This is a genomic window from Paenibacillus jiangxiensis (assembly GCF_046098255.1).
In the GTDB taxonomy this organism is placed as follows: Bacteria; Bacillota; Bacilli; order Paenibacillales; family Paenibacillaceae; genus Paenibacillus; species Paenibacillus jiagnxiensis.
Map to the genome: position 1 here is coordinate 173,015 of NZ_JBJURI010000003.1, position 57,671 is coordinate 230,685.

Sequence of the window (57,671 nt, forward strand, 5' to 3'; positions counted from 1 at the left end):
CCCGCAAATCAATATGTATTTGATTCATCACATTCCCCGGCTGCAGCGCTCCGATCGGGCCAAGCCGCTGTTCCATGGAGGAAATGGTGCTCATCAGTGTTAATGTAAGCACGAATAGAAGCAATCCGCTCTTGCGCCCATTCCATTTGTTCGGCCACTTCCGGTGTATCATTACCATCAAGCCGTAAAAAATGCCGATCAGGGGTATGACAAAGTAAAACTTGCCCAGCACAAGACCGAACATCTTGGATAAAGAGCGGCCGACCGCCGCTTCACCGGACAAGGCTATAACGGAAAGTGTAATCAGGACAATGCCGTATATTTCATATTTCAGGACGCTCCCGAGTGTCGTTTTCTTCTTCTTGCGTCTTCTGGCCATCATGGTCACCCCCAGAAGAATATTATACCACGTCCACCCGCATCAGCACATATGTTCTTTTTCGACAAGTTTTTTGCTTTCTCGCCTCCACGGATGATTTACCACTCAATCTCGTTGCCCGGAGACAGCTTCGGGTTCAAGTATGCATCGAGAGGACAGTCCAGCAGCCTTACAATGGTTCCTTTTCTCTCTCCCTCCGACCTTACCTGGATCAGGCACCCTTCCGCACTGATTTCCTGGAGAGGGCCTGCTTCTTTCCACATGCCCTCAAGCACCAGCTCCATCGGCACAATGGAATAGTGCGTCATTGGGTCAGTCCCCCTTGCTGCGCGGGAGCCGCTCCTGAATGACCTTGCATGGCGCCGCCATTCAGGGATGGCATCGCCTCCTGCGGCATCGTGCGTCTTCTTTCAGCAATGGCTTTATTCAGATAGGTCAACGCATCTCCGATACCGCCAACCGCGTCCATAAGCCCGTATTTTACGGCATCATGGCCACCCACAGCCGTCCCGATATCGCGGTTCAGTTCGCCTGTCTTGAACATCAGCTCTTTGAACTGCTGCTCAGAGATGCTGGAATGACTGGTCACAAACCGCACCACCCGTTCCTGCATCTTCTCCATATATTCAAAGGTCTGCGGTACCCCGATCACCAGACCGCTCATCCGGATGGGATGGATGGTCATCGTGGCGCTTTCAGCAATAAGCGAATAAGACGCCGATACCGCGATGGGCACGCCGATGCTGTGACCGCCGCCGATGACTACCGTTACGGTCGGTTTGCTCAGGGAAGCGATCATCTCCGCTATGGCCAGCCCGGCTTCCACATCGCCTCCAACCGTATTCAGCACAAGCAGCAGCCCTTCTATCCGGGGATTTTGCTCCGCAGCTACAAGCTGGGGAATGATATGCTCATACTTGGTCGTCTTGTTTTGCGGAGGCAGGATGAAGTGACCTTCAATTTGTCCGATAATGGTCATGCAAAAGATATTGGATTCCATAGCAGGTACTCCGGTCTGTCCAAGCTGCTGTATGCTCTCCAAGACAGGGGTCATCTTTTTATCTCCGGTTTGCGGATTTTGAGTTTCCGTCTCTTCTTCCTTATTGCCGCCATAAGATACCATACTTTAATCCATCCCTTCATTAATAAATGCGTTATAACGAATAGTATGGTATTTAAATGGAAGATTTTATACTATCAAAACACAAAAAAAGCCTCCCTCTGCGGAAACCGTCCAATATTTCCAGCAGAATGAGGCGACTGTGTGCCTTATGCAACTATAGATTACACTTCCATAATAATCGGCAATATCATCGGTCTGCGGCGCGTCTGTTCATACAGGAAACGGCCCAGCGCATCTTTGACATTGGTTTTCAGGGAAGCCCATTCATTTACATTCTCGCTCATCAGCTTCTGTAAAGTGCTGGATACGATGCGGTTGGCTTCATCCAGCAGTCCTTCCGATTCACGGACATAAACGAAACCGCGGGAAATGATATCAGGGCCGGAGACGATCGTGCCATCCTGCTTGCTGAGCGTAACCACAACGACCAGAATACCGTCCTGTGACAGGAGCTTCCGGTCACGCAGCACAATATTGCCTACGTCGCCGACTCCCAATCCGTCGATCAGCACATTGCCGGCGGTTACTTTTCCTGCTTTGCGAGCGGTACCGTTCTGAATCTCAACAACATCGCCGATATCGGTAATAAAAATGTTGTCATGATCAATGCCTACTGATTCGGCCAGCAAGGCATGTCTGCGCTGCATTCTGTATTCACCGTGAATTGGAATGAAAAACTGCGGCTTCATAAGGTTGAGCATCAGCTTAAGCTCTTCCTGGCTGCCGTGCCCGGACACGTGCACGCCTGAATTTGCTCCGCTATAATAAACCTCCGCACCTAGACGGAACAGTTCGTCTATCGTACGGCCGACGTATTTCTCGTTGCCCGGTACAGGAGTTGCGGCAATGATGACGGAATCTCCAGGCAAAATATCCACCTTACGGTGCGTGGAGCGGGCCATGCGCGTTAGCGCCGACATCGGCTCCCCCTGGCTGCCGGTGCACAGGATTACGACCCGGTCTGCGGCCATTTTGCCAACTTCCTCAGGCTCAATCAGCATACCGTCCGGAATTTGCAAATATCCGAGATCATGGGCAATGCCGACGACATTCACCATACTGCGCCCGATCACAGCCACCTTGCGGCCTGTTTTCTCGGCGGCGTTCACCACCTGCTGAATCCGGTGCACATTGGAGGCGAAAGTTGCAACCACAACCCGCTGGCGGGATTTGCGGAAAATATCCTCAAGCACGATGCCTACACTTTTCTCCGAAGGTGTGAAGCCAGGCTTCTCGGCATTGGTGCTATCTGATAAAAGCGCTAGCACCCCCCTGCTTCCAATCTCAGCCATCCGCTGCAAATCCGCGTATTGACCATTGACTGGAGTATGGTCAAACTTGAAGTCGCCCGTATGAACAACAGCACCTTCTGGTGTATCGATGCATACACCGACAGAATCCGGAATACTGTGATTTGTACTAAAAAATGACACTTTCAGGGTCGATCCCAGTTTGATCTCGGAGTCGGCATTAATCATGATCCGCTTCGTCTCTCCGAGCAAATTCGCCTCCTTCAGCTTGTTCTCCACAAGCCCCAGAGTCAGCTTCGTCCCGTAAACGGGAACGTTCAGGTGCTTGAGCACATACGGCAGACCACCGATATGGTCTTCATGGCCGTGTGTCAGCACTATGCCTCTCACTTTGTCACGGTTCTCCGTAAGGTAGGAAATATCAGGGATTACGATATCGATTCCGAGCATATCTTCCTCAGGAAACTTCAGTCCCGAATCCACGACCACAATGTCGTTGGCATATTGGATGACATACATGTTTTTCCCGATCTCTCCGACGCCGCCCAAAGCGAAAATCATCAATTTATCGTTGTTGGCTTTTTTAGACAAATGAATCTAAACCTCCTATGGTAGTTGGACGTCGTACCTTAATTTGTTATTTAATTTTCAAAAAAATACCGCACCCAGTCACTTGACCCCATTATACATGATTAAAAAGTGAAAACACAAGTCGCCATCTTCTTTGAAGTTAGGTTTCCCGTTTTCCAAAAAACCATGAACGGCAGGCCGTTTTCGCGCTTTTACCACGCCCATTAAAACAAAAAAAGCGCTCCTCATCGGAAACGCTTCTGTTCTGCCGTATAAGTGAGTGTTCAAAAAGTCAGGTTTTCAGCACCGAGAAGGTTGGATGAAGTTAGGGATTGAGGAGCGGAGCGTACGTGGGGTACGTGAGCACCGGAAGGCCCGGCTGAATTCAAGATTCGATGTCGAGTCCGCTTCCTGACTTCCTTCGTGATCAAAAGATGACTTTTTGAACTACCTCTAAAAAAATTATTTTTCAAACAAGGATCGAATGAAGCCCGCTTCCTGCTCCGTTGGAGCCACTAACGGCAGTCGGACCGGTCCGGCGGCAACTCCCCTCAGCTCTAATGCATATTTGACAGCAACCGGATTCGGGCATTCAAACAACCCCTTAAACACAGGAAACAACGACTGGTGCAGAGTGGCTGCCTGATCTGGGCGCCCGCCAGTAAAGGCTTCAATCATCCGCTTCATTTCCGAGCCGACCACATGGCTGGCAACACTGACGATTCCATAAGCGCCTACAGCCATGGCGGGAAGCCCCGAGGCATCGTCACCGGAATACACCTTAAATCCGTCCGGCGCAGCAGCTGCGATCTGTGTAACATGTTCCAGCGAAGCACACTCCTTGGTTGCCACAATGTTCCCGAGCTGGGCCAAGCGGAGTGTTGTCTCAGCAGTCAGGCCTGCTACCGTTCTTCCCGGCACATTATAAAGCATGACAGGCAGGGAAGTAGAGCCGGCGATGGCCTCGAAGTGTCTGTACATGCCCTCCTGATTCGGCTTGTTGTAATAAGGAACTACAAGCAGTACGCCGTCTACGCCCACACGTTCGGCTTCCCTGGTCAAATGAATGGAATGGCGCGTATTGTTGCTGCCCGTGCCCGCTATAATTTTACAACGCCCGGCCGCTTTATCCACCACAAAAGAAAACAATTTGATTTTCTCCTCATCGCTGAGAGTCGGGGCTTCACCTGTCGTCCCCGATACAACGAGGGAGTCGGATTTTTGCACTTCGATCAAATAATCGATCAAATCGGATGTCGCGTCCCAGTTGATCTCGCCTTGCCCGTCGAATGGTGTAATCATTGCTGTGATCAATCTTCCAAAATCCATCATGCTGCCTCCTTTCATTGCCCCATGCTTGGTTAACGGTGAAGTTCGAATTTGGCATGAAGCGCGCGCAGCGCCTGCACCATATCCTCTTTTTTGACCAATACCCAAATCGTTGTGTTGGAATCGGCAGACTGCAGAATCTGAATGCCGGCCTCCGCCAAAGCCTCGACAATCGTCGCCATGATGCCCGGCACGCCGTTAATGCCGCCTCCGATCACCGATACCTTCGCACAGCCAGAGACAGTCTTCGGGCTCATACCCATTTCCTGTAATATTTTAACCGCTTTAGGACCTTCACTGTCACTGACCGTATACACCGCGCCCGTTGTTGTGACATTGATAAAATCGACGCTGATGCCGCTTACGGCCATCGCCTTGAATACCTTTAACTGAAGATGATTGTTCGGTTCCTCCGACTCCACAGTAATCTGGGTCACATTCCCAACGTAGGCGATACCAGTCACATAACGGTCCACCACACCTGACTGAACATCCTTGAAGCCCTCCGGTTGCGTCACCAATGTGCCTTCACTCTCGGAGAAAGTCGAACGCACACGAACAGGAATATTCGCCTGCATGGCAATTTCCACGGCACGCGGGTGAATCACTTTCGCTCCGTGGTGCGCCATATTGCAAATTTCCGTGTAGCTGACATAAGCTAGCGGTTTGGCATCTTCCACAATTCTTGGATCCGCGGTTAAAATTCCGTTGACGTCCGTATAAATATCGACCATTTCCGCATGAAGGGCGGCCCCTAACGCAGTAGCCGATGTATCGCTCCCGCCTCTGCCAAGCGTCGTGAAATCCCCGTTTTCCGTCTGGCCCTGAAAACCAGTTACGATTACCACACGATCCTGCTCAAGCTCCTCCAAAATACGTGCAGGCTTGATGTCCAGAATTCTTGCATTCCCAAACTGGCTGTCGGTTACAAAGCCTGCCTGTGCTCCTGTCAATACCGTAGCGGAAATCCCTTCCTGCTCGAGCAGGCTGCAAAGCGTTGCTGCAGAAATAATCTCTCCGCAGCACATCAGCAGATCCCGTTCGCGGTCAGGCAGACTGTCTCCGTTGCTTGCCGCCCAATCGAGCAGCGTATCCGTTGCATACGGTTCACCCTTGCGGCCCATGGCCGATACAACCACTACAAGCTGAAACTCGTTCTTCAGCTCCCTCTTGATATGACCGATAACCAGACTTCTGGCTTCAGGTGTGGAAAGCGAAGTTCCCCCGTATTTCTGTACTAAAATCCCCATAATTTCTCCTCCACCGTGTGCACCTCAGGAACGGGATATATGTATCAATATCCGTCCCTGCCAAAACAATCTCATGCTGCATCATTTTCCGGCTTGCCCAACCTGCTTCTTTTACCCTTTGCCGCTGCAGCGAATGACCATATATTCTGAAAGCCCCCGGCTGCATCAGCAGCCGGAGGCCAGCCAGGCAATTATACAGTATGACGTCGCTGAATGATCATAGGCTGGAGCTGTCTGCCCTCCAGAGCTGCATAACAGGCCTCAGGTATAAGCTCCATCTGGGCCACAAGCGAATTGGGCTTCTGTTCCGGATTATCCTGCCCGAACGGCACAAAATAAACGGATTTGGCCACAAGCAGCTTCGCGATATTCGCCGCATTCAGTCCAAGGCCGTCATTGGTTGAAATGGCAAGCACCAGCGGACGGCCGTTCCGAAGCTGCGCTTTGGCAGCCATCAGCACTGGACTGTCCGTCATGGCGTTGGCCAGCTTGCTGGTCGTATTGCCCGTGCAAGGCGCAATAACAAGCACATCCAGCATACGAGATGGCCCAAGCGGTTCAGCCTCAACAATTGTAGAAATGATATCATTCCCTGTTATATCTTTCAACTGTTTTTGCCAACTTTGTGAGGTGCCGAAACGTGTATCCGTCGTCAGCACCGAGCTTGAAATAATCGGAATGACCCGTGCGCCTTCATCTACAAAACGCTGAATGACGGGCATCACTTCCTCAAAGGTGCAGTGTGAGCCCGTAATCGCGTAACCTACTGTCTTGCCCCTCCAGTTCATACGCCTTCCTCCCGGTTCGGATTATCTTGCAAAAGCTGCTGAACCAATGCGTCCGCCATAATCATACCTGCGGTTTTGGGAGCTACGATGCCGGGAAGTGAAGGTGCAAGAACAGCCTTGATTCCAATCTTCTCCGCACTTGAGAAATCACATCCGCCGGGAGCGGAGGCCAGGTCAATAATGACGGCACTCCGAGGCATTCGGGACAGGATTTGCGCTGTGATAATCATAGTGGGTATCGTATTAAAAAGCAAGTCGATATCGTACACCTCATCCACCAAATCCCTTGTCTCAAAAGGCTTCCAGCCCATCACGGCGGCACGTGCCCCTTCATCCTTCAAGCGAATTCCGACCTTCACGTCAGCCCCCAGCCCCTGCAGAGTTTTAGCCAATGTAAACCCGGTACGTCCCATACCGAGCACCATGCATTTGGACTGGTGAATTGTTATATCCGTATGCTGGATCGCCATCATGACGGCCCCTTCGGCGGTAGGAATCGAGTTGTGAATGGCAATATCATCCCGATTCAGGAGCTCAACCAGCTTTAGACCGTATTTGTCGCTCAACTTGTGCAGATACGGCTTTGCCATTCCGGTGTAAATTGTACAGTGCCCCGGAAGCACGGAAACATGTTCTTCCAGCAGCTGCAGCGGTTCATCAGAAAATAACGCACTTACCTTTCCTTCATCATCACAGCTTACAACCGGCAATATGAGTGCATCCGCTGATTCCAGAACTTCTTCTCCAAGAGGCACGAAAAACACACCGGGAATCTTCTCCGGAATGCGTTCAAATCCCACTGCATGCACAGAAGCGCCCAAAGCGGCACATTTCCTCAGTACCTCCAGCTGCCGGGCATCTCCGCCCATAACCAAAACCCGAATTCCTGTGAGCATCTGGTATTCACTCCTTTTCCAGACACGGTATGGTTCATATTATGCGTTTACCCGGAAAGGGTGATAGAGAACGCAAAAAACCGCCCATAACGGGCGGCTCGCTTTAAGATATTAGACACAAGAAAACTTCCGCTAAACGCGATCTGTCTTCTGTGAAAGTACGTCGGCAGACGTTTTTCTTACGGTCATATTCGTATCATTGTGCTGCAGGCCTATTTTCTGCCTGTATGTCCGAAGCCTCCCGAGCCGCGGACCGTTTCAGATAAAACTTCAACCTGCTTCAGCTCAACCTGGGGCACTTCCTGGAACACCATCTGGGCGATCCGTTCGTTCCGCACGATGGTAAATGGCTCTTCCCCCAAATTGATAAGCAGCACCTTGATTTCGCCGCGGTAATCGGCATCAATCGTGCCGGGTGTGTTCAGGCACGTAATCCCGTGCTTGTAGGCCAGCCCGCTGCGGGGGCGGATTTGCGCCTCCAGACCGGCAGGCATGGCGAGCGCAAATCCGGTCGGAATCAAGCAGCGCTTCCCGGGCTCCAGCACGACATCCTCCGTTACTGCAGCATATAAATCGAATCCGGAAGCAAGCTCCGACATTTTGCGTGGCAATTCGATGTCTTCATTGCCCGCAAATTTGTTAATTTCCACGTAATAAGGCAAATTGGTCCCTCCTCAATCCTGTAACTGCCGCGTCCGAAGACCCGACCATGGCGACGGCAAAAGGCTTGGCGAACATACGGTCCAGCACGGCCTGCACATCATTCATCGTAACCTGCTCAATATTTCGGATCATCTCGTCCAGCGTATAATGGCGGCCCAGCATCAGTTCATTTTTCCCGTTTCTGTTCATCCGGCTGCCTGTACTCTCCAGGCTCAGGATCAGGCTGCCTTTAAGCTGCTCTTTGCCCTTGCTGAGCTCAGTGGATGTCAGTCCTTTCACGGCGGCGTCATGCAGCAGTTCCTGGGTCAGCTCAAGCACATCCTTGGTTTGCTTTGGCGCCGTACCTGCATAGATGGTCAGCAGGCCACTGTCCGCATGGGAGCTGTGATAGGAATACACGGAGTATGCGAGTCCGCGTTTTTCACGGATTTCCTGAAACAGTCTGGAGCTCATGCCTCCGCCAAGCGCATTATTCAGCAAAATCATGGCATAGTGCAGCGGCTCGCCCGTGGCACAACCCGGGAACGAAAGGCAGATATGGTTCTGCTCCGTGCTTTTTTCGTGGAACAGGAGCTGCCCTGCAAAAGCAGGAACGTCCAACTTCGAAGGCTGACCATGATTGTCAAAGTGACCGAAATGCTTCTCCAGCAGCTCGACCACGTCATCATTGATATTACCGGCCAGGCTGATCACTGTATTTTCAATGGTATAGTGCTCTCTCATATAGCTGCGGAGCTGGTCGCTGTCCATGCCCTGCAGGCGCTCCTCCGAGCCGAGAATGGGAAAGGCCAGCGGATGGCTCCCGTACGCTGCTCTGGAAACCAGATCATGCACCATGTCATCAGGCGTATCCTCGTACATGGAAATTTCCTCAAGGATGACATTTTTCTCTCTGGCAAGCTCCTCAGGGTCCAGCTTTGAATTAAAAAACATATCTGACAGTACATCCACCGCGATCGGCAAATGCTCGTCAAGCACCTTGGCATAGTAGCATGTATATTCTTTGGATGTGAACGCATTAACGTTGCCGCCAATGGCATCAAATTCCTCCGCAATATCTTTTGCACTGAACCGATCCGTGCCTTTAAAAAGCATGTGCTCAATAAAATGGGATATGCCGCTGCTTGCTTCGGCTTCATGCCGCGATCCGGTCTTGACCCAGATCCCGAAGGAAACAGAGCGTACGTTCGGAATTTTTTCCATGACCACTCTAAGGCCGTTGTTCAGCTGTATTTGTTTCACTAAGTTGGCCCCCCTAAACTTAAACTTGCATGTGTCCATTTTTTATCTGACGCCATAATGTTCATCGTAACAGAAAAAGGAAGACTACTCAACCGTACTGTCCATGATCCGCTCCGCCGACAGTGTCTCGCTGACGGTTCCAAGTGTGAGCCCTTTGCTGCGCACAGCCTTGATCATATCAGCCAATGCCTCCGCTGAAGATTGGGTTGGATGCATCAGAATAAGCGATCCCGGCTCAACACCGGCCGCAATTTTGCGCACAATGGAAGAAGGGGCCGGTTTTCTCCAGTCCACTGTGTCCAGAGTCCATAAAACGGTCTTCAATCCCTGGCTTGCGGCGATTTCAACGGTCTCCTGATCATAGTCCCCGGAAGGAGGAGCAAACCACTTGTTCTGGACACCAAGCGTTTCCTTGAGCAGAGCCTCCGTTTTCGAAATCTCCTGTTGCGCGCGCTCCCGGCCGACCCTGCTCATATTCGGGTGGGAATAAGCATGATTTGAAATTTCATGCCCTCTCTTCTGAATTTCCTTGGCGACATCCGGATTTTTCTTCAGCCAGCTTCCGTCCAGGAAAAAGGTGGCCTTTACATGTTCACGATCCAGGGTATCGAGCATACGCCCGATGTATTCATTACCCCAGGCCACATTAATCATGAAGGCAGCCATCGGTTTGGCAGGGTTGCCGCGGTAAATCGGATGATGGCCCAGATCATCGAGCGATACCTGCGGCGGAATTTGCTTAAATATGTACTTTACAGGCATACCCGGAGCAGCGGCGGCCCTCCGGTAGGTGGCTTCTATATCTACTTCTACCCCGTTGTACCCTGGAATGGCTTTCCAGACGCGGTCAACCTTCGCATCAACCGGAGCCTGTTGGCGCCGCTCGGCCTCAAGCTTTATGATTTCCATCAACTGCTCTCCTGCTGTTGCAGGGCCCCACACTTCTACTGCTGTCGCTTCTTCCCACTGGCTGCGGACCTCTTGCACATATTCACGGATACCGCTGATTTGGCCTACGAGCAAAACCACAATCGCACTCCCCAAGGCAGCGGCGGCTATTTTCGCCTTTTTCATCCCCATTCATCCTTCCAGCGCGTTTGTCCACATCCTATGAGCGCCGGACAGGTTTTATGCCTCACGGTTTCTGCCTGCTTATGTATTAAAAAAAGAGCCAGAAAATTACTCTGTCTCTTTTACGGATTCTTCTTCGATGATTGGGTTATTTACTTGGCCGGCTGCTCCGCAGTCAATACGGCTTTGCGGGACAGGTTAACCCGACCCTGCTGATCGATTTCGGTAACTTTAACCGTAATCGTATCGCCGATCGACACCACGTCTTCCACTTTGCCGACCCGTTCGGTGGACAGCTGGGAAATATGAACCAGTCCATCTTTGCCCGGCAAAATTTCAACGAATGCGCCGAATTTCTCGATACGTTTAACGGTTCCGACATAGATTTCGCCGACAACCACTTCTCTTACGATCCCTTCGATAATGGAGCGTGCTTTCTCGTTCATTTCCGGATTGGACGAAGCGATAAACACACGGCCATCCTGCTCGATATCAATTTTTACGCCAGTATCTTCAATGATCTTGTTGATAATCTTGCCACCTGCGCCGATAACATCGCGGATTTTATCCGGGTTGATATACATCGTGATAATTTTTGGCGCATAAGGTGAAAGCTGCTTCCTCGGCTCTTGGATCGCTTCCATCATTTTATTCAGAATGAATATCCGACCTTCTCTGGCCTGGGTCAGAGCGTCATGCAAAATGTTGCGGTCAATGCCGTCAATCTTGATATCCATCTGAATGGCGGTTACGCCTTCAGCTGTACCGGCCACCTTAAAGTCCATATCTCCAAGGTGATCTTCCATACCTTGAATATCTGTCAGAATAGATACATGCTCTTGATCCTTGATCAATCCCATCGCCACACCCGCAACCGGAGCTTTGATCGGAACCCCCGCATCCATCATTGCCAGTGTGCTGGCGCAAATGCTCGCCTGCGAGGTGGATCCGTTCGATTCAAGCACCTCGGATACGAGGCGGATCGTGTAAGGGAATTCGGATTCAGACGGAATAACTTTGGCAAGTGCACGTTCGCCAAGCGCACCATGTCCGATTTCGCGTCTGCCTGGAGCACGCAGAGGACGAGCCTCGCCCACGCTGAAAGGCGGGAAGTTATAATGGTGCATAAAGCGTTTCGACTCTTCCAGTGAAATACCGTCCAGAATCTGCACATCGCCAAGAGCTCCCAGCGTACATACGCTCAAAGCCTGTGTCTGTCCGCGTGTAAACAAACCGGAGCCGTGCGTTCGCGGCAGAAGGCCAGTATCAGTCTCAATCGGGCGGATTTCATCCAGCTTGCGGCCGTCCGGACGAATCTTGTCGTGGGTAATTAAACGGCGCACTTCTTCCTTGACGATATCATAGAGCACTTCATTAACATCCTTCAGAAGCTCCGGTGTATCGATGTACTTCTCTTCAAAATGAGCAACCGTCTCTTCGTTGATCGCATCGATCGCGTCCTGACGCGCATGCTTTTCTTCGATTTTGACCGCTTCCACCAAACGGGCGGCAGCATATTCGCGCACTTCCTTGTTTACCGTTTCATCCACGGCATGCAGCTTGACCTGCATTTTTTCCTTGCCGGCAATTTTCACCAGCTCTTCAATTGTCGCGACGATGTTCTTGATTTCATCATGTCCGAACATGATCGCTTCCAGCATCGTCTCTTCAGGAACCTCGTTCGCCTCGGCCTCCACCATCATAATCGCATCTTTTGTACCTGATACTACCAGATACAGATCGCTTGTCTCCTGCTGCTCGATGGTTGGATTGATGATGAATTGACCGTTTACCCGGCCGACTGCAACACCGCCGATCGGTCCGTTAAACGGCACATCCGATATGCTCAGCGCCGCCGAGGTGCCAATCATGGCCGCAATTTGCGGCTCACAGTCCTGATCGACGCTCATCACAAGGTTCAGGACCTGAACATCATTGCGGAAGCCCTCCGGAAACAATGGCCGTATCGGACGGTCTGTCAGGCGGCTGGCAAGAATCGCCTTCTCGCTCGGTCTTCCTTCACGCTTGATGAAACCTCCAGGAATTTTACCCACGGCATATAATCTTTCCTCGTAATTGACGGTTAACGGGAAAAAATCCAAATCCTTCGGTTCGCTGGATGCTGTAACGGTACAAAGCACCGCGGTATCGCCGTAGCGTACCATTACTGCTGCATTGGCCTGTTTCGCAAGTCGGCCTGTTTCAAGAACGAGCTTTCTGCCGCCAAGCTGCATTTCTACACGTTGTTCCATGGTATCCCTCCATTCTTTACACCTGTATGTTCTTGTTCTGCGTAAAAACAGTATTTCCTGCTCCAAGCCGATTCATAAGACGACACTCTTTCTGGGTAGATAGACTGTGCTTAAAAAAAGGCATAACTGGAGGGCTTCGCTAAAATCCGGAAACCCGGGAAATTCAAGAAAAACCTGGCTGCTGTCCGTTGTCGCCTTTACAGGGACATGCGGTGAACAACCAGGTTCTTTTTTGGGGCTTACATGTAAAATTAACGGCGCAGTCCGAGTCTTTCGATCAGTGCACTGTAACGTTTTACATCGGTTTTCTTCAGGTAAGCCAAAAGCTTACGACGCTGACCAACCATCTTCAACAGCCCGCGACGGGAGTGATGGTCTTTCTTATGCGAACGAAAGTGGCTTTGCAAGTTAACGATGTTCTCAGTCAGGATTGCGATTTGAACCTCTGCGGATCCTGTGTCGGATTCGTGAGTTTTGTATTCGTCAATCAGCTGTTGTTTACGCTCTTGAGTCAATGCCATTCTGTTCACCTCCTTCATTATAATCGCCGATAGCCGAGTAACCGCCGGTGAAAGCGCGCAACCAAGCTAAGGTTCTCTGTTGCATGAGCAACATGAAACAGTATAACACAGCAGATTGTCCATTGTAAATGCCGCACTATAATCTTGAGGATGAAAGCAGCTGCTCCGCCGTATCCGCATCATTGCGGATTTGGGCCACAAGCTCCTGAACTCCACTGAACTTGCGCTCAGGACGGATGAAATGGCACAGCTCTACAGACATCCATTCTCCATAGATTTGCCTGTCGAAATCGAACAGATGCACTTCAAAAGACGGCTGAAGATCACCTTCATGGAACGTCGGCTTCACGCCAACATTCATGACCCCTTTCAACTGCTCGCCACCTACAGTCGCCCTGACTGCGTATACGCCTTTCATAGGAATAACATAATTATCATTCAACCGGAGATTGGCGGTCGGAAACCCAATCGTCCGTCCTCTTTTTTCGCCATCGCTAACGATTCCCTGCAGCCGGTAAGAGCGTCCCAGCCAGTCCAAAGCACGGGCAAGATCGCCTTCCCGCAGCGCCTTGCGAATGCCGGAGCTGCTGACTTTTTCCCCGTTCAATTGGAAGGGCGGCACGGTCTCCACGTTCATCCGGGCACCGCCCAGCTCCCTCAGCATGCTTTCATCACCTTCACCCCGGTGTCCGAAGCGAAAATCAAAACCGACGACCGCCGTCTGCACCTGCAGCGGAAAAAGCACATCTTCTACGAACTGCTGCGGAGTTACAAGCGAAAAAGCTTCGTTAAACTCCATAATATACAGCACGTCAACACCCATCGACTTCAGCAGATCCTTTTTCTCGGCAATGGGTGTTAGATAGCCCTCATAATCCCCCTTTTTCATGACTTCTTTCGGATGAGGATGAAAGGTCATGACAGATACCGGGCACTGCCGGCGCTCAGCCAGTGAAACTGCCGTTCGGATTACGCTTTGATGCCCCATATGAAGCCCGTCGAACTGCCCCATAGCCATGACCTGAGGGCGGGCATGCTTCTGCAAAACTTCACCTGTCGGCGGGTATGACAACGGTACAGTAATCATTCGCATTTCACCTGCCATTCCTTATAAAGGTTGTTCAAAAAGTCATCTTTTGATCACGAAGTAAATCGGGAAGCAGACTCGACATCGAATCTTGAATTCAGCCGGGCCTAAGCAGACGCTTCCGAAGCATGTTTCCTGCGGAAACATTTCAGGTGCTCACGTACCCCTAGTACGCTCCGCTCCTCAGTCCCTGGCTTCATCCAATCTTCTCGGTGCTGAAAACCTGACTTTCTGAACTCGCACTTATATAGTTTCAACTTCTATTCATTGATCCGGAAGAAACACCTTGATGGCTGTCACGGCATGAGACTCCGGATCACGGCCGAAGATGCCGAGAAACTGGCCGTCTTCCCGATAAAGCCGGATAGACAGGTCATGCTCTACCGGCGGAAGCACAGCACCCGGGGACAGCCGCTGTCCCTGTATGGCCGCTGCCGCCCTTTGCCTGACAACCGTGTGTGCAGGCATAAACGCAACCGCCTCGTCCACCGGAATCAGACGCTCTCCCAGACTTCCATCTGCCGTACAGCGCTCGATATCTTCAAATGTCAGGCAGCGGTCTGCTGTGATGCCAGCGGACATGGTCCGTTCAAGACGGACCATCGTGGACGGATAACCAAGCTCGCGCCCGATGTCAACACAAAGGGTACGTATGTAGGTGCCTTTGGAGCACAGGACTCGAAACGATACATCGGTATATGTATCCCTTTTGGCAAACCCATTCATCTCCAGCTCATGGATGGTGACCTCCCGGCTCTTGCGCTCAACCGTCTTCCCTTCACGTGCGAGCTCATACAGCCGTTTGCCTTCCACCTTGACTGCCGAATACATAGGGGGCACCTGGCTGATCACGCCGGTAAAACGCCGCAGCACCGCTGCGGCCTCTTCCTCAGTCACCGCCTGTGCATCAGCTTCCTCCACCACAGTACCCGTCATATCTTCCGTATCGGTTGCAAGGCCAAGACGCAGCGTGGCCTGATACTCCTTCGGCTGTTCCTGCAAGTATTCCACAACCCGGGTCGCTCGCCCCAGGCAGAGCGGAAGCACACCGGTGACCTGCGGGTCAAGCGTGCCCGTGTGGCCGATCCTTTTCATTCCCAGCAGCCGGCGTGCCTTGGCCACTACATCATGGGAGGTAAAACCGGCGGGCTTGTAGACAGGCAATATCCCTTCCCACGTTTTCTTCATAGTTTCTCCTTCACCCTGCTGACGACCTGCTCAACGACTTGCTCAAGCGGACCTTCTAAGCGGCAGCCGGCGGCCCGCACATGCCCTCCGCCCCCAAAGGATTGGGCCAAAGCCGCCACATCGACTTTGCCTGCGGAACGCAGGCTGGCTTTAACCGCTTGTCCGTCGATAACTTTAAATAAAATGCCCACTTCCACTCCCTGGATGTTGCGCGGATAATTTACGATCCCCTCCAGGTCCTCGTTTTCCGCTCCTGCAGCCTTCATGTCCTCAGGCAGAACGGTCACCCAGGCAATTTTGCCGTCCGCGGCCATTTCCAGCGTCGACAAAGCCCGCGTCAAAATTTGCACCTGCGCCAGCGACATGCATTCAAGCAGCCGCTCCGACAAATCCGGACCATTTACGCCATAAGACAGCAGTTTAGAGGCGATGGACATGACCTGGGGAGAGGTATTTGAATAGCGAAAGCCCCCGGTATCCGTTAACAGGCCCGTATAGACCAGGGATGCAATCTCTGTATCCCAGTTTACGCCGCACAGCCTCACCAGATCAAACAAAATTTCGGCCGTGGCCGCCGCATCCGACTTGATGACATTGATGCTGCCATAGCCGTCATTGGTCGGATGGTGATCTATATTCAGAATCAGCGCATCATCTGCAAAATACTGCTCGGTCAGACCAACACGGCGGAAATCCGCACAATCCACACAGATCACCCGGCTGTACTTGCGGTCCAAAGGCTGAAGGCTCATATTGACAATGTTGTCAGCATGCCACAAAAATTTCATCCGCTGCGGAATCGGCCCCTCGTTCAGCATCGTGAATTTTTTGCCCAGACATGAGAGAAGCCAGCCCACCGTTAAGGTCGAGCTGACTGCATCTCCGTCCGGCTGTACATGCGACACGATCAGGAAGTCATCATGCTCCTGCAGGAAATCCTTCGCCTGCTGAAGCGCCCGTTCATAAGTCTGCATTGCCGTCTCCTTTACATTCAATTCATCATTGATCTTCTTTGCCGATGTCGCTAAGCAGCTTCTCAATGCGGCTGCCGTAGGCAATGGATTCGTCAATTTTAAAAATCAGTTCAGGTACATGGCGGAGCCGGATTCTTTTACCCAGCTCCGAGCGAAGAAAACCGTTGGCTTTGTCCAGCCCCTTGAGTGAGGCCTGCTTCTGTTCTTCGTCTCCCAGTACGCTTAAATATACTTTGGCCTGGGACAGATCATTCGTTACTTCAACGCCCGTCACGGTCACAAAACCGATGCGCGGATCCTTCAACTCACTCTGGATCAGCAGGCTCAGTTCCTTTTTGATCTGTTCCCCGACACGTCCTGTTCGTATTTTAGCCATTGTAGCTCACCTTTCTGCCCTCAGCGTTCCACCGTCTCCATGACGAACGCTTCGATGACGTCGTTTTCCTTAACGTCATTATAGCCATCAAGGGTAATACCGCATTCGTAGCCTTGCGCCACTTCCTTGGCATCATCCTTGAACCGCTTCAAGGAATCGATTTTGCCTTCGAAAATGACGATACCGTCACGGATCAGGCGGGCTTCCGCGTTACGGGAAATTTTGCCGGAAGTAACCATACAGCCTGCGATCGTTCCGACCTTGCTGACTTTGAACACGTTCCGCACTTCGGCATGGCCGATAATGTTCTCTTTGTAAACCGGGTCAAGCATCCCCTTCATTGCTTGCTCGATTTCTTCGATCACATTGTAGATAACACGGTGCAGGCGAATATCCACCTTCTCGGACTCTGCCGTTGCTTTAGCCTGGTTATCAGGGCGGACGTTAAAGCCGATGACAATCGCATTCGACGCCGCAGCCAGAATGATATCCGACTCATTGATCGCGCCGACACTGCTGTGAATAATCTTAACGCGTACGCCCTCAACTTCAATTTTGTTCAGGGAGCCTTTCAGGGCTTCGACGGAACCTTGAACGTCACCTTTAATAATCACGTTCAAATCCTTCATTTCGCCGTCTTTAATATGCTGGAACAGATCGTCGAGAGTTACTCGAGTATGGCTGCCCAGTTCGGACTGACGCTGTGTGATTGCGCGTTTGTCGGCGATGGCGCGCGCTTTGCGCTCATCTTCAAACACCATGAACGGATCTCCAGCCAAAGGCACTTCAGTCAAACCGGTAATCTCTACCGGTGTGGAAGGACCCGCCTCTTTCAGACGGCGGCCCTTGTCGTTGACCATTGCCCGCACCCGTCCGAAGCAGTTGCCCGCCACAAACGCATCGCCGACCTTCAGCGTACCGTTTTGCACGAGAATCCGGGCTACCGAACCGCGGCCTTTGTCCAGCTCGGCCTCGATGATGGTTCCGCGTGCGCGCTTGTCAGGATTGGCTTTGTACTCGTTCACTTCCGCGACGAGCAGAATCATTTCAAGCAGGTCTTCCAGACCCATTTTTTGCTTGGCCGACACGTTCACGAAGATGGTATCGCCGCCCCACTCTTCCGGAACAAGCTCATATTCCGTCAGCTCTTGCTTCACTTTATCCGGGTTGGCGTCCGGCTTATCAATTTTATTAACCGCCACGATGATCGGCAAACCTGCCGCCTTGGCATGATTGATCGCTTCCACCGTTTGCGGCATCACACCGTCATCGGCTGCGACAACGATGATCGTCATATCCGTAACCTGGGCACCGCGTGCGCGCATGGCCGTAAACGCTTCGTGGCCCGGCGTATCCAGGAACGTAATCTTCTTGCCGTTGATTTCCACCTGGTAAGCACCGATATGCTGCGTAATGCCGCCTGCTTCGCCGCCGGTAACATTCGTGGAGCGGATCGCATCGAGCAATGTAGTTTTACCGTGGTCAACGTGACCCATGATCGTTACAACCGGTGGACGGGTAGTCAGGCTTTCCGGATCATCATTTTCCTCGACTGTTTCAAAACGGTCCTCTTCGACCGGGATCTTCACTTCGACTTCAACACCGAACTCGCCTGCAAGCAGGAGAATCGTATCCATGTCCAGCTCCTGGTTGATGGTTGCCATCGTACCCAGCATAATGAGCTTTTTGATCACCTCGGAGGCGTCCTTGTGCAGGAGCTTAGCCGTTTCGCCAACGGTCATTTCACCGCGCACGATAATTTTCTTCGGCGTGTTGTCAATTTTCTCGCGACGCTGTTCCTGCTGTCCCCCGCGGCCACGGTTGTTGTTGAATTTTCCGCCTTTGCCGCCGCGTCCGGCGTTGCCGCGGTTTTGACCGCCGGAGCGGTCTTCAAAGCGGTTGCCTCCCTGACGGCCGCCCCCGCCCCCGTTGTTGCGGTTATTGCCGCCGCCGCGATTGCCGCCGCCTTGCCCGCCGCGGTTTTGTCCTCCGCCGCTGCGTTCGGCCGTTCTGACCGCTGATCCGCCGTCACGCTGTCCGCTGTTTTGCTGCGGACGAGAGCCTACGCTTGTGGCGCTGTTTTGCTGCGGACGGGAGCCTACGCTTGTGCCGCTTTGCTGACGCGGTGCCGAACCTCCCTGCTGACGGTTGCCGCCGCCCGCATTGCCTTGTCGCTGCCCGCCGCCCCGGTTCTGGCCTCCTTGGCCGGAAGGGGAGCCGCTTCTCCTGTTATCCTGACCGCTTTGCGGTCTTGAGTTTGTACTGCTCTGGTTTTGGTTGTTTTTTTTATTATTCATACTTACCTGCTTTTCCTGTTGAATTTTGGGTTGCTCTGTCTTTTGCGCATGGATCTGGGCCGTACCTGTCCCGCTTTGCTTCGCAGCGTTGGATTTGATTTCCTTGAAAAAGTTTTCAACCTTGTTTACGGCATCGTTCTCCATAACGCTCATATGATTGTTAACGGGAATGTCAAGCCTTTTAAGAATCGTAATAATTTCCTTGCTGCTCATATTCAATGACTTGGCGTACTCATAAACCCGCAGTTTGTCTTTGCTTTCCTGTTTACTCAATATACTCCACCTCCGACATAATCCCCGCATGTTTCAAGATCATCTGCGCGAACCCTTGATCCGTTACCGCCAGCACGACCCGTTCGGGCTTGCCGACACTGTTGCCCAAGCTTTCCCGGTCAAACCCTATCAGCAGTGGAATGTTGTAGGATCCGCATTTATCGCGGAATTTCTTTTGAGTATTAACTGAGGCATCTTTCGCAAGGATGACCAGCTTGGCTTCGGAAGAGCGCACAGCCTTCAGCACGATTTCATCACCGGTTACCAGTTTGCCTGCTCGCATGGCCAGGCCTATATTGGACAGCGCCTTATTCATCATCGGCACTGCCTTGTGCCGCCAGGAATTCTTCCTCGGCGGCAGCGAAATCCCGGGCCAATTGATCATGGATTTCCGGATCCACATGATGCTTTAAAGCACGATCCAGCGCTTTATTCTTTCGGGCCAGCTTAAAGCATGCGTCCTTGCCGCATAAATAAGCCCCCCGGCCAGCTTTTTTACCGGTCAGATCAATCAATATTTCGTCTTCAGGGGTTTTGACGATACGGATAAGCTGCTTCTTCGGCATCATTTCCTGGCAAGCCACGCATTTGCGCAGCGGTACCTTTCTCTGTTTCATACGACTCCCCCCTTAACCTTGCGTTTAATCGACGGAAACGGAATCTTGATGCATTTCCCCATCATTGGTGCGAGGTCTGCCTAACTCTTCTTCCGCCTGGGTTTCGCTCTTGATATCGATCTTCCAGCCCGTCAGCTTCGCGGCAAGCCGGGCATTCTGTCCTTTGATGCCGATGGCGAGGGAAAGCTGGTAATCGGGAACGATGACACGCGCCATTTTTTCCTCTTCAAATACCTGCACCTCCAGCACCTTGGAAGGGCTGAGCGCATTGGCCACATATTCATCGACATTGTCGGAGTAGCGGACGATGTCGATTTTCTCGCCGCGCAGCTCATTGACGATGGTCTGCACGCGCGTGCCTCTTGGACCTACACAGGAGCCGACAGGATCAACTTCTTCGTTGCGCGAGTATACGGCGATTTTGGAACGGAACCCGGCTTCACGGGCCACGGAACGAATCTCGACAACCCCGTCGAAAATTTCCGGAACCTCAAGCTCAAACAAGCGTTTGAGCAGGCCTGGATGCGTGCGGGACAGCAAAATTTGCGGCCCTTTCGTTGTATTCTCGACTTTTGTGATATATGCCTTGATGCGGTCCAGATGGTTGAACCTCTCATTCGGCATAAGCTCGCTAAGCGGAAGCGCTGCCTCAATCTTGCCAAGATCCACGTAAATATTGCGCTGATCCTGACGCTGTACGGTACCTGTGACGATATCTTCCTCTTTATCCACAAAAGCGTTATAGATCAGCCCGCGCTCCGCCTCGCGAATACGCTGGGTAACCACCTGCTTGGCCGTCTGGGCGGCAATCCGCCCGAAATCCCGCGGCGTCACTTCGATCTCTGCAATATCGTCAAGCTGGAAATGCGGATTGATCTCCCGCGCGGCCGGCAATGAAATTTCAGTGCGGGGATCCAGCACCTCGTCAACGATCAGCTTGCGGGCAAACACTTTGATAACCCCGGTGTTGCGGTTCATATCAACACGAACGTTCTGGGCCGTGTTAAAATTGCGCTTATAGCTGGAAATCAGAGCGGCTTCAATCGCTTCGAACAGCACATCTTTGCTGATGCCTTTTTCCCTTTCCAGCTCATTCATTGCTTCAATAAAATCCATACTCATGGATTATTTCTCCCCCTTTCAAATCATGGCGTCTTGCGCAGAAACGGCTTGTTTCCTTGTTGCAGTCAAGGAGACCGGCCGTTTCATACGAGACAAATAGTCATTAGTTGCAGTCAAGCACTTAAAATATGATCGCCAGCCGCGCTCCCGCTACTTTGGCATACGGAATGACATGCTCTTTTTTGCCGGTTTGCACCGTAAGCTCATCATTTTCAAATGAAAGCAATCTGCCCTCAAATTCCTTGAGGCCGTTGACAGGCTCGTATGTAGTAATGAATACGTCTTTGCCCACTGCTTTAGCCACATCCTCCGCTTTCTTCAGCGGACGTTCCGCACCGGGAGATGACACTTCTAAAAAATAAGCATCTGAAACCGGATCCTTCTCATCCAGCTTCTGGCTGAGATATTCACTGATCATACTGCAGTCGTCCAGGTCAATACCGCCGTCCTTGTCAACAAAGACGCGCAGAAACCAGTTGCTGCCTTCCTTGACATATTCAACGTCGACAAGCTCGAAGCCATGCTCGATCAAGTAGGGTTGGACCATTTCTTCCACGATGGATTTGATCTTTGGTGTGCTCAAAGATTATAACCTCCAAGAGTATCGTTTCCTATATCTGTCTTTGCTGCGCAGCCCGGGGCTTGCGCAAAATTATCACAAAACCACCATAGCAAAGATTAAAGAGTGGGTTTCCCCACTCTTTAGCAACGGTTTTATCTCCATGATTACCAAAAAAATTATAACATAACCAGATGTAAGTGACAAGTGCTGAAGCTTGACTGCTCAAGGAGAAAACAAGCCTAAAAGAGAGAAAGCTGGTTGCTTTCCGGAAGCCCTCGGAAGCAACCCATTTGCGACAGCATCTCCACAATCGTTTTACTTGCCTTCGATTTTTGCTGGAAATCCTCGATCGACAAAAACTCACCCTGCTCGCGGGCAGCCGCAATATTGCGGGCTGCGTTTTCACCGATTCCCGCCAGCGCCCCGAACGGAGGGATCAGCGAATCCCCGTCAACTTTAAAACGGGTAGCTTCCGAACGATATAGATCGATCGTTTTAAAGGTGAAGCCGCGTGCGGTCATCTCCAAGGCCATCTCCAGAATCGGCAGCATGTTTTTCTCCTTCGGCGGTGCCTGGAACCCGAGCTGCTCGATTTCGACAATTTTACGGCCGATCGCTTCATAGCCCTGGCAGCATAATTCGATATCGAAGTCGGCTGCACGGACCGAGAAATAGGTCGCATAAAATTCAATCGGATGATACAGCTTGAAGTAGGCGGTACGGACGGCAGAAATAACATAGGCCGCCGCATGCGCCTTAGGGAACATGTACTGAATTTTGAGACAGGAGTCAATGTACCATTGTGGCACCTTACATCTCTTCATCTCTTCAATCCATTCCGGCGTCAAGCCTTTGCCCTTACGTACGCTTTCCGTAATTTTAAAGGCCAGACTGGCGTCCATGCCCGCCTTGTAAATAAGGAACAACATAATGTCGTCACGACAGCCGATTACGGTTTTAATATTGCACGTACCGTTTTTGATCAGGTCCTGCGCGTTACCAAGCCAAACTCCCGTACCATGCGACAGTCCGGAAATCTGCAGCAAATCCGCAAAGGAGGATGGTTGTGACTCGATCAGCATCTGGCGTACAAATTTGGTACCCATTTCAGGAATACCATAGGTGGCCACCGGCGTTCGGATCTGCTCCGGCATAACACCGAGCGCTTCCGTCGAGTTGAACATGCTCATGACCTTGGGATCATTCATCGGTATCGTCGTTGGATCGACTCCTGTAAGGTCCTGCAGCATTCTCATCATCGTCGGATCATCGTGCCCCAGAATATCAAGCTTGAGCAGGTTCGCGTCAAAGGCATGATAATCAAAATGGGTGGTCTTCCATTCCGCGGACGTATCATCCGCCGGATACTGAACCGGAGTAATATCCTCAACCTCGATATAATCCGGTACGACAACAATCCCGCCAGGGTGCTGACCCGTGCTGCGCTTGACACCGGTACAGCCGGTGGCCAGCCGGTTCAGCTCCGCGCCGCGCCATTTCTGGTTATGCTCTTCTTCGTATTTTTTCGCAAAGCCGAAGGCGGTCTTCTCGGCAACTGTGCCGATCGTGCCCGCCCGGAATACCGACTTTTCCCCGAACAGCACCTTGGTATAATTGTGGGCATTCGGCTGATACTCACCCGAGAAGTTCAAGTCGATATCGGGAACCTTGTCCCCCTTAAAGCCAAGGAACGTCTCGAACGGGATGTCCTGTCCTTCCCCTTTGAGCTTGCCGCCGCATTTCGGACAGTCCTTGTCGGGAAGGTCGAACCCGCTCGGTACGCTGCCGTCCAGGAACCATTCGCTGTGCTTGCATTCCGTATTCAGGCAAATATAATGGGCTGGCAGCGGATTAACCTCGGATATACCGAGGAACGTAGCCACAACCGATGAGCCTACCGAGCCCCGGGAACCGACCAGGTAGCCGTCCTGGTTCGACTTTTTGACAAGCCGCTCGGAGATCAGATAGTTGGCCGAAAAGCCGTATTTAATGATCGGCTCCAATTCCTTTTCCAGACGGGCTACCACAACCTCGGGAAGGTCCTCCCCATAGATGGATCTGGCCGTTTCGTAGCAGGTGTTGCGGATTTCCTCATCCGCCCCCTCCAGAATCGGCGTAAACAGTTTGTCCGGGAACAGCTCCAGCTCTTCGAAGCGGTCCGCCAATTCGCTTGTGTTGGTAACGACCACTTCATAGGCTTTCTCTTCTCCGAGGAATTCGAATTCAGCCAGCATTTCATCCGTGGTGCGCAAATGGGCGTCAGGCTTGCGTATACCTTTGAGCGGGCTGAAGCCAGTAATACCGTGAATCGTGATGTCGCGGTAAAGCTTGTCCCTTGTCTCCAGATAATGAACATTTCCTGTAGCGATGACTGGTTTGCCGAGCCGCTGCCCGATATCGCATATTTTGCGCAGCGCCGTTTTAATCGCTTCCGGGTCGCTGACAAGCTGCTTTTCTACAAGATGCATGTACATTGTGAGCGGCTGAATTTCCAGCACATCGTAAAATTGCGCCACCTCTTCTGCTTCTTCTACCGTCTTGTTCAGCACGGTTTCGAAAAATTCGCCTTTTTCGCAGCCGGAAATAATCAGCAGGCCTTCCCGCATCTCGGACAATTTCGATTTTGGGATACAGGGCACCCTTTTAAAATATTCTGTGTGCGACAGAGAAACAAGCTTATATAAGTTCTTCTTACCGACCGGGTTCAGCGCATAAATGCAGCAGTGGAACGGCCGGGCCGTGGATAAATCCTTGCCCACATAATCATTAAGCTGATCCAGCCGCGTCATGCCTTTAAGCTGTGCGGCATCGGCGAGCAGGCCGTTCAGCACACCTCCGAGCGCTATGGTATCATCAATCGCGCGGTGATGACTTTCCAGGGCGACCTTGTATTTATCCGTCAGCGTATTCAGTCTGTGGTTTTTCATCGTAGGAAACAGCATACGCGCCAATTCCAGCGTATCCAGCACCGGATTCGTCAGCTCAGGCAGACCCATTTTCTTCAGGGTAGCTTGAATGAATCCGATATCGAAGCGCGCATTGTGAGCGACCAGTACCGCGTCTCCAACAAACTTCACGAATTCCTCCATAACCGGTTCCACGTCCGGCGCGTCCTTGACCATCTCATCCGTAATATTGGTGAGCTGCTGGATATTATAAGGAATCCGCTCATGCGGGTTGACGAAGGTGGCATAACGATCGATTTCCTTGCCTTCCTGCATTTTCACAGCCGCGATTTCTATAATCCTGTTCTGTGTAATCGAGAGGCCTGTCGTCTCAATATCGAATACGACATATGTAGCCGTTTTGAGATCAAGCGGCTGAGCCTGCAGGACAACCTCAATGGCATCGTTGACTACGTTGGCTTCCACCCCGTATATCATTTTAATGCCGTTCTTCTTGGCGGCTTTGGCCGCTTCGGGATAACACTGCACCCCGCCGTGATCCGTTACGGCGATCGCTTTATGCCCCCATTTGGCTGCTGTTTTGATATACGTGTCAATGGAGGTTACTGCATCCATGGTGCTCATTTTCGAATGCAGGTGAAACTCCACCCGCTTCTCAGACGCATTGTCTTTGCGCGATGGTGGGGCCTGCACCTCCACCAGATCGGAAGGAATCATAGCGAGCTCCGGCACCTGCATGAACCGGTCGTATTCCACCCTTCCGCGCACCTTCACCCATTTGCCGTTGGCAAGCAAGCTTAGAATCTTCAGGTCTTCCTTGGTTTTGGCGAACATTTTCATCTGCAGTGAATCCGTAAAGTCTGTCAGATAAAAAGTGAACAGGGTGCTTCCATTGCGCAGCTCCTTGCTGTCCAGGCCAAAAATCGTTCCCTGCAGCGTGATCTTCTTTTCCTCGTCCTGAATTTCCTGAATGGGAACAGGCTGCTCTTTAATTTCGTAACCGAACTGGAGCCGCACATCCCCTTCCTCTTCATCCGCCGCCGGCATCTCAGCCTCCATGCTCTCCATCATGCGCTGGATAACCTCGCGCTCTTCCTCCAGCTTCTTCTGCTGAAACTGCTCAAGCGCTTCCTGGTTGCCCTCTCCAGCCTGCATCTTGATTCTGAGCGGAAGGTGAAAATATCGCTCGTAAAAGCGGATGATCGCCTGATCTATCTGCTTCTTACGGGCCAGTTCCAGCGACATAGCATCCGTCAATGTCAGCAGCAGCAAACCGTTGTCCCAGTCATGGCTAGCCCTGGTCATCCAGCCGTTAACCGAAGGAATTTCGCGTTGAACCCATTCCAGGAACATTTTCCAGTACTCGCCGATAATATCAGCTCTGTTTACAGCCTCACTGTATTGAAAGCCAAATGTAATTTTGGCGATATGATTCATTTTTTCCTGTACCTGCAGGCAGAACGTCCGGTACACCTGAGCGGGAACCAGCGTTTCTTTAGCCAAAATAATATGCCACTCTTTATTGCTGCGGCTGATCTCCACCCGATCGATCCATCCATCCAGAAAGTAAGGATCTACTATACCGGGGGCTACGCTCGCCTGCTTCATCAGCAGCTCAAGTCTCTTTCTCTTGTCGTCAGCACCGCTCATGGTTCTCCCACCTTCCCCAAAAACATGAAGAGCTCCTGGTCCGCAAATGCCATCGATGGCAACAGACACACCGACAATTTCTGCGTTCAGAAGCTCATTTATTACATCATACTGCCATTATACCTGATTAATAAGCTCGTGCGAATACAACGGTATGCTTAGCAGGCTGTCCGCAGCACAGGCAGACCGACTTCTCTTCGGACGGTTTGAAAGGAATGTTGCGGCTTGTTGCCCCGGTAACCTCTTTCACCTTGTCTTCACATTCCTCGGAGCCGCACCAGCCGGCCAGCGTGAAGCCGCGCTTCTCCTCCATCAGGGCTTTCATTTCATCAAGTGTATTCACGGAGTAGAAGTTATCCTGCATAAAGGATTTGGCCCGGTCGTACATCTCCTGCTGAACCTGTGCCAGCATTGCGTGGATTTCCTCAACCAGGCTGGACTGCTGCACCACTTTTTTCTCGCCGCTGATACGGGAGACGAGCACGCAAACTCCGTTTTCCATGTCGCGCGGCCCCAGCTCAAGACGGACAGGCACACCGCGCATTTCGTATTCGTTAAATTTCCAGCCAGGGCTGACGTCGGCACGGTCATCAACCTTCACACGTATACCGGCCTTCTTCAATTCGGCAAAAAGCTCATCCGTCCGCGCCAGCACCGCGTCGCGTGTCTTCGGCGGGCCGATCGGGATCATGATGACCTGGGTTGGCGCAACCTTAGGAGGCAGCGCGAGTCCGCGGTCATCCCCATGCACCATGATCAGTGAACCGATCAGGCGCGTACTCGTCCCCCAGGAAGTGGTATGCACGTACTCAAGCGTGTTGTCACGGCTCAAATACTTGATATCGAACGCGACCGAAAATTTTGTGCCAAGATAATGGGACGTCCCCGCCTGCACCGCACGGCCGTCGCGCATCATCGCTTCCAGCGAATACGTATTTACGGCACCGGCGAAGCGCTCGGATGGAGTTTTCTCGCCGACCACAACCGGAATGGCAAGCACATCCTCGATAACTTCGCGGTAAACCTCCAGCATTTTCATCGTTTCCTCGCGCGCTTCCTCTTCCGTCTCATGCGCGGTATGGCCTTCCTGCCACAAAAACTCGCTTGTGCGCAGGAAAGGAAGCGTACGCTTCTCCCATCTCACCACGTTCGCCCATTGGTTAATGAGTACAGGCAAATCACGGTAGGATTGAATCCATTTGGAGTACATATGGCCGATCATCGTTTCGGAGGTAGGACGGATGGCGAGACGCTCCTCCAGCTTTTCTCCCCCGGCTTCCGTCACCCACGGCAGCTCCGGATTAAAGCCCTCCACATGCTCTTTTTCTTTCTGGAAGAAGCTCTCCGGAATAAACATGGGGAAGTATGCGTTGCGGTGCCCTGTCTCTCTGAAGCGGACATCCATTGCTTCCTTGATGTGCTCCCAGATTTCGAAGCCATCCGGGCGGAATACGATGCATCCCCGCACAGGCGAGTAATCCATCAGTTCCGCTTTCTTGATGACATCGATGTACCAGCGGGAGAAGTCCTCCCCCTGTGGTGTGATTTCAGACACGAATTGCTTATCTTTTGACATAAAAAGGCCGTCCTCCCATCAGGAGCGGCAACGGCCGCCCCTGGCATAAATTAACCGTTAATCAAACGCAATATATCGTTATAGGTGACCGCAATCATCAGCAGGAACAGCACGGCAAAGCCGACGAAATGCACCATGCCTTCCCTGCCCGGATCGATAGGTCTGCCCCGTACAGCTTCCACGCCGAGGAAAATCAAGCGGCTGCCGTCCAACGCCGGAATAGGCAGCAAGTTGAAGATGCCAAGATACAGGCTCAGAATAGCCGCCCAATACGTGAGCTGATCGATGCCCTGCTTGGCGATCTGTCCGGTAACTTCAGCTGTCCGGACAGGTCCTCCCAAATCATCGATGGAGAAATTTTGAACCAGCTGACGGAATCCGTCAAAAATCGCTACAGTCGTATCCACCATCGACTGGCCGGCGACCTGGAACGTTTCGGCAAATCCGGCCTGCCTTGTCGGCAGCATTGGTGCAATTCCGACCTTGCCACCTTCCTGCCCTTCCATTGCCACGGGCGTGATCGTCAGGTTCAGCGGCTCATTCCCGCGCCGGATCACCCAGTTCATTGGCCGATCCTGGGACGCTGCGATCAGATCGATCAGCTTCTGCCTGTCTACCCCAATCTGCTCTCCGTTAATGGATTCGATAATATCCCCCTCACGGATTCCCGCCTTATCGGCAGGCATGCCCTTCGTAACTTCTCCTACGATGACATTCGTCGGATTATCAACCTGGATGCCGGTCATCTGTACATGAATGGCAAACAGCACAAATGCAAGCACGAAGTTCATCAATGGGCCGGCAAAAATAGCCATTGCTCTTTGCCCCACCGTCTTGCTGCCGTACTGGCGGTCTCGCGGAGCGATCTGAACCGATTGGCCCTTGCTCACCGTCATCGCCTGCGGGTGAACCTTGAAGTGCTGGGAATCCCCGTCCACATCAAGCGTAAGCGTCAGGGCGTCCTCCAGATCAACGGACTGCACTTCCCCGCGGATTACATTTTTGCGGTTGTCCAGCTGATCAAGAAAAATGGTCTTTACCAAGCCATCCGATTCGCGCACAGCAACGGTCTGTCCAGCCTCTATCTGATTCAATTCCGGATCTTCCCCCGCCATCCGTGCGAATCCGCCGAACGGCAGCAGACGAATCGTGAACTGGGTTTCATTCCTTTTATAGGAGAACAGTTTCGGACCGAAACCGATCGCAAATTCTCTAACCAGGATACCGGCACGTCTGGCAAAATAGTAATGCCCCCATTCATGCACCGTGACAAGAACGAAGAACATGAGTACCGTCAGTAAAACCATTTGAATCGTTTCCAATCGTTTCCTTTCTCCTTTCGTGAGATCGAGTATGTCCTTCTAATTTATCATTATTCTCCGATCCCGTACAAGAGAATCACACAGGTGGGTCTTAATTGGAAAGAAGAAGGTTTTACAGCATTGCGGCAGCTGCCCGGGCCTCCCGGTCGCAGGCTTCTATGGCCTGCAGATCCGGATTCATCGTATTGTGGTGCCGGTCAAGCACTTGCGCGATAATATCCTCAATCGCCAAAAAGGAAATTTCTCCTCTTAAAAACCGGGCCACCGCCACTTCATTGGCCGCGTTAAACGCAGTCGGCGCTGTCCCCCCCATTTTACCACATTCAAAGGCAAGTCTTAAACACGGGAACCGCTCGTAATCCATTTCCCGGAAATGCAGGCTTCCCGCCTCGGCCAATGACAGCGGCTTGGAAGGAGAGGCCATGCGGTCCGGATAGGTGAGCGCATACTGAATGGGAACACGCATATCCGGATTGCCCAGCTGGGCGATAATGCTCGTATCCTTAAATTCCACAAAAGAATGGATAATACTCTCTGGATGCAGCAGCACATGAATCTGATCATAGGACAACCCAAACAGCCAATGGGCTTCCATTACTTCAAGCCCTTTATTCACCATCGTCGCCGAGTCAATCGTTATTTTCGCGCCCATGGACCAGTTCGGATGCTGCAAGGCCTGCTCCACCGTAACACCCTTCAGCTGCTCTCTTGTCAAATCCCGAAACGAGCCGCCGGAGGCTGTCAGCGTAATCCCGGCAACATCCTGCATCCGTTCTCCGTTCAGACACTGGAAGATGGCGGAATGTTCGCTGTCGATGGGCAGCAGCCTTACGCCCTTCTTCTGTGCCTTGTCTGTGACGATATGCCCGGCTGTAACCAGCGCCTCCTTGTTGGCCAAGCCAATTTGCTTGCCCGCCTCAATCGCGGCCAATGTTGAAGGCAATCCCATGCTGCCCATGACAGCCGTCACTACCGTATCCGCTTCAGTTCCTGCAGCTACTTCAATAAGGCCTTCATCGCCCCAATACAGCTCTGTTCCTGGCGGCAGCTGTTCACGAATCTGCTCTGCCAGCTCCTTGGTTGCCACGGACACCTTTTTGGGACGATGACGCTGAACCTGTTCAAGCAGCAGTGCCGTGTTGGTGCCTGCGGCCAGTCCTTCCACCTGATACATGTCGGGATGCATGGTGACAACGTCCAGCGTCTGTGTTCCGATAGAGCCTGTTGAGCCAAGCACAGTAATCTTTTTCATGATGCACCTTCCTTTAGAAAATCAGCACAAGGTTTTCTGCAGCATCTATTGTTATCATCAGGCAGGAAGCAGCATCAGCATATGTACAAACGGAAAAACGACGATCCAGCTGTCGCAGCGGTCAAGTATGCCGCCATGTCCTGGCAGAAGATTGCCCGTATCCTTAATTCCGTACACCCGTTTATAAGCTGACTGGACCAAATCCCCCAGCTGCCCGACAACTGCACAGGACAAGCCGATGATCAGCGCATTCCCGACAGACAGCAGCCCTCCTGAAATCACCGCAAAAATAACGGCTGCCACCGCAGCCATAACGACGCCTCCGAGTGCTCCTTCGACCGTTTTATTCGGACTGATGGCAGGCCAAAGCTTCGTTCTGCCGAAGGCCTTGCCCACAAAATAAGCCCCTGCATCGCTTGCCCATATGCCGGCCAATAGCAAAAATGTCCAGAACACCCCGTGGTCCATATGGCGCGACTCCGCAATATAAGAAAAGCCGATGCCTACATAGACGGTTCCCAGAAACAAAAGGGCTGACGTTCGGATGGTGACCTGGTTTTTCGTAAATACCGTCATCAGCATGAGCAGCATAAGCAGCAGCCACAGTATATTGGCAAGCGGCAAAAGCGGCTGAATATTCAGCGGCTGATAGGGAAAAACCAGCACCGTTACTCCCAGATACCCCGCCCATGCGCTTCCGCTGCTTGAGGAAACTCCGATCATACGCACAAATTCATAAAATGCGATCCATGCCATGGCAAGAATGAACAGATGATAAGGCAAGCCGCCCCACAGGACCATTCCCAAGAACAGGACGCCTGCCACTATACCGGTTATCAATCGCTGTTTCAACGGCTTCCTCCTCCATTATTTCAGACCGCCGTATCTCCGTGATCTGCGTTGATACTCGGCCACTGCTTCGTATAAGTGCTCTTTGTTGAATTCTGGCCAGTAAATGTCTGTAAACCATAGCTCGCTATAGGCTAACTGCCAGAGCATAAAGTTGCTCAATCTCAGTTCGCCGCTCGTACGAATCAACAGGTCCGGATCGGGGATTCCATCTGACAGCAGCGACTTGCTGATGAGCTCAGGTGTAATATCCTCCGCTTTGATCGTACCGCCCTCAATTTCACGGCCAAGTTTTTTCATGGCTTCAGTAATTTCAAGCCGGCTCCCGTAATTGACCGCAAAATTCAGGATAAGCCCCGTATTGTGCTCCGTGCGCCGGATGGCTTCCTCGAAAGCCGCCTGCGTATGTGAAGGCAAATACTCTTTATGCCCCATCATGCGAACCTGCACATTCTTCTCGATCAGTTCATCCAATTCGATAGCCAAAAACTCTTCCGGCAGCCTCATCAGAAAATCCACTTCATCTTTTGGACGGGTCCAGTTTTCTGTGGAAAAAGCATACATGGTCAGGTACTTGACTCCCAGTTCATCAGCGGCAATGGCTGTTCTTTTGACTGCCTTCATTCCATTCTGATGACCTACCACTCTTGGCATGCCAAGCCGTTTCGCCCAACGGCCGTTCCCGTCCATAATGACTGCTACGTGCTGTGGAATATTGTCTTTTGAAACGGTCGGCGGCTGTTCATCTTTTTGCTCAGCACCCCACCAAGACCGAACCCGATTTATCATACCATTTCCCCCAAGCGTTCTCTGGAAATTAACCATGGGCGTGAAAAGAGACAAACCCCACCGTAAAGGAGGGGCCGCAAGTCTCTTACACTTCCATGATCTCTTTTTCTTTCGCAGCGAGTACTTTGTCTACTTCCGCAATAAATTTGTCCGTCGTTTTTTGGATATCTTCCTGATGGCGGCGGGATTCATCCTCGGAAATATCGGTTTTTTCAAGTTTTTTGATATCATCGTTGGCATCGCGGCGGATATTGCGGATGGCAACCTTCGCCTCTTCACCAAACTTCTTCGTCATCTTCACCAGCTCGGTTCTGCGTTCTTCCGTCAGTGCCGGTACCACCAGTCTGATTGCATTCCCGTCATTGGAAGGCGTCAATCCCAAATCCGACTTCTGAATGGCACGCTCGATGTCAGCCAGTGAGGATTTATCCCAAGGCTGGATCATCAATGTGCGGGAATCCGGTGTGTTGATGTTGGCCAGCTGATTCAGCGGAGTCATGGCTCCGTAGTATTCAACCTGAACGCGGTCAAGAAGGCTTGGTGTAGCGCGTCCTGCGCGAAGTGTCGCAAGATCGCGTCTCAACGCCTGTATGGCTTTATCCATGCGCTCTTCTGCACTTTTCTTAATGGATTGCGGCATTAATTTACACTCCCTTTAACGATGGTTCCGATTTTTTCCCCAAGCACAACCCGTTTGATATTGCCCTGCTCGGTAATTGCAAATACGATAAGCGGAATGTTGTTGTCCATGCACAGCGACGAAGCTGTCGAGTCCATAACCCCGAGATTTTTGTTCAGCACATCCAGATAGGTAAGCTGCTCATACTTCTCGGCAGTGCTGTCTTTAAACGGATCAGCCGAATAAACGCCGTCCACTTTGTTTTTAGCCATAAGGATGACCTCAGCCTCAATCTCCGCCGCACGCAGCGCTGCGGTTGTGTCCGTCGAAAAGAACGGGTTGCCGGTGCCTGCTGCAAAGATCACGACACGCCCCTTCTCCAGATGGCGGATGGCCTTGCGGCGTATGTACGGTTCCGCGATCTGCTGCATGGCGATCGATGTCTGTACTCGAGTCGGTACGCCGATTTGTTCCAGCGAATCCTGCAGTGCAAGTGAATTCATGACGGTTGCGAGCATCCCCATATAATCTGCAGTAGCACGGTCAATTCCGTTAGCACTTCCGGCGATTCCGCGCCAGATATTGCCCCCTCCGCATACGATAGCGACCTCTACGCCCAAATCCACAACATCCTTGACCTGCTGTGCAATGGATGCAATCGTATCGGCGTCAATGCCGTACCCGTTATTGCCCGCCAGCGACTCACCGCTCACCTTCAAGACGACACGTTTAAATACAGGCTGTTCCAAATGCTCACCCTCCACTATTCAGTTTCTACCTATTTTAATGTCCATTTGCAAGAAAAGCTCCTGTCTTCAAGCAGGTAGCTTTTCTGGACAAGAGCGCACAATCCGTCCTTATTTGAAAGAAAAGGAACACTGGCGTGTTCCATTTTCCTTCTGACGCCTATACAACCCGTGCAAACGGTATTATTGTTTCACCTGGGACATAACTTCTTCATAGAAGTTATCTTCTTTTTTCTCCAGACCTTCACCCAGCTCGTAACGTACGAAGCGGCGGATGGAGATGTTCTCGCCAATCGTGCTGATTTTCTCGTTCAGCAGTGTTGCGATCGTTTTGTCCGGATCTTTGATGAAAGCTTGTTCCATCAGGCAGAATTCTTCATAGAACTTGCCGATGCGGCCTTCAACCATTTTTTCAACGATTTTCTCAGGCTTGCCTTCGTTCAGCGCTTGCGCTTTCAGAATTTCTTTCTCTTTTTCGATCTCGTCAGCGGCAACCTCTTCACGACGAACGTAACGAGGGTTGGAGGCCGCGATGTGCATAGCGATGTCACGAGCGAATTCCTTGAACTGATCTGTTTTTGCAACGAAGTCGGTTTCGCAGTTGATTTCTACGATGACACCGATTCTTCCGCCGCCATGGATGTAGGATTCAACAACACCCTCAGTTGCGATACGTCCCGCTTTGTTAGCGGCAGCAGCCAAACCTTTTTCACGGAGAAACTCGATCGCTTTCTCGATATCACCGTTGGTTTCTTCAAGCGCTTTTTTGCAATCCAGCATCCCTGCGCCTGTTTTTTCACGAAGCTCTTTTACTGCGCTCGCATTTACTGCCATATTAAATTTCCCTCCAAAAGAATTGATTGTTCTAAGTATTGGTTGCACTTCCTGCTTTATTCCCAAAAAAAGGGCAGTGAAAGGTTATCCACCTACCAACCACCCTTTTCATTTAATTCATATGTTACACGCCGCAAAAGCGGTATTAAGCAGTAGTTTCTTCGCCTTGGTTAGCTTCCATAACAGCATCAGCCATTTTACCTGTCAGCAATTTAACGGCACGAATCGCGTCGTCGTTACCAGGGATAACATAATCGATTTCGTCTGGGTCGCAGTTTGTATCAACGATACCTACGATTGGAATACCCAGCTTGCGGGCTTCAGCAACCGCGATACGCTCTTTGCGAGGATCGATGATGAACAATGCGCTTGGCAGACCCTTCATGTTCTTGATTCCGCCCAGGAATTTTTCAAGACGATCTTTCTCTTTGCGGAGAATGATAACTTCTTTCTTAGGAAGAACTTCGAATGTGCCGTCTTCTTCCCAAGATTCCAGCTGCTTCAGACGGTCGATACGCTTTTGAATCGTTTGGAAGTTCGTCAGCGTTCCGCCGAGCCAGCGTTGGTTGATGTAGAATTGTCCAGCGCGTGTTGCTTCCTCTTTAACAGAGTCCTGCGCTTGTTTTTTGGTTCCTACGAACAGAATTGTTCCGTTCTCGGCAGCCACATTTTTCACAAAGTTGTAAGCTTCCTCAACCTTTTTCACTGTCTTTTGCAAGTCAATGATGTAAATACCGTTTCTTTCAGTGAAGATATAACGATCCATTTTCGGGTTCCAACGACGAGTCTGATGACCGAAGTGTACCCCAGCTTCCAGAAGCTGTTTCATGGAGATTACTGCCATCTTCACGCACCTCCTAAGTTTGGTTTTTTGTGTGTTCCTCCGCTGATATCATCTTCCGTAAAAACTCCCTTTCGGAAGCACCCTTTACGAAATTAACCAGCGTGTGTTTTTAACACCGTCAATTAATATATCATAAGACATAGACCGTTGCAACCTGATTTTGGAGAGCCCTGTTTCCATCGGTCATTTCGGAGGAGTAGTTATTTTCGTAATGATAGAGTTAAAGGTTTCCCCTTCACGGAAGCTGTAGGTTCCGGAGCGGATTTTCGTATTGATTTTTTGTTCATTTGCCGCTTTCTGAAAAGCGTCCGCATTCTCGATTACTCCCGCCTTCTGCAGCCCTTCGGCAACGCTGTTCAGGCTGCTGCCCGGTACGATGCGATACCGGATCGGCGTAGCCTCCGGCGCTGCGGGCTGCTCAGCAGCCTGTACCGTGTGGTTCCCGGCTTGCGGAACTGCGGTCTCAGGTTTGCCGGTCTGAAGCTGCTGAGGGGCTTTCGGCTCGGAAGCGGCATCCGCGCTCTTCGGAGCAGCCGGCTCCTCAGGCGTTTGGCTTCCCTTCTCTATCACCTTCTGCCGCCACTGCTCCTCGGTCATTAACGGATCCGTGCTGTCGCTGACCTGAAGCCCAAACCGCTGCGCGGCAACCTCCACCTCTTCCCGTGTAAGCTCACGGGGAGCGTCGGCCGCCTTCGACTGCCCCTGACCGATGATTGCCAACTGGAGCAGCAGCGCCCCCGCAATCATGCCCGTTCCCATTCCAAGCATAAACGTCCGGTTTTTAAGCATGCCGGCCCTCCCTTTCGGCCAACTGAAGGATCAGCTGCACCTCGCCGCGCTGCATTCCAGTCTGCTTGGCGATGGAGTCCAGCGACTTCCCTTGGCCGTGCAGCGTGAATAGCTCGGCATAACGGTCCCGGATCGTCTCCAGGGGCTCATCCGTTTTTTCTTCAGCAGCATAAGCCTCAATTGCAGGGCCCTGTATATTCTGATTCGCTTCCTGCACAGAGGCACCGGAGTACGCTTGGTTTAACTGCTCACTTACGAGGGCGGCAGCCTGCTGCGAGATGTCCGTGCTGCGGCGGTCCTGCCTTTCCAGCTCCACTATCCGCTGCCTGAGCTCAGCGATCTGCTCCTGCATGGCGGTCAGCCGGGAGGCATGATCCTGTTTCATCTGCGTCATCAGATCAATCAGCTCATCGTTTTCCTGTCCGATATCAGCCATATACTGCTCAAGCGTAGCCTCCATGTTTTTCACCATGGTTTCTTCCGGACTTTTGTTCCCCCCGCGCTTGGGCAGCATCCAGCCATACATCAAAGCGGCAAGACCCAGCAATAAGATATATAACCATGGATCCAAAAAAAATCGTCTCCTTCATGTTCCGTTCATCGCCAATTAAAGTGCATGTTCAAAAAGTCAGGTTTTCAGCACCGAGAAGATTGAATGAAGCAAGGGACTGAGGAGCGGAGCGTACTTGAGGTACGTGAGCACCGGAAGTCCCGGCTGAATTCAAGATTCGATGTCGAATCCGCTTCCTGACTTACTTCGTGATCAAAAGATGACTTTTTGAACAACCTCTTAAAGCGATAAATCAATATGATGTCCTTTAAACGGATGCTCTGCCTGATGTACGGCAGGCGGATTATCCTGCGTAGGCTCGGAACCGCGCCGCTTGTTCCGGTGATCCCGGTAGTTCGATTGTCCTTCCCGGTCGCGGACAGCCGCGTCGGCGGACTGCTCAACCGCTTCACTGCGCTGTCTGACCTCCTCGGTCTCCTTCACGGCCTGTTCCCCAAGGAGAGCCTGATCATTGACCATTCTGTGCCGGTTTTCACTTTGAACCTTCCCCGCCTCGCTCGTCCGCGGCACGGCAATTTGCAATTCAACAGCTTTCAAACTCACAGGATCACGCCTTTCTTAGCAGCAGCTGCGCTTGCCAGCCCAAGATAACCGCATAACATCAGAGGGATCAGACCAAGGCGGACATCGTGATGTCCCCATCCTGATGGTGAAACACCATTCTTTGCACAGAATCTTTAATATATTTCGTGTATCTGCCGATAACTATTTTAGAGCCGCTGTAAATAATGTTTCTGACTTCAACCCTGGCCGTATCGGAGTCTTCGAGCATTCTTTCAATTTCCAGAATTCTGGCCCGGTTCTCATCCCTCTCCTGCTCGGTGGATGCCTTGGTGGCCTTCAGCTTGATGCGCATGGCGGTCTTGTCCGGAGTTAATTGACCGGCGGAGGCGAGCTGATCCAAGATGGTAAGCGCCTTGGACGTCTTGTCCAGGCTGACCGTCTGTTCTTTGAGGAGATTGCGCAGCTCCGTCAATTCGTTGCGAAGCTCGGGCAGAACACCAACCTCTATGCTGGTAGATGTAGACATCGTATTGCCGATCGTTCTGGCCGCCACCTTTTCTCCGGCCTGGATGTTTCCGCCAACGATGAGTCCTTTGGCACCGTTGCACAGCACCTGTTTGCCTGCACGCAGGTTGGAATGCATAATGCTTTGCGAGACAACAATATCCGCGCCTGCTGCAACGTTGCCATCCTGGATAAAGGAACATTTTACATTGTGGCCAGCTTTAACCAAGCCTTTATGATAGCCGATAATACCGCCCGTGATCTCGATTGAACCGGCAGCTTCCAGCTCCGCGCCTTCGACTCCGCCGACGACCCTGATGTCGCCGTCCGCCTTAACACGAAACCCTGTAAGTACATTGCCGCGGATGACAACCGTTCCCACAAAATCGATGTTGCCGATGCTGTAATCCACATCACCGTTCACTTCATAGACGGGGAAAACGTTGATTTTATCTTTATCCGTCATCGTCACCATCCCGTCGATCGCAGCATATAAAGCAGCGCCTTCCGGATGCACAACGACATTTTTGCCTACTTTAAACCTGGCTTCCCTGCCCGCGCGAAAAGGAATTTCCTCCCCGGTGACTCCCGTGCCCGGCACCCCCGGTTCAGGATCGAAACGTTCGGCTATAAGTTGGCCCTTGCGGACGTTGCTCAAACGAATCAATTCCTTGTAATCCACCTTACCGTCCTGGGTCTCAAGCGGCCTGTGCTCATCAGACCGGTTCATGATTTCCACCATTTTTATGTAGCCATCCTTGCCGCTGATCGGAACCGTTCCTTCAGCAATCAGGGTTTTGGCGAGAAAAAACTTTTCCGGACGGTCTGCCAGCTGCTGCAGCGTCTGACGTTTGATTCCATAACGTATATTGTGTTTTCCCAAATAATTCTCCAGCCCCTGAAGCGAGCAATGAAAGCCCTCATCATGCTTGGAAAACTCCAGGTAAGCCTCACTCTTGTCCGCGGCCATCGTTATGTTCAAAAACTGATCCAATGCGTATTCCTGCTCCAACCCCATTCTCCTCTCAGATTAAAGTGGTGGAGGTTCAATCCTTCCGCATCAGCAAATCCCGCTGCTTGTCCAGTGTCGCTCTAAGGCGCAGAATTGCTTTTGAATGCAACTGGGATATCCGGGAAGGTGACAATGACATAACCTCCGCAATTTCGCTAAGGGATAAGTCCTCGTAATACAGCAAGGAAACAACAATCCGCTCCTTTTCAGTAAGCTTCTCAATCCCCTGCACAAGTGCTTCACGCAGGTAGAACTCGTTTACTGTATGGTCGGGATTTTTGGCTTTTTCATCAATCAGCAGAGACAGCCTTGTCTCCGATTCTTCTTCCCGGATCGGATCCTCCAGGGAACAGATGGACATGACGGCAACCTCCTGCAACATGCTCTGAAACTCTTTTTCCGATACCTCAAGATAACTGCTCATTTCCGCATCGCTGACTGTACGCAAATATTTTTGTTCAAGCTTTTGATAGGCATCCTCGATCTTTTTGGCCTTTTCTCTGACAGAACGGGGAACCCAGTCGCCTTGACGCAGCCCGTCGAGTATGGCTCCGCGCACTCGCCAGGAAGCATAGGTTTCAAACTGCAAACCGCGCTCATAATCAAACTTTTCGATAGCATCAATCAATCCCATGACACCATTGCTGGCCAAATCATCCTTGGATACATTCTTGGGCAAGCCAACTGCGAGACGGCCGGAAACATATTCGACAATGGGGAGATAGTTTTCAATCAGCTGCTTTTTGGCCTCCAGCTCGCCATGCTCTTTCCAGCGCTCCCAAAGTTCAGAGTAATTCAAGTGAGCGGCTTTTCGCTCGGTCATCGGCTTCACCCTCCTCTATTTGTCTGTCAGGTGACGAACTGCCTTCGCCAAATCTTCAGGCTCTTTGCTCGTTACCAGCTTGGGCGGACTGAGCGGCTTAAAGTCCGCTGCCTTCGATGGCTCCGAATCCGGCTGCGGCTTCAGCAGATCGTTCAAATTCTCGCTTTCGTCAGGAGTGGTAAGATCCAGATGCGAGCCCAGACCTTCTCCCAGCCCCGCGCCGCTGTCCGCTTGCGGATAAGCGGACGCCGGATGTTCAGGCTGGGTCAGAAACCCCAGGATAAAACGAACCGCAAATGCGAGCAGAAACCAGACTGCAGCAGCGATTAATCCGCGGATTAAGCTGGTCGTCAGCAAATTGCTGTTCAGGGACAACAGGAATGTCAGCACAAAACCGACGGCTCCGGACCACAAGTTCATGCGCAAGCTTCCAAATAACATGGTTACAGTTCCTTTACACCTTTTTGTACGCTTCGAATACTCAAAACGCCGGTAAGACAATCGAGCTCAATGGTTCGTCCCACGTTGCCGCCCGTATCTTCAGCAATAAGGGGAATCCGCAACTCGTTCAGCATCGCGCGGCATGATTCCACATTGCGGGGACCGATTCTCATCGTATCTCCCCCGCCTGCAAAAGCAAACATCTGTGCGCCGCCGGCCATTTTGGCCACAATCCGGCTGCGCGCCGCTCCAAGCTGAAGCATTCTGTCCAGCAGCTCAGGCAGGGCGGTATCCGCATATTTGGCAATGTTGATCTGCCCTTCCCGCGCAATATCGGAAGACGGAAGCATGACATGGGCCATACCGGCAATCTTCAGCTGAGGATCATACATCGTCAAACCGACACAGGACCCCAGACCTGTCGTTCGGATGGCATCCGGGAAGCTGGCGACATTCAAATCCGCCATGCCGACTTTAATAATGTTTTTCTCCTCTATCATAGCTTAACGGACTCCCAATGACTCGAAAATTTTTTCGAAGGATTCCGGGTCTGGGATGAGGAAAAATTGCCCTTCAATATGATTTTGTCCTTCAAAAAACGATGTGTCAATCAAAAGGGCATCATCCCCCATTTGCCCAAACTGCAGCAGGCCGTAGCTCAGGATCGCTCCCGCCATGTCCATCGCCAGTCCCGGTACGGTAGGATACATGGATAGCTTTGTGAAGTCTGCCAGAGATGAGAGATAAGAGCCAGTCAAAATGTTGCCGATTTCCGAAAGCGCGGATTGCTCCATATCCGTGAAGCTGTCCTCAGCCTCCGAAGTTATGCCCGCCAGCCGCTGCAGCAGCCCCTTCGCAGCTTCCGGAGCCAGAATGAAGAACAGATTGCCGGGAGCATCCCCCTCCACACGAAAAAAGATGGCCACGACCAACTGCTCGGGTCCGCCAGCTTTATCGGCGATAGCCTCGAACGGCAACAGTTGGACTTTCGGAACCCCCATATCTATAGGCTTGTTCAGAAGCCTGGACAGCGCGGTTGCGGCATTGCCGGCCCCGATGTTCCCGACCTCCTTCAGAACGTCCATTTTGAAATCCTCTAAGTTGTTGAACACGGGCTTAATCCTCGATACTTTCCAGCTGGACGATCTCGCTTTTATTCAGCACTTCGGACAAGTTCAGCATGATCAACAGGCGCTCTTCGCTGATTTTGGCCACACCGCGCAGGTACTTGGCTTTAATGCCTCCCACGACTTCAGGCGGCGTTTCAATTGTATCTGTATTCAAATCAATGACGTCGTTCGCGGAATCGACAATAAAACCAACCTGCATGTCATTGACCGAAACGATGATAATCCGGGTCTGATCCGTATGCTCCGTCTCTTCCAAACCGAAGCGACCGCGCAGATCGATGACAGGCATAACCACACCTCTTAAGTTGAAAACACCTTTAACGAATGTGAACGTCTTTGGCACCCGGGTAATGGGAACCATACGCTCGATGGACTGGACCTTGTCCACCTCCACCCCGTACTCCTCCTCACCCAATTTAAAGACGATAACTTTAATTTCTTCTCCCATGCTCAAAAACCCTCCCCAATGAAATTCACGATTCGGAAAATCATCCTTATTTAATGAAGACGTTAGGATCGATAATCAAAGCAACCTGCCCGTCACCGAGAATGGTTGCACCGGAAATGCCCGGTATGGCCGGAAGATATTTTCCCATATTTTTGATGACAATTTCGCTTTGCCCCAAAAAGTCCTGCACGGAAACCGCCGCCAGCTTCTCCCCTTTGCGAATGACCACCACCTCGGTTTCCTCTTCCTCATTCTCGTTGAAATCCGGCACTTCAAAGATTTGACTCAGTGAAATGAGCGGAATGTGGGTTTCACGGAAAGCAATCATTTTATTCCCGTGCACCGTACGGATTTTATCGCGCTTCACAATGGCTGTTTCAACAATGGAAGACAACGGAATCGCATATTTCTCCGAACCGATCTGCACCATCATAGCCGCGATAATCGACAGGGTCAGCGGCAGCTGCACAGAGAAGTTCGTTCCTTTACCCGGGGTGGAGAAAATCGTTACATTCCCGCCGAGGGAAGTGATTTTCGATTTGACCACATCAAGCCCCACGCCCCGGCCGGAAATATCGGAGATGACCTCGGCTGTGCTGAAGCCGGGCGCGAACAGAATCTGGTAGGCTTCCTCGTCCGACATGGCCGCTGCCTGCTCCTGGGTCAGAATTCCTTTATTAATGGCGTTCCGCAGCACCTTCTCACGGTTGATGCCTGCTCCGTTGTCTTCGATCTCGATAAACACGTTATTGCCGCTGTGGAAGGCGCGCAGGTGAACGGTTCCCGTTTCCGGCTTGCCTGCGGCAATGCGGTCTGCCACCGATTCGATGCCATGGTCAACCGAGTTGCGGAGCAGGTGAACAAGCGGGTCGCCGATCTCGTCGATTACCGTACGGTCCAGCTCTGTTTCGGCCCCCGTAATGATCAAATCCAGCTTTTTATCCAAAGATTTCGCCAAATCGCGCACCATCCGCGGAAAACGGTTAAATACCGTGTCTACCGGAACCATGCGCAGCTTCAGCACGATATTTTGCAGGTCTGCGCTGACACGGCTCATATGCTCAACCGTTTCCGTCAGAGCCGAGTTCCCAGCTTCACTGGCGAGCTGCTCCAGCCGGACCCGGTCGATCAGCAGTTCGCTGAACAGATTCATCAGCACATCCAGGCGTTCAATGTCGACACGGATCGTCCGGTTTGGCGCAGGCGCCGCATTTTTCACCGGAGCTTTGGCCGCCGGCTTGGCAGCTTGAGGCGAGCTTTTGCCCGCATCCGCGGCAGGAGTATGTACAGCTTCAGCAACGGCTGCAGCCATTTCCGCAGAAGCGGCTTTCACAGCTTCCATGCTTTCGTCGCTCATCTGCTTCAGCGACTCTTCATCCAGCTCGGTAAGCTCCGCTAGCTCGACTTCGGAGATGCCGAGAATTTCCTTCTTCAACTCTTCCGTTTCTTTCTGTGTGATGAAGTACAGCGAGAAGCTGCGGTCGAATTTTTCCTGTTCGATATCCTGCACCGAAGGATTGGCTTTCACGATTTCTCCGGCGTTTTCCAGAACATTGAATACCATAAAGGCCCGCGCCGCTTTAAGCTGGCTCTCTTCGCTGATGGATACTTGAACGTACAGCACGCGATGCCCTTCCTTGATGGACTGCTCAAGGACGGAATACTGGAATTGGTCCAGCACAAGTCCCGCACTGTCCAGCGTGCTGACGGAAGCCGAAGCCGGAGCAACCTCCTGCTTGGCTGACGAGGACTGAAAATCACCGTTCACAATGGATTGCAGTGCAGCAACAATAGAGGAGACGTCCGCTTTTCCTTCACCGCCTGCAGTGATATCCTGAACCATCGACTCCAGGGCGTCCAGACCTTTGAACAAGGTGTCAAATATGAATTCCTGCATCGCCAGCTTTTCGTTGCGCACCAGATCAAGCACATTCTCCATCTGATGTGTAAGCGAAGCCAGATCTTCAAAGCCCATCGTTGCAGCCATCCCTTTCAGGGTATGTGCCGAGCGGAAAATCACCTGGACGATTCCGAGATCGGTCGGATTGCTTTCAAGCTGAAGCATGTTTTCGTTAAGAGATTGCAGATGATCATTCGACTCATCAATAAACATGGTTAAATACTGATTCATGTCCATTGTGAGACACCTCCTCCATGAGTTACACTCCGATTATTTCACAACTTGTATTAACTTGGGGCCGATTTCCTGCAGAGGCAGGAGATGCTTTACACAATTTAATTCCACCGCAGAGCGGGGCATGCCGTATACGACGCAGGTTTCTTCATTTTCCGCAAATGTGGATTGAACGCCTTTGTCATACAGCAGCTTCATCATTCTGGCCCCGTCGCTGCCCATCCCTGTTAACAGAACAAGATGCCTCTCAAGTGAAGTAAAAGGAACAAGGGATTCAAACATGGTGTCCACCGAAGGCCTGTGACCGTTGCGTGGCTCCTCGGACGTAAGGGAGATCGTATATTTGCCGCCATTTCCTCCGGCAATTTTCATCTGGTATCCACCCGGAGCAATGTAGGCCGTTCCGTTCTCCAGAATCATTCCCTGCTCCGCCTCCACCACCTTAAGCCTGCTGAGAGAATTCAAACGCTGGGCCAGGGAACGGGTGAAGTTCGGCGGCATATGCTGCACAATCACGATTGGTGCCGGGAAATTACCCGGAAGGCTTTCCAGCAGCGTCTTGAGCGCCCTCGGTCCGCCGGTTGAGCAGCCGACCGCTACCAGCCGGCGCAGTTCACCGCCGCCGCCGGGACTTTTGGCCTGAGCCGACACAGCGGAAGACTGACCTGTCTGCGCAAGCGGAGTGGCAAGCTTCTTTGGCTGCTCCGGCTTGTTCTGTGCCACAGGCTTCGCAGCCTCGGGCTGCGGTCTCTTGCTGTCCGCCGCTTTGGCGGTTTGCCGTGCTGGCATGTCCGAAATGGAAGCTTTTCGGATATTCCTGCCCGTAGTGAAAGACGCCGTTTCAGGGCGTTCCAGGGCCGTCGTCCCTTGCAGCTGCGAACCTGCCTCCGGCGGTGAAGCTGGCGGAACAGACGGACGTACAGACGGCTTCTTCTCGATCGCCTGCTGTTCCGACTGGCTTCTTTCCTCCTCAGAGCGAGCTTTGGCGGCCTCCTTGACAGCTTTCTCCTTGGCCGCTCTTTCCTGGACAGCCTTTTTCAGCGCTTCCTCCCGGTCAGCCCGCCGCTTTACCGCCTGCATGGCGGCGTTCATCTGTTCAAGGAGAGACGCCCCAACCTGCTGAATATCCTGCGAATGGGAGACGGATGGTTTGCGGATAAAATCGAACGCCCCCGCCTCCAGGGCCATAATCGTCTCCTTCATTCCTTGCTCGTTGATCCCTGACAGCATGATCACCGGCAGCGGATGCTCCTGCATAATGATTTTTAATGCCTCGAGGCCGTTCATTTCAGGCATTTCTACATCCATTGTCACCAAATCGGGCTTAAGCTCCCGGATCTTGTCCAAGGCTTCCCTGCCATTAGCTGCGGTACCGGCAATTTCAAAAGAAGAGTCCTTTACTATCAAATCGGAGATTATTTTCCGCATAAAGGCAGAATCATCCACGACCAGCACCCGAAAAATTGCCAATTTTCAACACCTCTGTTTCCCTTATCTCAGAATCATTTCGATGGGCGCCGAAGCCATTTCTGCATAAATCCTTTGATTCCGGCTAAGGTTCCAGTTTCCGCCGTGACGGGCATTAAAGCAAAACGGTGCGCCAAACGTAAAATGTCCTTGGAGGCCGGACAGCCCGGATAAGCGAGTGAAAAAGGAACCTGCTTTTTGACAGATTGCGTAACATGCTGGTCATCACGGATATAACCCAGAAGCGGAATATTCAATCCGAGAAAGCGGTGCGCAACCAGCGAAATTTTATCAGCAACCTGCAGGGCCTCATTATCGTTATCGGCACGGTTGACGATAATCTTAAATGCCGTCTCCTTTTGCACCCCGTTCACGACCTTAATCAGCGCATAGGCATCTGTAATGGAAGTAGGCTCCGGTGTGGTAATGACCAGACATTCGTCAGCCGAGGTGATGAATTTCAGATTCTCTTTGGACAGGCCGGCACCTGTATCAAAAAAAACATAATCCATCTCAGCCGCCAGCTCTTCCACCTGCTCCGCAAAATATTCCAGATCCTGATCTGACAGCGAAAACAGCTCGCTGATTCCGGATCCCCCCGGAATATAGGGGAGTGAACCTGCTCCGCTCTGAACAATCTCCGCCATCGTCTTTTCCCGTTTCAGCACATGAGCGAGATTGTATCTGGAGGAGGAACCCATAAGAACATCAATATTCGCCATGCCGATATCCGCATCAAACACCAGCACCCGCTTGCCCAGGCTTTGCAGCGCAAGCGCAAAATTCAGCGTAAAGTTGGACTTGCCCACACCGCCTTTACCGCTGGACACCGTAACAATTTTGGCCTGTGAGCTTCGTTTTGGGGGACGGCCTTTCTCATGCAGCGAAGCCATTTGTCTCAGCGAATGGGCCTGGTCGCTCATACACGGTCCCCCAGCAGCATTCCAATAATCATGTCTTTGCCGGGCATCAGCAGATCGTCGGGAACATTCTGCCCGTTGGTCATATAGGACAAAGACAAAGAATAATGCCGCAGAACATTAAATATGGCGCCTATGCTGCCTGTTTCGTCCATTTTGGTAAAAATCACTTTATCCAGTCCGTACTTGTTGAAGTGATCGGTGATCTCAAGCATGTCCCTTGATTTCGAGGTCAGGCTCAAGACAAGATAGGTTTCGCTTTCCTCGATCGGCGCCAGCAGGCTCTGCAGCTCGGACACAAGCAGCTCGTTTCTGTAATTCCGTCCGGCTGTGTCCATCAGGATGAGATCGCACTGCTCAAGCCTGTGCATAGCACGCTGCAGATCCCCGGGAGATTGGACCACCTCCAGCGGAACATTCAAAATCGTGGCATAGGTCCGCAGCTGATCCACAGCCGAAATCCGGTACGTATCGGAAGTAATGAAGCCGACCTTGCGCTGGAATTTGAAAAGCTGCTCGGCAGCCAGCTTGGCGATTGTCGTCGTTTTGCCCACCCCGGTCGGGCCTGCAATGTACACGATTTTGGTGCTTGCGGAAATGCCTCCGCCAAACCGGGCGCTGAGGAACTGCTGGATTTCCTCCTCCAAAGCGGTCTTGAAGGGGAATTCCTCTAGTGAAGCATCGCTTTCCTCCTGACGCTGCAGCACCCGCTCCAGCCATTCGTTTGCCAGCTCCTGCTCCACCTCCTGATCCAGCAGCCGCTCATGCAGAGCCTGCGCTTGCTCGGGCAGAGACGATGACACTTGCGCATAACGCGAAATCCGGCTCATCATCGCCTTCATTTCACGGATCTCTCCAAGCAGCGCATCTTGTTCCACAGGGGACAGGTTACCGCTGTCTCTTCCGTTGACATGCTCGTCAGCCAATGCTGCGGCCGTTAAATTGGGCGGAGCAGCTTCACGGCGCATGTTCATGTCTACGTTCTTCTCCGGCGCGGCAGATGGCTCACGCGGCGGCTGCGCCGCAGCCTGCTCCTGCTTGTCTTCCCCTTCATTGCTCTTGTTCAGCAGCGCCGCCGTTCTTTTATAAGCGTCGGGCGCTGTTACACGGGCGATGGCCGCCTGCGAAGCAGGGGATAGCTTTTGTGCCGTTTGGGCGACAGCGTTGGAAGAAGATGTTCGGCCGGACTGACCGGCCTCTTTTTCCACCGCGGCAATGACCTCGATTCTCTTTTTGGAAAACAGCCCCAAAAAACCGCCAACCTTCAGTTCTTTCGTACTGAGAATGACAGCATCATTGCCGAGGTCACCCCTGATTTGCTGCATCGCTTCAGGCATCGTTTCGACTAGGTATCGTTTCACTCTCATAAGTTCACCACCCCGACACTTTGAATTTCAACGTTCGGTTCAAGCTCACTGTAGGATAAAACAGGAATATCCTGCATCGTCCTTTCGATGACCTGGCGCAAATACATGCGAATCGTCGGTGATGCCAGGACAATCGGCTGCTGGCCTGATTGGATCAGCCGGTTTATCTGTTCAGTGAGCTTTTGATATACAGTCTGAGTGGAAACCGGATCGAGCGCCAAATAGCTGCCCTGCTCGGTCTGCTGCACGCTTTCCGCAATTTTTTTCTCAAGGGCGGGACCGACCGTAATGACCTTCAGCGTATCTCCCTTCTGGGAGTACTGCTGAGTGATCTGGCGCGAAAGCGCCTGTCTTACATATTCGGTAAGCACGTCCGGATCTTTCGTATAGGTGCCGTAATCGGCCAGCGTTTCAAAGATTGTAACCATATCCCGGATCGATATTTTTTCACGAAGCAGCTTGGCCAGCACCTTTTGCACATCTCCCACGCCAAGCACGGAAGGAATCAGCTCGTCCACCAATGCCGGATAATTCTCCTTCAAGTTATCAATCAGCGCCCTTGTCTCCTGTCTGCCCAGCAGCTCATGGGCATGCTTCTTGATCGTTTCCGTCAAATGGGTGGCTACAACGGATGGAGGATCGACCACTGTGTAACCCGACAGCTCTGCAATATCCTTCGTTGACTCATCGATCCATAAAGCAGGAAGCCCGAAAGCCGGCTCTGTCGTTTCGATGCCCGATACAGCGTCATCATCATAGCCGGGACTCATCGCCAGGTAGTGATTCAGCAGCAGCTCACCGCTGCCAACGTTGTTGCCTTTAATCTTGATGATATACTCATTGGGCTTAAGCTGGATATTGTCGCGTATCCGGATAACCGGTACAACCAGGCCCAGCTCCAGAGCGCACTGCCGGCGGATCATAATGATCCTGTCCAGCAGGTCTCCCCCCTGCTGGGTATCCGCGAGCGGAATCAAACCGTAGCCGAACTCGAATTCAATCGGGTCTACCTGCAGAAGGTTAATGACACTCTCCGGACTGCGGACTTCTTCAATCTGCTGCTCTTCTTCCATTTGTTCGACCTCGATCGATTTACGCGCAATATTCTGCTGCATTTTATGTGCAACAAAAAACAGCAGCAGCGCAAGCGGCAGCGTCGTAATCACATGAATCGGAGTGAAGAATCCGAGCAGCGCCACAGTAACCGCCACAATATAGATCAGCTTGGGAAATAAAAACAGCTGGCTGGACAGGTCCTCGGCCAGATTGCCTTCGGACGAAGCACGGGTAACGATCAGACCCGCCGCCGTCGAGATGAGCAGCGCCGGAATCTGACTGACCAGCCCGTCACCGATCGTCAATACGGAGAAGGTGGACAGGGCTTCCTGAAAGCCCAGCCCCATGACAGCCATGCCGATAATAAAACCGCCGACCAGATTGATGATCAGAATAATGATGCTTGCAATAGCATCACCTTTAACGAATTTACTGGCACCGTCCATCGCCCCGTAAAAATCGGCTTCCCGTTCAATTTTGCCGCGCCGCTCACGCGCCTGCTGCTCATTGATGAGACCCGCGTTCAAATCCGCGTCGATGCTCATCTGTTTCCCTGGCATGGCGTCGAGCGTAAAACGTGCACCTACCTCGGCAACACGTTCCGAGCCTTTGGTAATGACAATGAACTGCACGACGACCAGGATCAGAAACACGACGAATCCGACGGCAATTTGACCGCCGGCGATCCAGCTTCCGAAGGTGGCGACCACTTCCCCTGCATGCCCGGTCCCCAAAATAAGCTTGGTCGTGGACACGTTCAGCGCCAGGCGGAACAGCGTCGTAATCAACAGCAAGGCCGGGAAAATGGAAAATTCCAGCGCTTCCTTCGTATTCATGGCCACCAGCAGTATCATAAGCGCGAGCGCAATATTAATAACAAGCAGTATGTCAAGCAGCCATGCAGGAATCGGAAGTATCATCATCAGCACGATGCCGATAACGCCTCCAAGGACAGCTATATCTTTTGTTTTCAATGGTCTCTTGCCCTCCGATCCCGCTATTTCGTCTTGCCTTTTAATTTATATACATACGCCAGCACTTCAGCGACCGCCTGGAACAGGTCGCCGGGGATCGTATCCCCGATTTCCGTCCTTGCATAGAGCGCGCGTGCCAGCGGCTTATTTTCCATCGTTACTACGCCATGCTCCCTGGCAATCTCCTTGATGCGCAGCGCCAGATAATCCTGACCTTTCGCAATAATTTGCGGGGCCTCCATCTCGGAGCCGTCATACTTGAGAGCTACCGCATAATGCGTAGGGTTGGTGACGATAACGTCCGCTTTGGGAATCTCCTGCATCATGCGCTGCATCGCCATACGCCGCTGGCGTTCGCGAATCTTCCCTTTAATCAGCGGATCGCCTTCCATTTTTTTATACTCATCCTTGATGTCCTGCTTGGACATCCGCAAGCTTTTTTCGTGCTCATATCTCTGATACATATAATCCAAAACAGCAAGCACAAACAGGCAGACACCAATTTTGATGCCAAGTTCCATGGTGAGGCCGGCGGCATAGGATAGGATCTGGTCACCTGTCAGCTCGGACATTTTGGACATATCGCCTCTCGTACCCCAGATGACACTGTACACAAGAAGGCCGATAATGGTCATTTTCAAAATTGATTTCAGAAACTCCACGGCCGAACGCAATGAAAATATATTTTTCAAGCCTTTGATCGGGTTAAGCTTGCTGAATTTGGGAGCCAGACCTTCACCTGTCAGCAGAAAACCAACCTGCAAATAGTTTGCTAGAATGGCAATCAAAAAAGCGGACACAAAGATGGGGGCCAATATTAACAGAATCTGAATCCCATACTGGCCAAACATCGTGATCACATTTTCCGGCGTGACCTCCATCGTTAGCCTGTTCGTAAAAATATCCGTAAACAACCGGACCGTACTGTCTTTAAAATAGGTGCCAAACATCATCAGGCTCAGCACAGAAATCAGCAGCACCGCGGAAGTCGATATTTCCTGGCTTTTGGCCACCTGGCCTTTTTGCCGGGCTTCCTGCTTCTTCTTGGGTGTAGCTTTTTCTGTCTTTTCCCCGGCAAAAAGCTGCAGATCAAGGGAATATTTCAGCACTCACAGGCACCTCCAAATCAGCCATTCGGGCGGCTGCCCACAACGTCCAGCAGCGTGCGCATCGCCTCAAACATCACATTAAACAAACGCTCAAAGGAAACAGCGAGAGCCGGCATTAACAAAAACAGCAAAATCAGACCGACAATCAGCTTGACCGGTACCCCGATCACAAAAATGTTGAACTGCGGCGCAGTTTTGGCCAGAAAACCAAGTCCGACGTCTGTCAGAAAGGTGGCCACCACAATAGGAGCAGCCATTTGGAACGCCAGCAAAAAAGATTGGCTGAATGTTTTAATTAAAAAATCTGAAATGCTCCCCCCATACAATCTGAGAAAGAAATCATTATCCAAAGGAACCCAGTTATAGCTGTACATAATGGCATCCAGCAGGTAATGATGGCCGTTCATGCTGAGAAAGAACAGAAGTGCGATGGTATATTTGAAATTGCCCGTAATCGGTACGGAAGCGCCTGTCATCGGATCAAAAACGCTGGCGATACCAAGTCCGATTTGTATGTCTATAAATGAACCGGCCGTCTGAATCGCCATAAACATCAGATAAGCGACGAAACCGAGCAGCAGGCCAATCATAATCTCACGTATAACGAGGAGCGCGTAGCTTAAATCAGCCGGCACTTGCTCCTTGATTCCGAAAGTTAAGTACACCAATATGGACAGTACCGCTGCTATGCCGACCCTGAACTGCACGGGAACCCCGCGGGTGGAAAAGACCGGTACAACCACAAAAAACGATGTAATTCGACAAAAGATCAGCAAAAAAACAGGAAAACTCTGCAGTATAATCTCCATTCCGTCCGACCTATCCTATATATCGATACAAATTATCCAGGATGTTGTAGGTAAAATCGACCATGGTTTGCAGGATCCAAGGACCAAACAGCAGCAGAGCAAGCAGAACCGCCACGATTTTAGGTACGAAGGCCAAAGTCTGTTCCTGTATTTGGGTTGTTGCCTGAAATATGCTGATAATCAGCCCCACAACCAGTCCCAGAATAAGCATGGGCGCACTCACGACAAGCACCGTATAAACGGCTTGACCTGCCAGCGAGATAATAAATTCTGATGTCATGGCCGTCCTCCCCGGAGTAAATCACAATCCATAAACTGTCATGTATTGAAGCTGAGCAGCAGTGATTTCACAACCAGATACCAGCCGTCCACAAGGACAAACAGCAGTATTTTGAAGGGAAGCGAAATCATAACCGGTGGCAGCATCATCATCCCCATGGCCATCAGGGTGCTTGATACGACGATGTCAATAATGAGAAAAGGGATGAATAACATAAAACCCATCTGAAAAGCGGTCTTCAATTCACTGATCGCATAAGCCGGAACCATAACGGTCAAAGGAATTTCCTGATAATTGCTCGGCTTTTCCATTTTCGTATATTTCATAAACAGAAGCAGATCTTTTTCTCGTGTGTGTTTGAACATAAAGGTTTTAATCGGCTCCTGCGCCTTTTCCAGCGCTTCGGACTGGGAGAGCTCTCCCTTCAGATAAGGCTGAAGTGCCGTCTCGTTCATCGCTGCAAATGTGGGAGCCATGATAAACAAGGTCAGGAACAGCGCAAGCCCCACCAGCACCTGATTTGGCGGCATTTGCTGAGTACCCAGCGAAGTTCTTACAAACCCGAGTACAATCACGATACGGGTAAAGCTCGTCATCAGCATGAGCAGTGCAGGAGCAACGCTGATCACGGTAATAAGCAAAATAATGGACAGCGACGTTGTACCGGGCTGTCCGCTGTCTTGGCTGCCGATGTCAATGTTGATGTCCGGTATCGGCGCAGTGGCGGAGGCCGCTGTCACGGACAGGAAGCTGAACAAGACAAACAGCAAGCTGGCTAGTATAATCTTTTTTCTCATGCATCTCCCGACCGTTCTGTATTATTGTCCTCATTCCGCAGCTTGTCCAGCTTGTCCTTACGGCTCGGCATCTGCCGAAGCTTGGACTCGAACAGCTCATGAAATGTGATGTCGTCACCCAACTCTTCCGGGGGCTCATGGCTCTTCTTGCGCAGCTTGTCACCCAGCTTGGCGATGAGCGGGGCAAGTGGACCGCGCTGCAGAGTCGACTCTTGCTCAAGGGCGGCCACAATTCGCTCCACTTCCTCCGGATCAGATACTTTGTCGATCAGACGAATTTCTTCCCCTACACCAACCAGATAAATGCTGCTGCCGATCTCAACCAGCTGCAGAGATTTGTTCGGAGCAAGGCCCACGCCTCCCAGAACCCGGATGGACCTGCTGCCGAACCAGCTCTGATTCTTTTTGCCCAGAAAGCGAATCAGGTAGAGAATCAATACAATAATGAAGGCAAGCGCAATGAAAACCGTTACCGCGTTCCAAGCACTGAAGCCTTCAATTCCTCCGCCGCCATTCATTACCGTACCCTCCTGTCCTGCATTCATCGCTGTAATCTTAAGCTCCCAAAGTCTTGCTGATCGCTTCAATGACGCGGTCAGACTGGAACGGCTTCACAATGAAGTCCTTGGCCCCTGCTTGAATGGCATCGATAACCATAGCCTGCTGGCCCATCGCGGAGCACATAATGACCTTGGCGTTGGCGTCAATTTTCTTGATTTCCTTCAAGGCGGCAATGCCGTCCATTTCCGGCATGGTGATATCCATCGTAATCAGGTCCGGACGAAGCTCCTTGAATTTCTCGATAGCCTGCGCGCCATCCTGAGCTTCCCCAACAACCTCGTAACCATTTTTCGTCAGGATGTCACGGATCATCATTCTCATAAATGCTGCGTCGTCAACGATCAAAATTCGGTTAGCCATGTAAAATAAATCCTCCCTAAAATATGCTTATTGTATTTTTTGAATCCGGTCCCATTGGCTCACAATATCCGTTACGCGCACACCGAAGTTTTCATCGATAACGACGACTTCGCCTTTTGCGATCAGCTTATTGTTCACCAGTATATCTACAGGCTCGCCGGCAAGCTTGTCCAGCTCGATAATCGAGCCCTGAGACATCTCCAGAATATCCCTGATCTGCTTCTGGGTTCTTCCCAGCTCTACAGTCACCTTCAGCGGGATGTCCATCAACAGACCCAGATTGTTTTCATCCACCTGAGCGTAGCCGCCGGACTGCAAATTCGCGAATTGAATGGGCTGCACATTTACATTCCGCCCTGGAGCAGAACCGTAATGCTGAGGTGCTCCGTATGGCATTTGCTGTGCCGGCATTCCCCCTTGCATCGGAGGCTGCATATAGCCCATATCCTGCGGCGCCATCGGCTGCTGAGCATACTGCGGAGCAGCTTGTGGAGGCTGCTGCGGCTGCGGTTGAACCGACGGTGCAGGAGGCTCTGGCGTCACGCTCTGCTGCGGTGTTGATGCAGACGCTGGTGCGGGAGCAGGCTCGTCACCGCCGCTGATCAGCGTATGAACCATCTCCTTGGCAAAAGGCACAGGCAGCAGCTGCATGATGGTGGAGTCTATCAGATCACCGATCAATAGCCGAAAGGATACCGTCACGAGAACTGCATCTACCGGCAAGCTTGACACCCCATCTCCATGGGTAGGATCGAGAATGTCGATGCCCGGCGGCGATATGTTGACAAACCGGTTAAATATGGTCGACATGGAGGTGGCCGAGGAGCCCATCATCTGATTCATGGCTTCCTGAACGGCGCTGATATGAATTTCATTCAGCTCTTCATCCGCCGGATTTCCTTCCCCGCCCAGCATCAGGTCAGCAATGACCTGCGCGTCGCGCTTTTTGATAACCAGCGAGTTGATGCCTTCGAAGCCGTCAACATAATTGACATGTACAGCCACATGCGGCTTGGGAAATGTCGATTCAAATTCAGAACGTGTAATAATGGACACTTTTGGTGTGGTAATGTCCACCTTAACGCCAAGCAGTGTTGAAAGTGCCGTAGCGGCACTGCCGAACGTGATGTTGCCGATTTCTCCAAGAGCGTCCTGCTCCAAAGGAGTGAGAAGATCGTCAATCGTTTGATCCGAGGCTGAGGATGTCCCTGCCCCCATTTCGGTCTGTTTCAGGAGAGCGTCAATTTCCTCCTGAGATAAATAATCCTTACTCGTCAATTTCTTCAACTCCTTCGCTGACGATTTCGTCAATCTGGACGGCAACCCGTTCCTTCAGCACGCCAGGGCTTCCTTTAAATTTTAATTTGTCTCCCACCTTAATAGCCAGACCATCTTTCACAGATGTATTCAGAGAAATCACATCGCCGACAGAAAGGCCCAAAAATTCGGAAACAGATATACTTGACTCGCCCAATTCGGCTACAATCGGCAGCTTTGCCTTGCTCACCCGCTGTTTGAGCGCATCCACTTCCTCCGGCGCCCTGGACTTTTTCTCCGAGGTAAACCACTGATGCGTGGACAACCTGGACATGATAGGCTCCACAACAACATGCGGAATACACAGGTTGATCATGCCGCTGGTATCGCCAATTTTAGTGCTGAGCGAAATGAGGGCAATCGTCTCGTTAGGGGACACAATCTGCATAAACTGGGGATTGGTCTCCATTGCTTCAAGCCTTGGTGTTATATCAAGCACCGTTTTCCATGCTTCCTGCAAGCTTTGAAATGCCCTGCTGAAAATCCGCTCCATAATCGTCGTCTCAATCTCGGTCAACGTACTGATTTTGGAAGGAGTCGTCCCGACGCCTCCCAGCAGGCGGTCCAGCATCGCAAAGGCGACGTTCGGGTGCACCTCGAGCACCATGCGGCCTTCCAGGGGCTCTGCTTCAAAGATGTTCAGTATCGTCATTTTCGGAATGGAACGTATAAATTCGTCATAAGGAAGCTGTTCAACCTGAACGACACTGATTTGAACAAATGTTCTAAGCTGTGCAGAAAAGTAGGTTGTCAGAAAACGCGCAAAATTTTCATGAATTCGTGTCAAGCTGCGGATATGATCCTTGGAAAAACGGACAGCCCGTTTGAAATCATAGGAACGGATTTTTTTCTCCGTTTCTTCCTTCTTCAATTCCTCCGCATCCATCTCCCCTGAAGAGAGAGCAGCTAACAAGGCGTCAATTTCACCCTGTGAAAGTACATCCACCAATATTTTCACCCCCTTGCATGTTCACCGGCCGCAAAATTAAAGTAATGGAGCCAACATAAAATCAGTGAATTTGATGCTGGTCAGTCGGCCTTCAGGGAGAGTCTTATTGATCAGGGCCGTCAGCCTGTCCGTGAACTCCTCACGCCCCTTGGCCGTCTTGAGCTGCTCCGGTTTGGTGTCTGCAAAGGTTTGGATCACAATCGGTTTAATGCTGATTTCCTTGATTTTTTCAAATGATTCCTTGGCCTTGCTGTTATTTAATTGGAAAGCAAAATTGACTTTAACGACATAATCCGAATCCGCCAGATTGGTGCGGATTTCTGTAATTTCAGAAGTCACTTCAACAATTTCATCAGCAGAGAGCTTCGGAGCGGGGCGCTCTTCAGCAGCAGCTTTCGATGATTCCCCGCCTGTCAGCTGTGGCAGGAATAAAACAACGACTAATGCGATCAATGTAATCCCCAGCAATGTCGTAAGCATCCATGGCAGCATTCTTTTCATTTCTCTTCCTCCGTTTGTTGCACTTTTATGGTGGCTGCATGCATGCCGATTTCACGGCTGTAATCCTTGATCAAGGCTACGACATCAGCCGCTTTCTCCAGCACAATCAGCCTTTTCCCTGTCACCAGAGTGACATATGTATCAGGCGTTTCTTCCACGGTTTCTATCAACAATGCATTCAGCCACATCGGTGAACCGTTAAGCCGCGTTACAGGAATCATCGCTGCTTCTACCTCCTGATTGACAGGGGAGCTTGGCTCCCCCGTTATTCAAAAAAATTAACGTTTCAGATTTACAACTTCTTCAAGAATGCTGTCACCGGTTGTGATGATCCGGGAGTTCGCTTGGAATCCGCGCTGGGCCACAATCATTTCGGTGAATTCATTTGTAAGCTCAACGTTGGACATTTCAAGCTGACCGGAGATAATGGCACCTGTTCCGCCCTCGGCGTCATTGCCGCCATAATAATCCTCGATTACTCCACCTTCAATAGCGTTAACAGTAAGCCGGTACAGGCTTCCGCCAATTTTCTCAAGACCTTCTGTATTGGGAACGGTCGCCACGCCTATTCTTGCGTTTGTCTCAATTGTTCCGTCATCCAGCGTTTCTACAATTGAGCCATCCTGCGAGATCGAGAAAGCTACCGTAGTATCCCCAAGAGTGATCGGTGCTCCTCCCCCGTCATCACACACATACATGCCATCCGAAGTAACCAGGTTGCGGTTAGCGTCGATATGGAAATCACCTGCACGCGTCAGGTATGGTTGGTCCTGTTCTGTTGTCATTTTAATGAGAAAAAATCCGTCGCCGTTAATACGCAGGTCGGTCGGGTTGTTGGTCGTCTGCGCACTGCCGGGCAAATGCAGCGTGTCGATAGAGCTTACCTGTACACCGAGACCAACCTGTTTGGGATTGATTCCGCCCGTGCCTTCGTCAGTAGGGGCACTCGCTCCAGCAGATGTCTGGCTTAACATATCCTTAAACATAACCCGGCTTGATTTAAAACCTGTTGTATTCACGTTGGCGATGTTGTTGCCGATGACATCCAGTTTGGTCTGAAAACCTTTCATGCCGGAGACACCAGAGTATAAGGATCTTAACATGAGTATGAATTCCTCCTAAATAGGTGGTGTTGACTGACAACCGCTTCCGTCGATCCGCGGTTGGGCTTCCGGCTTCCTGTCGGGCCAGCCGGTTAAATAATGACGGCGCTGTCGATTTGGGTGAACACATTATCCTTCATGGATTGCTTGTCCATGGCAGTGACTACAGTACGATTTTTGATGTTGACGATCAGAGCCATATCCTGCATCAGGATCAACGATTCCTTGGCCCCTTTGGCGGCCGCTTTATCCACAGCGGAATTAATCTTGGCCATTTGCTCGGAGCCCAGCTCAATGCCTCGCTGTTCAAGACGTTTGGCTGCATGGTTGCTTAGCGTCAGTACTTGCTCCTGCAGCATCTGCTTGAACGATTTGCCCTCGTTGAGCACAGGAGCGCTGCTATTTTTTGGGACTGCACCCGGCGGCACTTTGGCAGGGAATAAACGCCCAACGATCATGGATTCGTTCATGGCGTTACACTGCTTTCCGCTTCGGGTTCACCTGTCGGCTCCTCCGGTGTTGATTCTT

Annotated in this window: 59 protein-coding genes (2 of these 59 running past the window's edge); all 59 read right to left on the reverse strand. The window is 51.6% G+C overall.

Features of this window, described 5'->3' with window-relative positions; all coding sequences use genetic code 11:
- On the reverse strand, positions 1 to 382 hold the beginning of the coding sequence (locus ACI1P2_RS04400) for an FtsK/SpoIIIE family DNA translocase (RefSeq protein WP_355317207.1). 2,237 nt of this gene lie to the left of the window's left edge; the window shows 382 of its 2,619 coding nt (coding positions 1–382); it begins with the start codon at positions 380 to 382; its stop codon lies off the left edge, out of view.
- Between the two features lie 95 nt (positions 383 to 477).
- Positions 478 to 687, reverse strand: coding sequence for a YlzJ-like family protein (locus ACI1P2_RS04405; protein WP_355317209.1), 210 nt, complete (start codon positions 685 to 687; stop codon positions 478 to 480).
- Positions 684 to 1,502: a ClpP family protease gene (locus tag ACI1P2_RS04410; RefSeq protein ID WP_355317211.1), complete on the reverse strand. Its 819-nt coding sequence runs from the start codon at positions 1,500 to 1,502 to the stop codon at positions 684 to 686. The genes ACI1P2_RS04405 and ACI1P2_RS04410 overlap by 4 nt, the downstream gene beginning before the upstream one ends.
- Positions 1,503 to 1,663: 161 nt before the next feature.
- Entirely contained in the window at positions 1,664 to 3,343 is a 1,680-nt protein-coding gene (locus ACI1P2_RS04415; RefSeq protein WP_355317213.1) for a ribonuclease J, read from the reverse strand.
- A 441-nt stretch (positions 3,344 to 3,784) separates the two neighbouring features.
- Complete coding sequence (dapA, locus tag ACI1P2_RS04420) at positions 3,785 to 4,654, reverse strand: 4-hydroxy-tetrahydrodipicolinate synthase (RefSeq protein WP_355317215.1); 870 nt, start codon at positions 4,652 to 4,654, stop codon at positions 3,785 to 3,787.
- A 29-nt stretch (positions 4,655 to 4,683) separates the two neighbouring features.
- Positions 4,684 to 5,901: an aspartate kinase gene (dapG, locus tag ACI1P2_RS04425; RefSeq protein WP_355317217.1), complete on the reverse strand. Its 1,218-nt coding sequence runs from the start codon at positions 5,899 to 5,901 to the stop codon at positions 4,684 to 4,686.
- A 191-nt stretch (positions 5,902 to 6,092) separates the two neighbouring features.
- Positions 6,093 to 6,689 carry a dipicolinate synthase subunit B gene (locus ACI1P2_RS04430; RefSeq protein ID WP_355317219.1) on the reverse strand — a complete coding sequence of 199 codons (597 nt, stop codon included), beginning with the start codon at positions 6,687 to 6,689 and terminating at the stop codon, positions 6,093 to 6,095.
- Positions 6,686 to 7,585 carry a dipicolinate synthase subunit DpsA gene (dpsA, locus tag ACI1P2_RS04435; protein ID WP_355317221.1) on the reverse strand — a complete coding sequence of 300 codons (900 nt, stop codon included), beginning with the start codon at positions 7,583 to 7,585 and terminating at the stop codon, positions 6,686 to 6,688. The genes ACI1P2_RS04430 and dpsA overlap by 4 nt, the downstream gene beginning before the upstream one ends.
- A gap of 212 nt (positions 7,586 to 7,797) precedes the next feature.
- The gene (dut, locus tag ACI1P2_RS04440) at positions 7,798 to 8,247 is read right to left on the reverse strand and encodes a dUTP diphosphatase (protein ID WP_355317223.1); all 450 of its coding nucleotides are present in this window, start codon (positions 8,245 to 8,247) and stop codon (positions 7,798 to 7,800) included.
- Positions 8,225 to 9,490 carry a M16 family metallopeptidase gene (locus tag ACI1P2_RS04445; protein WP_355317225.1) on the reverse strand — a complete coding sequence of 422 codons (1,266 nt, stop codon included), beginning with the start codon at positions 9,488 to 9,490 and terminating at the stop codon, positions 8,225 to 8,227. The genes dut and ACI1P2_RS04445 overlap by 23 nt, the downstream gene beginning before the upstream one ends.
- An 84-nt stretch (positions 9,491 to 9,574) precedes the next feature.
- Positions 9,575 to 10,564, reverse strand: a complete 990-nt coding sequence (locus ACI1P2_RS04450) for a polysaccharide deacetylase family protein (RefSeq protein WP_355317227.1) — start codon at positions 10,562 to 10,564, stop codon at positions 9,575 to 9,577.
- A 149-nt stretch (positions 10,565 to 10,713) separates the two neighbouring features.
- On the reverse strand, positions 10,714 to 12,813 hold the full coding sequence (gene pnp / locus ACI1P2_RS04455; RefSeq protein ID WP_355317229.1) for a polyribonucleotide nucleotidyltransferase: 2,100 nt from the start codon (positions 12,811 to 12,813) through the stop codon (positions 10,714 to 10,716).
- Between the two features lie 251 nt (positions 12,814 to 13,064).
- Positions 13,065 to 13,334, reverse strand: a complete 270-nt coding sequence (rpsO, locus tag ACI1P2_RS04460) for a 30S ribosomal protein S15 (RefSeq protein ID WP_305755093.1) — start codon at positions 13,332 to 13,334, stop codon at positions 13,065 to 13,067.
- A gap of 136 nt (positions 13,335 to 13,470) precedes the next feature.
- Complete coding sequence (locus ACI1P2_RS04465; RefSeq protein ID WP_355317232.1) at positions 13,471 to 14,421, reverse strand: bifunctional riboflavin kinase/FAD synthetase; 951 nt, start codon at positions 14,419 to 14,421, stop codon at positions 13,471 to 13,473.
- Positions 14,422 to 14,685: 264 nt separating this feature from the next.
- Positions 14,686 to 15,609 (reverse strand): tRNA pseudouridine(55) synthase TruB, encoded by a 924-nt coding sequence (truB, locus tag ACI1P2_RS04470; RefSeq protein WP_355317234.1) that lies wholly within the window; start codon positions 15,607 to 15,609, stop codon positions 14,686 to 14,688.
- Positions 15,606 to 16,583: a DHH family phosphoesterase gene (locus tag ACI1P2_RS04475; RefSeq protein ID WP_355317236.1), complete on the reverse strand. Its 978-nt coding sequence runs from the start codon at positions 16,581 to 16,583 to the stop codon at positions 15,606 to 15,608. The genes truB and ACI1P2_RS04475 overlap by 4 nt, the downstream gene beginning before the upstream one ends.
- A 25-nt stretch (positions 16,584 to 16,608) precedes the next feature.
- A complete protein-coding gene (gene rbfA, locus ACI1P2_RS04480; RefSeq protein WP_355317238.1) occupies positions 16,609 to 16,959 on the reverse strand; it encodes a 30S ribosome-binding factor RbfA in 351 nt (116 codons plus the stop codon).
- 20 nt (positions 16,960 to 16,979) lie between these two features.
- On the reverse strand, positions 16,980 to 19,529 hold the full coding sequence (infB, locus tag ACI1P2_RS04485) for a translation initiation factor IF-2 (protein WP_355317240.1): 2,550 nt from the start codon (positions 19,527 to 19,529) through the stop codon (positions 16,980 to 16,982).
- Positions 19,522 to 19,845, reverse strand: a complete 324-nt coding sequence (locus ACI1P2_RS04490) for a L7Ae/L30e/S12e/Gadd45 family ribosomal protein (RefSeq protein WP_355317459.1) — start codon at positions 19,843 to 19,845, stop codon at positions 19,522 to 19,524. Before ACI1P2_RS04490 ends, infB begins: the two co-directional genes overlap by 8 nt.
- Complete coding sequence (gene rnpM, locus ACI1P2_RS04495; RefSeq protein ID WP_355317241.1) at positions 19,838 to 20,146, reverse strand: RNase P modulator RnpM; 309 nt, start codon at positions 20,144 to 20,146, stop codon at positions 19,838 to 19,840. Before rnpM ends, ACI1P2_RS04490 begins: the two co-directional genes overlap by 8 nt.
- Before the next feature lie 24 nt (positions 20,147 to 20,170).
- A complete protein-coding gene (gene nusA / locus ACI1P2_RS04500) occupies positions 20,171 to 21,268 on the reverse strand; it encodes a transcription termination factor NusA (RefSeq protein WP_355317242.1) in 1,098 nt (365 codons plus the stop codon).
- Between the two features lie 121 nt (positions 21,269 to 21,389).
- Entirely contained in the window at positions 21,390 to 21,851 is a 462-nt protein-coding gene (rimP, locus tag ACI1P2_RS04505; RefSeq protein ID WP_355317244.1) for a ribosome maturation factor RimP, read from the reverse strand.
- A gap of 218 nt (positions 21,852 to 22,069) precedes the next feature.
- Positions 22,070 to 26,386: a PolC-type DNA polymerase III gene (locus ACI1P2_RS04510; protein ID WP_355317245.1), complete on the reverse strand. Its 4,317-nt coding sequence runs from the start codon at positions 26,384 to 26,386 to the stop codon at positions 22,070 to 22,072.
- A 127-nt stretch (positions 26,387 to 26,513) separates the two neighbouring features.
- On the reverse strand, positions 26,514 to 27,962 hold the full coding sequence (proS, locus tag ACI1P2_RS04515) for a proline--tRNA ligase (protein ID WP_355317247.1): 1,449 nt from the start codon (positions 27,960 to 27,962) through the stop codon (positions 26,514 to 26,516).
- A gap of 50 nt (positions 27,963 to 28,012) precedes the next feature.
- Entirely contained in the window at positions 28,013 to 29,284 is a 1,272-nt protein-coding gene (gene rseP, locus ACI1P2_RS04520) for an RIP metalloprotease RseP (RefSeq protein WP_355317248.1), read from the reverse strand.
- Between the two features lie 112 nt (positions 29,285 to 29,396).
- The gene (locus ACI1P2_RS04525) at positions 29,397 to 30,536 is read right to left on the reverse strand and encodes a 1-deoxy-D-xylulose-5-phosphate reductoisomerase (protein WP_355317250.1); all 1,140 of its coding nucleotides are present in this window, start codon (positions 30,534 to 30,536) and stop codon (positions 29,397 to 29,399) included.
- A gap of 57 nt (positions 30,537 to 30,593) precedes the next feature.
- A complete protein-coding gene (locus ACI1P2_RS04530; protein WP_355317252.1) occupies positions 30,594 to 31,388 on the reverse strand; it encodes a phosphatidate cytidylyltransferase in 795 nt (264 codons plus the stop codon).
- A gap of 15 nt (positions 31,389 to 31,403) precedes the next feature.
- Positions 31,404 to 32,174, reverse strand: coding sequence for an isoprenyl transferase (locus ACI1P2_RS04535; protein WP_355317253.1), 771 nt, complete (start codon positions 32,172 to 32,174; stop codon positions 31,404 to 31,406).
- Between the two features lie 85 nt (positions 32,175 to 32,259).
- The gene (gene frr / locus ACI1P2_RS04540) at positions 32,260 to 32,814 is read right to left on the reverse strand and encodes a ribosome recycling factor (RefSeq protein WP_355317255.1); all 555 of its coding nucleotides are present in this window, start codon (positions 32,812 to 32,814) and stop codon (positions 32,260 to 32,262) included.
- Entirely contained in the window at positions 32,814 to 33,542 is a 729-nt protein-coding gene (gene pyrH / locus ACI1P2_RS04545; protein WP_355317257.1) for a UMP kinase, read from the reverse strand. The genes frr and pyrH overlap by 1 nt, the downstream gene beginning before the upstream one ends.
- Positions 33,543 to 33,722: 180 nt before the next feature.
- Positions 33,723 to 34,373: a translation elongation factor Ts gene (gene tsf, locus ACI1P2_RS04550; protein WP_355317461.1), complete on the reverse strand. Its 651-nt coding sequence runs from the start codon at positions 34,371 to 34,373 to the stop codon at positions 33,723 to 33,725.
- A gap of 145 nt (positions 34,374 to 34,518) precedes the next feature.
- Positions 34,519 to 35,217 carry a 30S ribosomal protein S2 gene (rpsB, locus tag ACI1P2_RS04555; RefSeq protein ID WP_355317259.1) on the reverse strand — a complete coding sequence of 233 codons (699 nt, stop codon included), beginning with the start codon at positions 35,215 to 35,217 and terminating at the stop codon, positions 34,519 to 34,521.
- A gap of 183 nt (positions 35,218 to 35,400) precedes the next feature.
- Entirely contained in the window at positions 35,401 to 36,006 is a 606-nt protein-coding gene (locus tag ACI1P2_RS04560; RefSeq protein ID WP_355317260.1) for an endolytic transglycosylase MltG, read from the reverse strand.
- The gene (locus ACI1P2_RS04565) at positions 35,999 to 36,532 is read right to left on the reverse strand and encodes a DUF6115 domain-containing protein (protein ID WP_408976131.1); all 534 of its coding nucleotides are present in this window, start codon (positions 36,530 to 36,532) and stop codon (positions 35,999 to 36,001) included. The genes ACI1P2_RS04560 and ACI1P2_RS04565 overlap by 8 nt, the downstream gene beginning before the upstream one ends.
- Positions 36,533 to 36,796: 264 nt before the next feature.
- Complete coding sequence (locus tag ACI1P2_RS04570; RefSeq protein ID WP_355317264.1) at positions 36,797 to 37,120, reverse strand: hypothetical protein; 324 nt, start codon at positions 37,118 to 37,120, stop codon at positions 36,797 to 36,799.
- Between the two features lie 67 nt (positions 37,121 to 37,187).
- Positions 37,188 to 38,597: a DUF342 domain-containing protein gene (locus ACI1P2_RS04575; protein WP_355317265.1), complete on the reverse strand. Its 1,410-nt coding sequence runs from the start codon at positions 38,595 to 38,597 to the stop codon at positions 37,188 to 37,190.
- Positions 38,598 to 38,631: 34 nt separating this feature from the next.
- Positions 38,632 to 39,420 (reverse strand): FliA/WhiG family RNA polymerase sigma factor, encoded by a 789-nt coding sequence (locus ACI1P2_RS04580; RefSeq protein ID WP_355317267.1) that lies wholly within the window; start codon positions 39,418 to 39,420, stop codon positions 38,632 to 38,634.
- A gap of 15 nt (positions 39,421 to 39,435) precedes the next feature.
- Positions 39,436 to 39,861 carry a hypothetical protein gene (locus tag ACI1P2_RS04585; protein ID WP_355317269.1) on the reverse strand — a complete coding sequence of 142 codons (426 nt, stop codon included), beginning with the start codon at positions 39,859 to 39,861 and terminating at the stop codon, positions 39,436 to 39,438.
- A 2-nt stretch (positions 39,862 to 39,863) separates the two neighbouring features.
- The gene (locus tag ACI1P2_RS04590) at positions 39,864 to 40,361 is read right to left on the reverse strand and encodes a chemotaxis protein CheD (RefSeq protein ID WP_355317271.1); all 498 of its coding nucleotides are present in this window, start codon (positions 40,359 to 40,361) and stop codon (positions 39,864 to 39,866) included.
- Positions 40,362 to 40,364: 3 nt separating this feature from the next.
- Positions 40,365 to 40,946, reverse strand: a complete 582-nt coding sequence (locus tag ACI1P2_RS04595) for a chemotaxis protein CheC (protein WP_355317463.1) — start codon at positions 40,944 to 40,946, stop codon at positions 40,365 to 40,367.
- Between the two features lie 31 nt (positions 40,947 to 40,977).
- Positions 40,978 to 41,439, reverse strand: coding sequence for a chemotaxis protein CheW (locus tag ACI1P2_RS04600; protein WP_355317273.1), 462 nt, complete (start codon positions 41,437 to 41,439; stop codon positions 40,978 to 40,980).
- A 46-nt stretch (positions 41,440 to 41,485) separates the two neighbouring features.
- Positions 41,486 to 43,576: a chemotaxis protein CheA gene (locus tag ACI1P2_RS04605; RefSeq protein WP_355317275.1), complete on the reverse strand. Its 2,091-nt coding sequence runs from the start codon at positions 43,574 to 43,576 to the stop codon at positions 41,486 to 41,488.
- Between the two features lie 33 nt (positions 43,577 to 43,609).
- Positions 43,610 to 45,043: a protein-glutamate methylesterase/protein-glutamine glutaminase gene (locus tag ACI1P2_RS04610; protein ID WP_355317276.1), complete on the reverse strand. Its 1,434-nt coding sequence runs from the start codon at positions 45,041 to 45,043 to the stop codon at positions 43,610 to 43,612.
- Between the two features lie 32 nt (positions 45,044 to 45,075).
- Positions 45,076 to 45,963, reverse strand: a complete 888-nt coding sequence (locus tag ACI1P2_RS04615) for a MinD/ParA family protein (RefSeq protein WP_355317278.1) — start codon at positions 45,961 to 45,963, stop codon at positions 45,076 to 45,078.
- Positions 45,960 to 47,327 carry a flagellar biosynthesis protein FlhF gene (gene flhF / locus ACI1P2_RS04620; protein ID WP_355317280.1) on the reverse strand — a complete coding sequence of 456 codons (1,368 nt, stop codon included), beginning with the start codon at positions 47,325 to 47,327 and terminating at the stop codon, positions 45,960 to 45,962. Before flhF ends, ACI1P2_RS04615 begins: the two co-directional genes overlap by 4 nt.
- On the reverse strand, positions 47,324 to 49,357 hold the full coding sequence (gene flhA, locus ACI1P2_RS04625) for a flagellar biosynthesis protein FlhA (RefSeq protein ID WP_355317281.1): 2,034 nt from the start codon (positions 49,355 to 49,357) through the stop codon (positions 47,324 to 47,326). Before flhA ends, flhF begins: the two co-directional genes overlap by 4 nt.
- A gap of 23 nt (positions 49,358 to 49,380) precedes the next feature.
- Positions 49,381 to 50,463 (reverse strand): flagellar biosynthesis protein FlhB, encoded by a 1,083-nt coding sequence (flhB, locus tag ACI1P2_RS04630; RefSeq protein ID WP_355317465.1) that lies wholly within the window; start codon positions 50,461 to 50,463, stop codon positions 49,381 to 49,383.
- 20 nt (positions 50,464 to 50,483) lie between these two features.
- Positions 50,484 to 51,275, reverse strand: a complete 792-nt coding sequence (gene fliR, locus ACI1P2_RS04635; protein ID WP_355317283.1) for a flagellar biosynthetic protein FliR — start codon at positions 51,273 to 51,275, stop codon at positions 50,484 to 50,486.
- A 10-nt stretch (positions 51,276 to 51,285) separates the two neighbouring features.
- Positions 51,286 to 51,555 carry a flagellar biosynthesis protein FliQ gene (gene fliQ, locus ACI1P2_RS04640; RefSeq protein WP_355317285.1) on the reverse strand — a complete coding sequence of 90 codons (270 nt, stop codon included), beginning with the start codon at positions 51,553 to 51,555 and terminating at the stop codon, positions 51,286 to 51,288.
- Positions 51,556 to 51,593: 38 nt separating this feature from the next.
- The gene (fliP, locus tag ACI1P2_RS04645; RefSeq protein ID WP_355317287.1) at positions 51,594 to 52,352 is read right to left on the reverse strand and encodes a flagellar type III secretion system pore protein FliP; all 759 of its coding nucleotides are present in this window, start codon (positions 52,350 to 52,352) and stop codon (positions 51,594 to 51,596) included.
- Positions 52,349 to 52,870 carry a flagellar biosynthetic protein FliO gene (locus tag ACI1P2_RS04650; RefSeq protein WP_408976132.1) on the reverse strand — a complete coding sequence of 174 codons (522 nt, stop codon included), beginning with the start codon at positions 52,868 to 52,870 and terminating at the stop codon, positions 52,349 to 52,351. The genes fliP and ACI1P2_RS04650 overlap by 4 nt, the downstream gene beginning before the upstream one ends.
- Positions 52,871 to 52,907: 37 nt before the next feature.
- On the reverse strand, positions 52,908 to 53,273 hold the full coding sequence (locus ACI1P2_RS04655) for a response regulator (protein WP_355317291.1): 366 nt from the start codon (positions 53,271 to 53,273) through the stop codon (positions 52,908 to 52,910).
- Between the two features lie 27 nt (positions 53,274 to 53,300).
- Positions 53,301 to 54,551 carry a flagellar motor switch phosphatase FliY gene (gene fliY / locus ACI1P2_RS04660; protein WP_355317293.1) on the reverse strand — a complete coding sequence of 417 codons (1,251 nt, stop codon included), beginning with the start codon at positions 54,549 to 54,551 and terminating at the stop codon, positions 53,301 to 53,303.
- Positions 54,541 to 55,539, reverse strand: coding sequence for a flagellar motor switch protein FliM (fliM, locus tag ACI1P2_RS04665; protein ID WP_355317295.1), 999 nt, complete (start codon positions 55,537 to 55,539; stop codon positions 54,541 to 54,543). The genes fliY and fliM overlap by 11 nt, the downstream gene beginning before the upstream one ends.
- Positions 55,540 to 55,575: 36 nt before the next feature.
- Positions 55,576 to 56,040 (reverse strand): flagellar basal body-associated FliL family protein, encoded by a 465-nt coding sequence (locus ACI1P2_RS04670; protein WP_355317297.1) that lies wholly within the window; start codon positions 56,038 to 56,040, stop codon positions 55,576 to 55,578.
- Entirely contained in the window at positions 56,037 to 56,261 is a 225-nt protein-coding gene (locus tag ACI1P2_RS04675) for a flagellar FlbD family protein (protein ID WP_355317299.1), read from the reverse strand. The genes ACI1P2_RS04670 and ACI1P2_RS04675 overlap by 4 nt, the downstream gene beginning before the upstream one ends.
- Positions 56,262 to 56,318: 57 nt before the next feature.
- On the reverse strand, positions 56,319 to 57,143 hold the full coding sequence (locus ACI1P2_RS04680; protein WP_355317300.1) for a flagellar hook-basal body complex protein: 825 nt from the start codon (positions 57,141 to 57,143) through the stop codon (positions 56,319 to 56,321).
- A 92-nt stretch (positions 57,144 to 57,235) separates the two neighbouring features.
- Positions 57,236 to 57,613, reverse strand: a complete 378-nt coding sequence (locus tag ACI1P2_RS04685) for a TIGR02530 family flagellar biosynthesis protein (protein WP_355317302.1) — start codon at positions 57,611 to 57,613, stop codon at positions 57,236 to 57,238.
- Positions 57,610 to 57,671 carry the final stretch of a flagellar hook capping FlgD N-terminal domain-containing protein gene (locus ACI1P2_RS04690; protein WP_355317304.1) on the reverse strand. 490 nt of this gene lie beyond the right edge of the window, so the window shows 62 of its 552 coding nt (coding positions 491–552); its start codon lies off the right edge, out of view — the gene reads right to left on this strand; it ends in the stop codon at positions 57,610 to 57,612. The genes ACI1P2_RS04685 and ACI1P2_RS04690 overlap by 4 nt, the downstream gene beginning before the upstream one ends.

What these genes read in the sequence shown, in the direction of transcription:
- fliR (WP_355317283.1), bottom strand. Translation starts at nt 51,275, where the DNA reads ATGGAGATTATACTGCAGAGTTTTCCTGTTTTTTTGCTGATCTTTTGT.
- ACI1P2_RS04405 (WP_355317209.1), bottom strand. Translation starts at nt 687, where the DNA reads ATGACGCACTATTCCATTGTGCCGATGGAGCTGGTGCTTGAGGGCATG.
- frr (WP_355317255.1), bottom strand. Translation starts at nt 32,814, where the DNA reads ATGCCGCAATCCATTAAGAAAAGTGCAGAAGAGCGCATGGATAAAGCC.
- pnp (WP_355317229.1), bottom strand. Translation starts at nt 12,813, where the DNA reads ATGGAACAACGTGTAGAAATGCAGCTTGGCGGCAGAAAGCTCGTTCTT.
- ACI1P2_RS04685 (WP_355317302.1), bottom strand. Translation starts at nt 57,613, where the DNA reads ATGAACGAATCCATGATCGTTGGGCGTTTATTCCCTGCCAAAGTGCCG.
- ACI1P2_RS04595 (WP_355317463.1), bottom strand. Translation starts at nt 40,946, where the DNA reads ATGGACGTTCTGAAGGAGGTCGGGAACATCGGGGCCGGCAATGCCGCA.
- ACI1P2_RS04475 (WP_355317236.1), bottom strand. Translation starts at nt 16,583, where the DNA reads ATGCAGACTTATGAACGGGCGCTTCAGCAGGCGAAGGATTTCCTGCAG.
- ACI1P2_RS04670 (WP_355317297.1), bottom strand. Translation starts at nt 56,040, where the DNA reads ATGAAAAGAATGCTGCCATGGATGCTTACGACATTGCTGGGGATTACA.
- ACI1P2_RS04650 (WP_408976132.1), bottom strand. Translation starts at nt 52,870, where the DNA reads ATGAATGGCGGCGGAGGAATTGAAGGCTTCAGTGCTTGGAACGCGGTA.
- ACI1P2_RS04565 (WP_408976131.1), bottom strand. Translation starts at nt 36,532, where the DNA reads ATGTATGGCTGGATGCTGCCCAAGCGCGGGGGGAACAAAAGTCCGGAA.
- ACI1P2_RS04535 (WP_355317253.1), bottom strand. Translation starts at nt 32,174, where the DNA reads ATGATAAATCGGGTTCGGTCTTGGTGGGGTGCTGAGCAAAAAGATGAA.
- ACI1P2_RS04560 (WP_355317260.1), bottom strand. Translation starts at nt 36,006, where the DNA reads ATGCTTAAAAACCGGACGTTTATGCTTGGAATGGGAACGGGCATGATT.
- rbfA (WP_355317238.1), bottom strand. Translation starts at nt 16,959, where the DNA reads ATGGCTAAAATACGAACAGGACGTGTCGGGGAACAGATCAAAAAGGAA.
- nusA (WP_355317242.1), bottom strand. Translation starts at nt 21,268, where the DNA reads ATGAGTATGGATTTTATTGAAGCAATGAATGAGCTGGAAAGGGAAAAA.
- rpsB (WP_355317259.1), bottom strand. Translation starts at nt 35,217, where the DNA reads ATGGCAGTAATCTCCATGAAACAGCTTCTGGAAGCTGGGGTACACTTC.
- dapA (WP_355317215.1), bottom strand. Translation starts at nt 4,654, where the DNA reads ATGATGGATTTTGGAAGATTGATCACAGCAATGATTACACCATTCGAC.
- dpsA (WP_355317221.1), bottom strand. Translation starts at nt 7,585, where the DNA reads ATGCTCACAGGAATTCGGGTTTTGGTTATGGGCGGAGATGCCCGGCAG.
- rpsO (WP_305755093.1), bottom strand. Translation starts at nt 13,334, where the DNA reads ATGGCATTGACTCAAGAGCGTAAACAACAGCTGATTGACGAATACAAA.
- ACI1P2_RS04490 (WP_355317459.1), bottom strand. Translation starts at nt 19,845, where the DNA reads ATGAATAAGGCGCTGTCCAATATAGGCCTGGCCATGCGAGCAGGCAAA.
- ACI1P2_RS04410 (WP_355317211.1), bottom strand. Translation starts at nt 1,502, where the DNA reads ATGGTATCTTATGGCGGCAATAAGGAAGAAGAGACGGAAACTCAAAAT.
- ACI1P2_RS04525 (WP_355317250.1), bottom strand. Translation starts at nt 30,536, where the DNA reads ATGAAAAAGATTACTGTGCTTGGCTCAACAGGCTCTATCGGAACACAG.
- ACI1P2_RS04430 (WP_355317219.1), bottom strand. Translation starts at nt 6,689, where the DNA reads ATGAACTGGAGGGGCAAGACAGTAGGTTACGCGATTACGGGCTCACAC.
- ACI1P2_RS04580 (WP_355317267.1), bottom strand. Translation starts at nt 39,420, where the DNA reads ATGACCGAGCGAAAAGCCGCTCACTTGAATTACTCTGAACTTTGGGAG.
- ACI1P2_RS04605 (WP_355317275.1), bottom strand. Translation starts at nt 43,576, where the DNA reads ATGGACATGAATCAGTATTTAACCATGTTTATTGATGAGTCGAATGAT.
- ACI1P2_RS04655 (WP_355317291.1), bottom strand. Translation starts at nt 53,273, where the DNA reads ATGGCTAACCGAATTTTGATCGTTGACGACGCAGCATTTATGAGAATG.
- ACI1P2_RS04615 (WP_355317278.1), bottom strand. Translation starts at nt 45,963, where the DNA reads ATGAGCGACCAGGCCCATTCGCTGAGACAAATGGCTTCGCTGCATGAG.
- dapG (WP_355317217.1), bottom strand. Translation starts at nt 5,901, where the DNA reads ATGGGGATTTTAGTACAGAAATACGGGGGAACTTCGCTTTCCACACCT.
- proS (WP_355317247.1), bottom strand. Translation starts at nt 27,962, where the DNA reads ATGTCAAAAGATAAGCAATTCGTGTCTGAAATCACACCACAGGGGGAG.
- ACI1P2_RS04600 (WP_355317273.1), bottom strand. Translation starts at nt 41,439, where the DNA reads ATGGGAGAAGAAATTAAAGTTATCGTCTTTAAATTGGGTGAGGAGGAG.
- ACI1P2_RS04585 (WP_355317269.1), bottom strand. Translation starts at nt 39,861, where the DNA reads ATGTTATTTGGAAGCTTGCGCATGAACTTGTGGTCCGGAGCCGTCGGT.
- ACI1P2_RS04510 (WP_355317245.1), bottom strand. Translation starts at nt 26,386, where the DNA reads ATGAGCGGTGCTGACGACAAGAGAAAGAGACTTGAGCTGCTGATGAAG.
- flhF (WP_355317280.1), bottom strand. Translation starts at nt 47,327, where the DNA reads ATGAGAGTGAAACGATACCTAGTCGAAACGATGCCTGAAGCGATGCAG.
- ACI1P2_RS04450 (WP_355317227.1), bottom strand. Translation starts at nt 10,564, where the DNA reads ATGAAAAAGGCGAAAATAGCCGCCGCTGCCTTGGGGAGTGCGATTGTG.
- truB (WP_355317234.1), bottom strand. Translation starts at nt 15,609, where the DNA reads ATGAAGAAAACGTGGGAAGGGATATTGCCTGTCTACAAGCCCGCCGGT.
- tsf (WP_355317461.1), bottom strand. Translation starts at nt 34,373, where the DNA reads ATGGCAGTAAATGCGAGCGCAGTAAAAGAGCTTCGTGAAAAAACAGGC.
- ACI1P2_RS04590 (WP_355317271.1), bottom strand. Translation starts at nt 40,361, where the DNA reads ATGATAGAGGAGAAAAACATTATTAAAGTCGGCATGGCGGATTTGAAT.
- ACI1P2_RS04675 (WP_355317299.1), bottom strand. Translation starts at nt 56,261, where the DNA reads ATGATTCCTGTAACGCGGCTTAACGGTTCACCGATGTGGCTGAATGCA.
- ACI1P2_RS04680 (WP_355317300.1), bottom strand. Translation starts at nt 57,143, where the DNA reads ATGTTAAGATCCTTATACTCTGGTGTCTCCGGCATGAAAGGTTTTCAG.
- fliQ (WP_355317285.1), bottom strand. Translation starts at nt 51,555, where the DNA reads ATGACATCAGAATTTATTATCTCGCTGGCAGGTCAAGCCGTTTATACG.
- rnpM (WP_355317241.1), bottom strand. Translation starts at nt 20,146, where the DNA reads ATGAAACAGAGAAAGGTACCGCTGCGCAAATGCGTGGCTTGCCAGGAA.
- ACI1P2_RS04465 (WP_355317232.1), bottom strand. Translation starts at nt 14,421, where the DNA reads ATGATTACTGTACCGTTGTCATACCCGCCGACAGGTGAAGTTTTGCAG.
- fliP (WP_355317287.1), bottom strand. Translation starts at nt 52,352, where the DNA reads ATGAGAAAAAAGATTATACTAGCCAGCTTGCTGTTTGTCTTGTTCAGC.